This is a genomic window from Acinetobacter faecalis, assembly GCF_034187745.1.
GTDB lineage: Bacteria > Pseudomonadota > Gammaproteobacteria > Pseudomonadales > Moraxellaceae > Acinetobacter > Acinetobacter faecalis.
In genome coordinates this window covers 57,672-99,722 of record NZ_JAXHPF010000009.1, presented here as the reverse complement: position 1 = coordinate 99,722, position 42,051 = coordinate 57,672, and the positions used below count along the sequence as shown (strand labels likewise).

The following is a 42,051-nucleotide window of genomic DNA, read 5'->3' as shown; positions in this document are numbered from 1 at the left end:
TTGACGTAAATAGCGCTCATAAGATGTTGCATATATTTTATTCTCATTAGCAATATCTTGAATCCAATCTTGGCTATGTTCAGCTTCTTCGCTAACGACTGACACCCCCAATTGCATACTACAATTTACTTTGGACTCTACATAACGAGTGATAATGCTAGTATCATCTTCGTAATCAAATAGCCCTGATGCTGCCATTACCTTTTTTTCAATAAACTCAACTTCATAAGGACCTTCTTTAGTTAAGCATAGATCTATGGCTGTTTTAGCTACCCTATATTGCTGTTCATTAAGCATAATAATTTTCTATCCAATTGCTAAAGTCTTTAGTATTTTCATCAAATAAGCCTGTAGAAATAGCAGCCTGCTTGAACATATTCCTATCCATGTTCTTTGCTTCCATCATTTCTGCAAAACTTAAAAATTTTTCATAGAGTTTTTCAGAATCTACCGTGTCCTGTAAAACAACTTGTTTGGGATTTACAGCCATATCGGAATAAATACTTTGTACGGGAAGACTACTTTCCAAAATTTCCATAAATGTTTGAAAGTTTTTAAGTTGTATAGAAGTCATAGACTGTACTAAGTTTTGGTATATCGGATAGTTTTTATTAATCTTATAACCAATAAAATCACCAGAAAAACGGTTCCATGCCGATTCATCTGTGGCTAGACTTTTATTAATACGTTTAGTCGATAGCTTTACACTTGCCGTTGATATTTTCCCTATCACCTGCTTTAAGCGATCTAATACCTCATAAGGTGGTACAGCCTTAGACTTCTTAATATCAATCGTCCATAATTGATCAATCTTTTTATCAAAATTAATTTCAACACGCGCATACTTTGTATTTTCAGATTTAGAAATTACACGAAACCAATCTCCCCATACCATTAATCTATCATTACGATAAACATAAGCACCTTGCGAGTTGAGTAAGTCACTTTTTTCTTTGAACAATTCGTACTCATCTTTAGACATTTTAGAGTAATGTGGCAAAATATACGCCTGCATTGCAACTTCAGTATCTTCAATAAATACTTTTTCTTTCGGATGCTTTAAAGTAAAACTATTCGATATACAAAATGGATTAAAAGCTTCAATAGGCAAGTTATTTAAGCTAATCGATAATTTATGTGCCTTTGCTTTACCTTCCATAAACTTATGGAAGACTAGCCCCAAGTGGTCTCTTAATTTTGACAATGTTTGATTAATATAGCGCTGTATAACCTTTTCATCTTCATGAAAAGAAATCCGATCTATATTTTCCCACATAACAATGGTGCCATGTTCTTTAATTTTATTCAGATATTCTTCATCTAAATCAATATCATTAATATCAATGATTTTTAATAACCATTGGTCCTCTTGCACAATGTAGTCTAAGTCCCATTGTGCTGCGCAAAGCTGATTATTTTTGGAAGTAATAACGGTTATCTTACGTGCTTGTGAAAAGGAGGCTGTTTTTAAACCTAAACCAAATCTTCCTAGATCTTCATCTTTTCTTGTTTCTACAGGTGATTTTGCAGCAAACTTTAATGCTAAATGAAGCTCGTCACTAGACATTCCTGTGCCATTATCAACAATTAAAAATCGTAAGAGTGGTTTTGTTAAAAAAAACAGTTCAACTTTTGTGGCAGAGGCTGCAATACTATTATCAATAATATCCGCAACGGCTGTGTCTAATGTATAACCAATATCTCGCATCGATTGCAAAATAGATGCCGCACTCGGCATCAAAAGTTTTGTATTACCCATATCATCAGCATGTCAACATTTAATTTAAATATAGCAATTATTTAGGTTTAATTTAAGCAATATTCCACTAAAATATAGAGTGATGTATTATGAATTCTAGTACATAAAAAATACATCAGCTTTGTTTCCTGTATCGCTTGTATGATTCCAAATCAGCTAGTAATCTCGATATCATCTTACCTAGATACAATATTTTGATTTTTATTTGTGTATGTTTTTGGCATTTTCATCAATGCAAATCTTTTAAATGGCCTAAAACCAATAGTCAGTTTTAGCATGAAAAATTTAGATCGTGATATAATGAATCAAATAAAACTTATCTAACAACATTAGAAAAGTTGTAGTTGTATTTAGTGAGAATGTACCATTAATAATGAGCTAAACTTTAATTGGTCACTCAAAAAGTTTAAGGAATGTATTCAAAGTCCGAATAGTATGCACTATCTTGAACTCTAAATATCAAATATTAAAAATTTGAGACATAAACTTTGCCCTCCCCTCTAAACTTAAACACAATTGATCTAATATTAAATCATATGGTACTAGCCATAATTCAGGTCCACTCGCTGTATTCGGCAAAAATATCAAGCCTTCGATTGCCTTTGTAAAATTATCTTGTTTTGGATAAATCAAAACAACTTTTTTTGAATATTGTAGATATGTATGACTGTAAGCATACATTTGATAAACATCTCTCTCACTTAACCCGAATTTCTTGTTATTTTCATCTAACCGTTTCCATTTTGCATCTAAAACAAGTTCATTTATTTTATTTTTTTTAATAAGAAAATCTGGCTTTAATCTACAGTAATTTTTTTCATCTTTTTCTAACAAATATTTCTCATTATCCTGCATATGTAATGAAAAATCATTTTTCAACAAATCCTTAAGCTTATGTCCAATATATTGCTCAAATACTTTTTCCATTGGAAATAATAAGCTATACCCTCTATCCCGCCCTAAAATAGCCATTGGATTTTTCTGCTTTAAAATTAGTTGGCACCAAGGCTTTATAGCCTGGTAATGGGCAACAAGTCGCCCAGAACGCCATTTTTTTAAATCTGAATCTAACTGCTTACTGAATGGAATGTCTTGCATTAAATGAGAAAAAATCAATGCATTTTTTTTGTTATGTGAATCCCGTGTTTTCTTTAAAATAAATTCAATTGCAGTCTTCAGCAATCTATTTTCAGCATTATTCAAACCTAGAACATCATGGTGAATAGGGAATATATGTAATTTTCCTGCACTATTTCTTACATGTTTTTTTAAATTCAATTTCCCCCTCAAATAAAGCTGTTCATCTTCAATATTTAAATAATCTTGGCAAATACCTTTTTGCAATAGTTTCCCTAATTCAATAAGAAAAACACGTGCCAAATACTCACTTAAAGGACCTTTATAGGATTTTAAAGATGCTTCATCTACTTTTCGATATTTAATATTTTGAGCCACTAGAATCATCTGAAGTAATTTTTCTTTTAATTGATTCAGATCATCTAAGTGAGCGATTTTTGGCAACAACTCAAGTACAGTACCTGCAGGAGTTTCAATAACGCCCACAAAGTTTTGAACACGTAAGGTTGTACGAGAACTTAATAGGAAAATCTTTTTTTTAGTTTCAACCTCAGAAATATCCTGATGCATTAGCTCGTAAAGATAATCGAAATCCTGTTGGGAAATTTCAGCCTCATCCAACTTATCCAAATTCTGTATTTTTGGATGCTTCGCAATTTTTAAAGTTGCATATTCACGTACAATAATATGCTGTTTCATTATTGCTTTGATTCCGCTAATTCTATATCTGTATAGATCCCAACATAATTATGCGGATTGTCAAAAGCTTCTGCATCAATACTCCAAACCTCTTCTGGTGTTACTGATTTATCTTGGAACAAATATAAAGATTTACCTTTCAATTCAGTTTTTTGGATAAATGAATTACCACCAAGCACTAAATCTATTTTTTCCCAATCAGAGTAAAAGTACTCTTGTAGCAATGGCAAAATTTGATTTTTTAATATATCAGCTAGCTTTTGAAAAGTTTGGTTCTCTTTGTCTAATAGTGAAGTGAAATATGCATGGCCAATGCAATAATCTCTACCAATCAGATACTCAATACGCTCATTTATGGCTTCTAAAAGGAGCTGAATTTCAATCCCATCAATCTCAATGCCTTCGAAGAGTTGAGGGTTTGGTAAAAGTTCTTCAAATTTAAAACGACGACGCATTGCAACATCTAAAGCCGTTAGAGAACGATCAGAACTGTTCATGGTACCAATAATATATAGATTATTTGGCACACCAAAATCTTCCTGTGTATATGGAAGCCTAACAGTCAGTTGTTCTGCATTTCCCAACCGTTTGGATGGCTCCAATAATGTAATTAGTTCTCCAAAGATTTTTGAGACATTACCACGGTTGATTTCATCAATAATGAGCACATAGTTTTGATTTGGATTATCTTGTGCTTTTTTTGCTATAATTTTAAAGATACCATCCTTGATTTTATATTCTGTTTGTTTCGTTTCACGATTTGTCGTAACGCTAATACCTTCCACAAACTCTTCATAGCTAAAACTTTGATGAAATGTTACTAATCCTAGTTGTCCATTTCCTATTAATTGAATAGATCTAGCTTTAACATTCGAGCGTATAGAAGAAGCATGGCCATCAATAGTTTTAACTGCTCTATTTATTGACTCATAAGTTTTTCCCGTACCGGCAGGGCCTACAAATATAGTATTCAGGTTCATTAAACTTTGCTCTCTCAATTCTCGATTAATCATTTCTAAAACTATATTTTTTTGTGCTTCGGATGATTTTATAAAAACTTCTCTAAATTTTTCAAATGTTAAATTAGAATGTGTTATATCTTTTTTTAGATCATTTATATCTTTAATTAATTTATAATTATTTCCATTCTTTTCAAAAATTTCAGCTTGTATTAATCGACCAAAAAATTGTCTGATATAAGTCTTATTTGAATCATTATTTTTAAAATTATTAACTTTTTTTAAGTAAGATTCAAAATTAAAAATACCACTATCCAAATTATCAATAATTTCAACCAATGGATGAATAATTTTATTTTCAATAATTAATTCAAAATTACAAGCATATTTATACATATATTCACTATATGATAGAGATCCTGTTAAAAAGTCTTGAGCTGCTTGTCCTAAATGATAATTACCGCTTTCATCAATATAAAAGATTCCTAATTCAATAGCATTTGTATAATACGAACTCCAAACATTAGAAGGATTAGTCCCCTTGATACCTGCTTCTTTAACTAACTCATTAGTTAATATATATTCTTTTTGAGAAATTTTTGAATGATCTTGTGCTAGCTGATTAAAACAGTTGATATATGCTTTAAATGTTCTATCCGATACTGTTATAGATTTATCAATATAAAAACTACCATTCTCTTTCACAGTATAACTCATAAAAAAACCTTATTAATCAATAATAAGGTTTTTTAAAATCAAGTCAAATTATTTTCTTATTCAACATTAACACGCCCTGCCCATTGTAGAGCCATTGCTTTTGCCATTCCTTTAAATGTTTTGCTTCTTAAATTACGGCGTTCTTCTGGTGTTTTAGCCTTAACAAGCGCTTCTGCATACCATTTAGGCATAGACTTACCACTTGAGAATGTTACGCGCTCGCCCTTACCTACTATTTCTGTCGGCTCAAGTAATGGCAAACCTTTAATCCATAAACATGTGGTTTTAGTCGCTTCATCACCAAACATATAAGGCTGAACAATCTGCGTAGCTTTACCAATATGTGAACTAATCACCCCAACAGGGTTTTCAATTGCAATTTTTGGAATATCCACTTCCCAAAGCGCCTTAAAGAAAGCAATAGCTTCATCACGATCTTGTGCACGATTTGGGAACTTTGGATGTGGTCTTCGTTCCTCTTTTGGCAGATGCTTATCTTCAGGATGATAATACCATTGAGCGCCACTCACAGCTAAATACGTACATGGCGGATGCGCAATCATCATATCCCATTGTGGCACATATGCAGATTCACCATTTTGTAGCTCACCACCTTTGTGCTTAATAATCTCAAATACGTCAATATTAAAATGCCATTCAGGATGACCACCACTACATGGTAATAAATCACAACTGAAAGCATTATGTCCTAATGCTCTTAACTCAGTAGTAATAGCTTGACTTTCTTCACAAGCAACCAAGATATTCAACTTCTTAACCGCAACGTGCTTTTCTGTTTCAAGATCTTGTGGCACATCTAATTCAAGCGCTGTTTGTTTTAAATCACTTGTCAACACAGGCAAACTTTGAATCATGGTTTCACTCATATTAAGTTTAGCTATTTTTGGAACATCTTCTTTGACATTGCTCAAAACTTTCTTCGCCTTAGATCTAATTTTAGATTTAAAAATAGTATCACCAACATTTTGTAGAACATCTGCCACACCTAATGCAATTTTTTCTGCCATTAAAGGTGGTACAGCGTTACCTATCATTTTGTAACAATACCCCATGCTACCTATGAATTCGTAATCCATCGGGAATGATTGCAATAACCCTGCCTCACGAATGGTGATGGATCGAGCTTGATCAGCATCTGGATGAATAAACATCAAACCATCTTTATATAAATGCGCCACAATTGTTGGTGATGGCTGATCCCACTCTAAATTACGGTACTTCGCATGATTCGATTTCTTACCTTTTAATTGATTGTAAAATTCAATTTTCTGATCATTTGGTAATTTATTCATACCCTTTTTTACCCATTGGGTAAAAATTTGGATATCACTAATATTATGAAATCTTGGCGTATGTAAACATAGGGATGTATTGTCACCTATATGCGAAATATTTTTACCATTTTCTTTTTTCGGCTCAGTTAATGGTAGAAATTTAGGTAAATCTGCTATAGCCTCCGCAACGGTTTTAACTACGGTTGTTTTGTGACTATCGATAGCACTATAGACATTATCTAAATCAATATTTAAGTCCTTACGCACTCCAACAATAATTATTCGATTCCGTTTTTGAGGAACACCAAACTCAGTTGCTGTATATGAAGCTTGTCTTAAGGTATTTGGTGATTTGATCTGATATCCAATCGCCTCAAACGCCTCGTAAATACGTTCGATAACAAGTTTATCACCAGGCTTTGCAGTCAAGATCCCAGGCACATTTTCAAAGACAAAGAGCTTTGGCTTAAACTCATCTACAACTTTTACAAAGCTTTCAAAAAGATAATTACGATAATCATCTTTCATCCCATTTTTATCTTGAGCTCGACCTGCTATTGAATATGCTTGGCATGGCGGACCGCCCACAACAATATCTACATTTTGGTTTCCAACTAAACCACGTAAACCATTTTGCTTTATATCAGCATTATTCGTAGATCCAAATTGCTGCTCAGACTGTTCCGACCAACCACCAAATATAAGTTCTTCAGTTTTTTGGATATCAAAGTGCACAACTGATTTTTCAGCAGTTTCCTTATCATAATTCCATTTTTGTACAAGGCGATGGCGTAAAGTTTGCACCATCGGTAGCTCCCACTCTACATGAGCAAGCCCTTCGAAAAGGCCTGATTGAGTAAAACCTTCGGATAGACCACCACAGCCTGCAAATAAGTCGATATACGTAAATTTACTCATGTCATGCAAAACAGCCAAAAAATCGATTCACATTATAGCAAGCTCGATATAAAAAATCTGGCTATTTCTATATCCTTCAAGCAATAACCAAATTTAAGCGACACTCTATGTCTTACTTACAAAAGATATAATTTTCAAAAAGTTACAACTTTCTATCTAGATTTTTAATACTTATATTTAAGTTTTACATTTCTAAAACCACTCTTAAAACTCAAAATCATTTGACCGATCATTCTGTTTAAATGGCATTGGCTTAGAAGATTGATTTCTTTGTAATGCTCTCCATTGCATATCCTCAATTGTTGCCTTTATGGATTTGGTTGCTTTCTCTGTATAGGATTGAATATCCATCCCACGCACAGAATTATCAGTTTGAATGATTCGTTCTATGATTTTGAGCTCTTCCCTATCCAACTTAGGAATCAGCGCTAGAATCGCCTTATATTTCACTTCAGTGTGTTGTTTGAAAGCAATCTTATCTTTTCTTACATAATCCTGTGCCTGAAGCTGAGTCATAGTCTCAATTTCACTTATATCACTATGCTCATATCTAAAGGCATGTGCAAAATCCCGTCTTAAACCAGTTTGATCATAGTCTCTAAAATATTGATTGATTGCCTTTAATTCATTTTCGTGAGAAATACGTTCTCGTATTCGTTGTTGTTCTTCACGTTTACGCTTTTTGTCTGCCTCTATTTTTTCTTTCTTCATATTATTTTGGTAGTTCAATATAGGTAATAGATAAATCGATTTAAATTCTTCAAGTTCATTAAAGGTGATTGATGGTTGGGATGCTTGATTAGGCTTGAAGAATGAAAAAAGGGAAGGTTTTTTCATTTGTGGTTCAACATCATGTTGCTGTAGTAATAGTGCTGCTTTTTCAAATTCCTCTAGCTTTTTCACTAAATTATATTGCTCTACCAATTTAGATTGACCACTAATAAAATCTTCATCAGCATATTTTTCAAGAAATTCCTTATAAACTTTTTGGAATTCGCAATAGGTTGCATAACTGCGTATTACATCTCCCCCTTCCTTATCTAATTCTGCTATCTCGTCTAGTTTGGCGCTAATTTCTTGCTCAATTTGATTATGCTCACTGATTAAGTCATTAATGACAATGCATTCATTGCTTCTGCCTTGACGTCTAAGTACGGTTGTTGCTGGTCCTTCATGATAGTGTGCTTTACGGCTTGATTCCTGTTCTCTAAGACTCCGATGATCCACCGTGACTTGATGGCCTGCCTGCTTCAAATGATGATTGGTTATTTCAGCAAAGCGCTTGCGCCAGGCTCGTACTTCATCACCATAGATCTCATCTAACTCTCGAGTTTTTGCACCTAATCCTTTAGGTGTTGCTTCTCGTGTAGTAAGTAATATGTGCGCATGGTAGTTACGCTCATCCATCTCGTCTTTATGCGGTGCATGGATACATGCATCTACAGCGACTTTGTGCCTCTCAACAATTTGCAGACATAGATCTTCAAGCATCAATTGACGTTGCTGTTTATTCAATTCACACGGGAAAGCTATTTCAAATTCCCTAGCAACTGTGGAATTTTTTCGTTTTTCGCTATGTTCAGCCAAATTCCATAAATACTCACGATTTCTTAAATTTTTATCCGCTTTTGGGGGAGTATAAACTTGACTAAATTCAACCCCTGATTTTCTTCGATAGTCGTGACATAAACCATAGTAATCATCCTTTAACTTTGTTGCACTCCGGTACGCTGCTGCAGCGACAGCAGAACGTCCTTGAGAGCGTGAAATCGTCTTCACTGTAAAATGATAAATTGCCATAACACCACCTAATTAAACGGCTTTTTTTTAGCTAACTTTGTTAGCTGGGGTACAGGGACCTCCCTGTCGCAACGGGCAAATCTCGAAGAGTTTGCATAAGTGCGCCATTCACTAAAGTTCATGGAAAACCCACCACGGTTAGCTTAAGGTTTTGCTAATTTTGATCACAAGCGAAGACAGCTAAACTTCAAAAAAGTGGTTTATACAGCTAAGTCTTTTTTTTGATGTTTCTCATCAAATTTATTTTTATTTTTTACATCGGGATAAGCTAAAAAAAGTCAAATTACAGGAAAACTGATATGCACCCACAAAATATTCAAGATAAGTTGTCTGAGTTAGAACAGAAGAAACAAATGAAGCAAAAGCAATTAGATCAGCTTCAACATCGTCAGCAAGCATTAGAGAATCAGCTCGATAAAAAACGTAGGAGTGATGAAACCCGCTTAAAGATCTTATTGGGTTCGTATTTAATCAAACAGCTCAAAAAAAACTCAAAAAGGTTAGATCTCGTTGAGAAGCATAAACAAAATCTAATTAACTATTGCCAGTTGAACAAGAACCTAAAGGCTGGACAAGTTGATAGTCAGTTAATTGAATTATTTTTTGAAAAACTTAAGTGATCTTATGGGATGAAGGGACGCTTTCAAGAACTCAATTTGTTTAAAACAACGATAGCCCAAATTGAGCTGAATGACTCGCTCAGTTTGGACCACTCCATTGGGTCAATTTGAGCTGTTCTTCTTTATAAATAAAATAAACAATAAAATAACTAAATATATCTAGGGCATTACCATTTTTTGATTTTTCACATTTTTTATAAAAACTTCAATTCAAGGCCTTGACCTACCTAACATTGCGGGATAATCTTATTTCAACACAGCAAAATCTGTGTTCAGGCGTGAGAACCTGTTAGAATCTAGGTGCAATAAAATGTCGCACTTGCGGCTATTTTTTTGCCTACTGTTAAGCAGTCCTATGGTGGCTTAGCAGGGCAGCTTCGGCTGGCTGATCCTAGATTCAGTATTCTCACCCCTGTTAAGTTGCCTCCATTACCGTGAGAAGTGATGGAGATAATTAAATACTTATCTAGGATTACTGCTATGAATAACAAATTCAATGGTGCAACCCCTTGCACGCCAAAAAAACTTGCTAAACAACTTCTTATTGAAAGCGCAAAAATTCTATCGCATACACAGCGCCAAGCCTTACTTGATATTTTCAAGACTTTAGACCAAGCTGAAAATAACACTCAAGACAACACTCCGTCCGATTTCGAATCGGAACAACCACTTAAATTGCATCAGCAAAATCCACATCATCAATATCACGATGAACTCAACCAAGAATTCTGGTCTGGGCAATATTTTGATATTGATACTCAAGAATATCCTGCAGATTGGCTACGCCGAACCCAACAACGTCCACGTCACAAATTGTCTGAACCTGCTTACTAAGCTTTAAGTGAGCACTTCTCATGACTAAAAAAACAAAATTATTAGTCCAAGGCGACTATCCGTTAATTGCCTCTCCTACGCTTGCCCAAGCGTATGGAGTAGCATCCGCAATCTTCTTACAAAAACTACATTACTGTTTGCAAAGCAATGATGCTCAACTCTTTCAACAACAAAAATTCTTTTACCACAGCTATGAACAATGGGCTGAAACCTTAGGTACATACAGTCCATCTACAATCAAACGCATAGTCTCTAAGTTAAAGAAAGTCGGTATTTTGGTAGTCAAAAAGCTATCTCAAAATAAATGGATTCAAACCAACTTCTATGCAATCAACTATCGAAAGCTCAGCTCTCTGCTAAAAAACTCTATTCAATCAGTTGAGCCTGAGACAGTAAATCAGGAAAACGTCCAAGCGATTTCTGCCCAACCATCGCACAACGTGGTCAAGCAGCCATCTACCGTAAAGGTAACGATTGGAATTCCTTCTAAAAGACTAGCTCAACCTAACCATACAGAAGGTCTACCCGCCCCTTTAACACCTATGGCATCACCTTTGGTACTAGAAGCAATGTCTAGTGAAAAGCGAAGCTTATATCATCAACTTTTACAGCTAAAAGTGGATATTCACTATGATGATGCCCGACTAGATGAATGGCTGAAAAACAAGAAATTTATTGTTCACAAAGCTGCCTATCTCAAAGACCAACTCGGACATTTAAAAATGCGCTGGTATAGCCCTGAACAATTAGGTTTAGATTTAAATTAACGCAATACTCCTTACCTTTTCCAATCATGCTGACTCAGTAATGATAAAAGTTTGAAGGTATGTATTTGAATTTCTAATGAGACAATAATGATGAATAACCAACCTTATAAAGCAGTCATCTTTGATGTATTTGGCACACTAATAGAAATTAAAAACAGCCAATCTCCTTATAAAAAGATGATGAAATGGCTTAAACAGCAAGGCCGTAAGCCTCAGCCTAATGATGCTGCAATGATCATGTCACTGGACGGTGATTTTGAAACAATCGCTTCTTATTTTGGGTATCAACTTCCTGTTTCCCTACTAGCAGAAATGAATACCGCTCTTCAACATGACTTAGAGCATATGCATGCGTTTGAAGATTCAATTCCAATGCTGATTGAGCTTAAAAAATTAGGCTACAAATTGGCGATTTGTTCTAACGCGGCTACGCCTTATGGCATTCAAGCACAGCACCTACTTCCACCTTTAGATGCTTATGCATGGAGTTTTAAGGTAGGTTTCAATAAACCTGATCCAACGATATATCAACATTTTCTAAATCAATTAGAGTGCCAACCCAATGAAGTATTGTTCATTGGCGATACCCAAATCGCTGATGTGGATGGACCACAAAAATTAGGAATGGCGGCTCGACTCATTGATCGTAAAAATGGTGAGAATCTTTTTGATGTACTCAAACCCTTTTTTAAAAATAAAAATCATTTTTTAAGCTGATTCTTAAGATACCAAATTTGGTACTTAACTCATGATATTAAGGATTTAAGTACCAAATTTTGTACCTAACAAATTGGATTAAATTATTAATTCAGCAAGCATAAATATGATTTTTTTATTTCATAAATTTTTTAAATAACCATTTTTTTGAAGTTTTAAACGAAACTAGTTTTTAAAAAATGTCATGTGCTAAGTTTTCCACATGGCGATTTGTGACTAGGGAAATTTATGCCTAGCCGTGAATAATTTTTAGATCAGCTCAACTGGCTAAGTAATTTTATGCAAAACGAAATTTTAGATGTTCTTTTAGAACTAGGGCTTACAGCTATCGATTGGGTTGATGCTTCAGTGTTCTCAAAGCTTACAGGCATTGAAGAACAAAAACTGACACATCGGCGAAAAAATTGGCCACAAGATCTAGTTTGGACAAAACAAGATGGAAATATTTACTACTCACTTAGAGGTTATAACCAATGGTTGACAGAACAAACTCAAAAACGTTACCAACCGGCGTTAGAATTAGGGAGGATGCACTCGAAATCAACTTCACCTCTAAAAAGCAGCGCTACTACATTACACTCCCACACCCGCCGACTGCGGAAGGTATCCGTACAGCCGCTAAAATTAGAAGTGACCTCATAAATAAAGCCAAATGGGGGATTTTAACTGAGAATGATATAGCTCAAGCAAAAGGTATTGATGCCACTGAAACTGAATTGGTAGATGGTCAACAAATCTTATTTCAGGAGGTTGCACAAAAATTTTTAAAGTTTTCGATTGCCAATAAAGATTCAAAAAATGGCTATCGCAAAATTTTAGAATGTCATTGGATGCCTTATTTTGCATTAACACCAATAGCCAATATCACGACTGAAGATATTGAGGAAGTCATTATCGATCGTGATTTTCAAACAGCGAAAACATTTAATAACTGTGCAACTCCGCTACGCGGGGTATTTGAATTGGCTGTTAAGCATAATCAGATTTCTGCAAATCCTATGCATAAAATTAAGAATCGTAAGGTTCAGGTGGAAACACCTGACCTCTTCACACGTAAGGAGATGGAAGCCTTACTAGCTTGGCTCGACGAAAGCTTACATGATGAGGATAAATTTTATCGCTGGTATTTCGAATTTGCCTTTTGGACAGGTTGTAGACCTTCAGAAATGATTGCTCTCAGAGAAAGTGATATCGATTGGTTCAATGGCACATTCAAAGTTAACAAAAGCCGTGTACGTGGTTTAGAAAAGAAAGTGACAAAAACTCATACTTCTCGAGAAGTATATCTGAATGAACGATCAACTCTGGCTTTGAAAGCTTTGCTTCAATTTAAAAAGGATCAAGGCTACCAAACAGACTATGTAATGCTATGTCCCAAGACGAAGGAACCATTCTTTAATGAAAAGCCGCCTAGGGAGCGTCTTTTAGAAGCAATGAAATCGTGTTCTATACGGCATCGCCCTGCTTACAATGCACGGCACACGTATGCAACAATGCTACTCATGGATGGGGTAAATCCAATGTTTGTCGCTGATCAACTTGGGCATAGCCTACAAATGCTCATCAAGCGCTATACTAAATGGTTGCATGGGGATAAAAATAAGCAAGAAATTGCGAAACTTAGCGTAGCACGTACAGCCTAAAAACTTTGAAATCAAAAGCTCATGGAATGAAAAATGTGGCAAATATGTGGCAATAAAAAAGCCACTTAATATAAGTGGCTGATTTATAACAAGAATTTTGGTGGAGATGGCGGGAGTTGAACCCGCGTCCGCCAGCATTACGCTCGAGAATACTACATGCTTAGATATCGTCTATTGATTTAACCCTTTGCGACCCGACGAACAGGGTGCTAAGGCGATCCTCTAAATTTAGTACAAAGCCCCGAGGCGTGGCTTTAATACGGACTTGTGTGCGTTCGCTTCAGTCGGACTCTCTAACCACAAGTATTCGGAGAGGCGGACAAGCTGCCCTTAGGCAGCTAGAGCGTATGATTCGTCGTTTGCGACTAAAAAATGCAAATTTGATTTACGAGAGAAAATGCGCTCTCGGCATGCATCTATGAGTTTCATCACCAGCGTCGAAGCCAGAAACATCCCCAAAGTACATAGTAATCATAGCATAAAACTCTAAAATCAGTGCTTGTTTTTCACTCATTTACACAACTAGATGCGTTTATTTACAAATTTGCGCTAATATTCAAAGCTTCAAATCTTAAAAACATATTTATATGAGCTATTTACTTGCACTCGATCAAGGAACGACATCCAGTCGTGCAATTATATTTAATGAACACGGCATTGTTCAGGCGACAGCTCAACGTGAAACACACATTCAAACACCACATTCGGGTTGGGTGGAACAAGATGCTCAAGAAATTTGGTCATCTCAAATTGCAGTTGTTCAACAAGCACTTGCCAATGCCCGAATTTTAGCAAAAGACATTAAAGCAATTGGCTTAACCAACCAACGTGAAACAACAGTGGTATGGGACAAACGCACAGGTAAACCTTTAGCGCCTGCTATTATTTGGCAAGATCGCAGAGCTACAGATTGGTGTAATCATCTTATTCAAAAAGATTTAAACCAACTTATACAAACAAAAACAGGCTTAAGAATTGACCCGTATTTCAGTGCAGGAAAACTGGTTTGGCTTTTAAAAAATGTAGACTGTCTAAAAGATTTAGCCCAACAAGGACATGTTGCCTTTGGCACAATTGATAGCTGGTTAATTTGGAATTTAACCCAAGGTTCAGAACATGTAATTGAAGCAAGCAATGCATCCAGAACCATGTTAATGAATTTACAAAACCAATCTTGGGATGAAGAATTACTCGAATTATTTGATATTCCAAAGTCGGTTTTACCTAAAATTATTCAATCTGACCATTATGTTGCAGACACAGCCGAAGGTCTATTAGGTGCAACCATTCCTATTACAGGTATTTTGGGAGATCAACAATCTGCCCTATTTGGTCAATCTTGCTTTGAAGCAGGAACAGCAAAAAACACCTATGGCACAGGTTGTTTCATGCTGTTTAATACAGGACATGAAGTTCAATATAGCCAAAATAAATTACTTTCTACTCTCGCTTGGCAAGCTCAAGGGCAAACTTCATATGCACTTGAAGGTAGCGTGTTTATGGCAGGTGCAATTGTTCAATGGCTTAGAGATAGCTTAGGTATTATTCAAAAAAGTTGTGATATCGAAAAACTCGCATCTACAGTTGAGCATACAGATGGCGTAGTACTTGTTCCTGCATTTACAGGTTTAGGCGCTCCGCATTGGGACAGTGATGCTCGCGCACTACTATGTGGAATGTCGCGTGGCACAACCAAAGCACATATTGCCCGTGCAGCTTTAGAAGCGATTGCATTTCAAGTTTCAGATGTTTTAAGTGCAATGCAGTCTGACATTGATCAACCACTTAAAGAGCTTCGGGTAGATGGTGGCGCAAGCCAAAATGATATGCTCATGCAGTTTCAAGCAGATATTTTAAATGTGCCTGTATTACGTCCTAAAATGTTGGAATCTACGGCCTGGGGAGCGGCTGCTATGGCTGGTTTAAAAGCAGGTGTTTTCACAGATTTATCAGATATTTCTGAATCTTGGAAACTTGATCGTTGCTTTGAACCCAATATGCAGCAAGATAAACGTGACAAGCATTTAGATCATTGGAAAACTGCGCTAAAACGTGCCAAATCTAATCTCTAATGATTAATTAAAAAGTAGATCTCTGCCCTTTTTATTTATATAGAAATGACAGAGATCTAGGTAATTTACTTAATGCGCATGTCCACCACCCGATGCACCTATTTTAGGTTTTGGGCATAGCCAAATAATCAAGCCTGCAAAAATAAAGACCATCGACAAAATAAGAAATACATGATTTGCAGACAATGTACTGGCTTCTTTATCTACAATGCTAGAAATATAACCTAATGCACTTTGCGCACTAAAACCTGTTTGCATTAAGGTATTTTGTGTTTCTTCTACGTGTAAGTTACCCACCAATTCACTGCGAGAAACTTTGGAGTGATCATCCCAAAGTGTTACGACAAGCGAAGCACCAATTGCACCTGCCATGGTTCTCAGGAAATTCATTAAACCCGCTGCCGATGCCATTTCATGTGGTAAAACTGCTGCAAGCGCCATATTGGTAAGTGGAATAAAGAAGAACGGCACAGCAAAACCTTGAATAATTTGCGGTAAAGCCAATGCCATAAAGTCTGCATCTGTTGTCCAAAATGCACGCATTAACGTGACAAAACCAAGCAACATTAATCCAAAACATGCCAAAGCACGCTGATCGTATTTAGTTGCGAGCATGGCAACAATTGGCGACATAAGCAAACTACCAAAGCCCATTGTCGCAGTTAAATAACCCGCCCATGTTGCGGTATAACCTAAGTTAATTTGTAACCACTGCGGAATAAGTACAATACTGCCAAAGAAAGCACCAAATCCAAATGCGAGTGCCAATACCGAAATGGTAAAACCCCGATACCTAAAAATTTGTACATTCACAATAGGATGCCGTTCGGTCAGCTCCCAGATCGTGAAAATGATTAACCCAACAAACGCTGTTATCGCAAGAACTGAAATAGCAGGATGATTAAACCAATCATATTCATGCCCTAAATCGAGCATGAGCTGTAAAGCACCAATCCATAAAATGAGCAGGAATAATCCGCCCATATCAATTTTAAGTTTATCCGTTGGTGTTTCGGCAGTTTTTAATAGGCGCATTGCAGCAAATGCACAGAATAATCCGACAGGAATATTAATAAAGAAAATCCAATGCCAAGAGAAGTTATCGCTAATTGTACCGCCTAAAATTGGACCTAAAATTGGACCAATGACGGTGGTCATTGCCCACATGCCCATTGCCTGAGATTGCTTTTCTGGCGGAAAAATTCGCATAAGCAACATTTGGCTAAGTGGCATAATTGGACCACCAAATATCCCTTGTCCAATTCGGCAAAACACCAACATTTCTAAGCTAGTTGAAAAACCACATAAAATAGAAAAAATGGTGAAACCAAGTAAGCCAACACAAAAGGTACGAACTGCGCCAAAACGCCCTGCTAACCATCCTGTTAATGGAACACAAATGGCTTCGGCAACCGCATAAGACGTAATAACCCAAGTCCCTTGCGAAGGAGAAACTGCAAGGCTTCCTGTAATGTGAGGTAAAGATACGTTAGCAATGGTCATGTCTAACACGACCATAAAATTTGCCAAGGCCAATACAAATGCAGCGAGTATTAAGCGACCACCTTTAAGATCGCTCATTGCAGTATCGTATTTCATAAGCGATTACTTCGACTTCAAATCGACTTTAGCTTCCATCGACAAGCCAACACGAAGTGGATGTTTTGCTAATTCTTTAGAATCTAACTGAATACGAACAGGTAAACGCTGAACCACTTTAATCCAGTTTCCTGTCGCATTTTGTGCAGGAATAAGAGCAAAGGCTGCACCGGTCCCGCCAGAGAAACCAACAATTGTTCCTGTGTATTCAACAGAATTGCCATATAAATCTGAAGTTAAAGTGACCTTTTGACCTGCACGTACTTTTTCTAATTGGCTTTCTTTAAAGTTTGCATCTACATATAACTGATTTTCAGGAACAATCATCATTAAAGTTGTTCCTGGCGAAACTCTCTGTCCAACTTGAATATTACGACGTGTGACTACACCATCTAAGGGTGCTTTAATTTGTGTACGTTCTAAATCAAGTAATGCTTGTTTTAATTTTGCTTGTGCAACCAAAACATCTGGTGTGCTTTGTTCATTTGCGCCACGAATTAATGCTTCATTTGCTTCTAAATTACTTTGCGCTGCTTTTTGGCTCGACTTTGCTTGTGCCAAACCTGCTTGAGCAACATCAAATGCTGCTTTTGCTGTGTTCACAGATGCTTTAGATGTACTTAATTCTTCTTTAGAAATAGCACCAGAACTACTTAATTGCACACGGCGATTATAATCATCCTGCGCTTTAGCCAAATCTGCTTTTGCTTTAGCCACTTGTGCAGCAGCACTTTGAATTGCATCGCTACTCACATAAATTTGTGAGCTTAAAGAGCTACTATTTGCTTGTGTTTGTTTGAATTGACGTTGTGCTTTAAGTAATTCTGCTTGAGCTTGAGCCACTGCAATTTCAGCATCGCGCGGATCTATTTGAACCAACAAATCGCCTTTTTTGACTTGTTTGGTATCACTTGTAAATACTTCCGCAACTTGTCCTGTCACCATAGATGTAATAGATGCCGTTTCAGCACCCACATAAGCATTATCTGTCGTAACAGTATTATTAAATACAAATTTCCAAATTAAAAATAAAACCAAAGCAATGAATAAAAGGATTGCAACCAAACTCAGCGCTTTTTTTCGTTTCGCTTTTAATTGCTGATCTGTTGCTTCATTTGAATTTGGTGTTTCTGGCAACGTAGCTTGAGCATCTGTCATCGATTATTCCTAAGTTCAATAAACTTGGTCATCAGGCATCCCCTTGTTAAACAAGGAATGGACTTTTATGTCCTCGCTGAGGTGTCGATGAGAAAGTCTTAATTTTTTTAATCATCATATTTTATATAAGAATGAATTATATTTTGAGTGTAGAAATATAATTCATTCTTGATTTTTCTTAATTTCATTATATTTTTCAAAATCATACAAAATGTATGATTTTTATATTTTTGAGTATTTAAACTTTAAATTAATAAGCATAAGAAGCAATTGCTGTTGCGATTGGCTTATTTTCATCATTAATTAAAGTCATTCGCATGGTGCAACCTTTACGACCTAAACGTAAGGTTTCCGCACGAGCCGTAAAATACTGCCCACGACCTGGTGCCAAATAATCTACACGCATATCGACTGTTGCTAAGCGAGATACTTTTTTACCCGTTTCAGCAAATTCATCGGAGGGTGCTTTTTTATAAAGCTCCCCCATAGCCGTAATACCACCAATACTATCTAAAATAGTCGCTGCTACACCGCCATGTAAAATTTGAAAAGCAACATTACCAATTAAGTCTTTTTGCATTTCAACATGGGCTTCAATTTCACCATCGACAACACGCATGGTCATGCCACAAAATTTATAAAACGGTGAACCATTAAAAGCCTGACACAACTGATCTAGAACAACATTAATGTCTAAATTTTCATCTGCTTCAATATTTCCTGTCCAACTTTTTTCCGTTTCTTTCATCGTTTACTCAAATTACTAAAATTAAATAAAAAAATAAGATGTATCGCGCACAACCTCATTTAAGAGACTACAATAGACGAAGTTTAATACTGATCAATGAGATTGTTATGACTTATACGTTCAATCGTCCTGCATTTCCAGCTACTCGTATGCGTCGCATTCGTAAAAATGACCAATTGCGCTCAATGGTTCGAGAAACCCATTTAACCGCAGATCATCTCATTTATCCTGTATTTGTTTTGCCGGGTCAAAACCAAACTCAAGATATTCCAAGCATGCCAAATGTTCAGCGTTTATCTGCTGATTTATTGCTAAAAAAATCTGAAAAATTATTAGAACTTGGCGTATCTAAACTTGCGCTATTTCCTGTTACACCACAAGAAGACAAAAGTTTAACCGCTGAAGCAGCGTGGCGTGAAGATGGTTTAGTTCAACAAACTGTACGTTTATTGAAAAAAGAATTACCAGAAATGGTGCTCATTACAGATGGTGCACTCGATCCATATACAACACATGGTCAAGACGGCATTATTGATGACACAGGCTATGTGTTAAATGATGAAACAATTGAATGCTTAATTAAACAAGCATTAAGTCATGCTGAAGCGGGTGCAGATGTTGTTGCACCAAGTGACATGATGGATGGTCGTATTGGCGCAATTCGTCAAGCTTTAGAAGCCAATGGTCATATTTATACAAATATCATGGCGTATTCTGCGAAATATGCATCTAGCTTTTATGGTCCATTCCGTGATGCTGTAGGTTCATCTAGCAACCTAAAAGGCGGTAACAAATACAATTACCAAATGGATATTGGCAACCGTGCTGAAGCTTTGCATGAAATTGCACTCGATATTCAAGAAGGTGCAGATATGGTAATTGTAAAACCAGGTATGCCTTACTTAGATATTGTACGTGAAGTAAAAGATACTTTTGGTGTACCAACTTTTGTGTATCAAGTAAGTGGCGAATACGCAATGCTCGCAGGTGCAATTCAAAATGGTTGGTTATCTAATAGCGTAATTATTGAATCTTTAATGTCTTGCCGTCGTGCGGGTGCAGATGGTATTTGGACTTACTTTGCAGAAGAAGCTGCAATGATGTTAAAAGAAATGAAATAAGTTTCATTAAAAAGCCCTCCCTCTATATGAGGGCTTTTTTATCTCTCACTTTTAAGGATTAAAGGATTCAAACCTGATGCATATCGCCATCATAGGTGCAGGAATTAGCGGTTTAATGACTGCTTTAGAATTGGTTGAGCAAGGATGTTCTGTCACTATTTTCGATCAACAACAAGCAGCAAAAGCAGCTTCATGGGCAGGTGGCGGTATTCTTTCTCCCATGTACCCTTGGCGTTATGATTCTGCTGTAAATGCGCTTGCTAAACACGCCAAACCACTTTACCAAGCATGGAATGAAAAGTTAGCACCACAAACAGGTATAGACTTTCAAATTCATGAAACTGGCATGCTTATTTTAGATGAAGACGATTTTGAAGTTGGTCTAAATTACGCAAAACAGCATCATGAACCTATGCAACAAGCAGAATATTTACAACAAGAACAGCTTGAGCAAGTGAATCCGCATATTCACTCTAAATATCAACATGGCATATACTTTCCACAGATTGCCAATGTACGAAATCCACGTGTTTTACAGTCAATTACAGCCTATTTAAAACAGCATCCTAAAGTTCAATTTCATGAACACTGCCCTATTAAAAAACTGAACATTCAAAATAATAAAATTTCATCCATTACAGATGACTTTGGTCAAAAGTATTTTGCAGATGAATATGTACTTGCAACAGGTGCATGGTCAAAACATTGGGCTGAACAACTCAATTTAGATATTCCTGTAGCGCCAATTCAAGGACAAATGGTGCTATTTAAAACACCTGAAAATTGGTTGCCAACCATGTGTATGAATAAAGTGATGTATCTTATTCCACGCAATGATGGTCATATTGTATGTGGTTCAAGCATGCGTAATGTTGGCTTTAATATCACACCGAATGAAGCCGTAAAACATAATATTTTAGATGCTTGCTTTGATATGGTACCTGAACTTGCCAACTTCCCTATTGTGCATGAATGGGCAGGTTTAAGACCAAGCTCACCAAATGGTATTCCGTATATTGGGAAAATGCCTGAGCTAAATAATTTATGGGCGAACTTCGGTCATTTTAGAAATGGTTTATGCATGGGCGCTGCTTCGGCTCGCTTACTCAGACAACTTATGCTCAATCAAACAACCATTGAAGATGCTAAACCATATAGTCCTCAGCATCTAACTCAAATGGCTTTAGCCTATTAAAAAATAAGATGAATAAGAAAATGCATACTCAATTTATGCATTTTCTTGGGCAATGTAATACCTATTTTTGCCACTTTTTTTCGCTTGATACATTGTCTGATCTGCAATACGTAATAAGTTCTCAGGCTCATCACCATGTATTTTATAAATTGCAGCACCCAAACTTACAGAGATATTGATAACATTGTCCGAAATAACAACTTGCTCTCGAACAACATCTACAATTCTTTTTAAAATTTTGTCTAATTGCTCAAGTGATTGCAATTGATTTAAAACAATCACAAATTCATCGCCACCAACTCTGGAGATAAAGTCATGCTTTTTAATTGTTTAGAGAAGCTTTTTAGAAATAACTTTTAAAAGCTCATCCCCAATTTCATGTCCAAATGCATCATTCACATATTTAAATCCATCTAAATCGAGATAACACACAACAATATAATCTGAAGCTTCTTTATCTCGAATAAAATCTTCAAGTTTAATATTGAGCAAACGTCTATTTGGTAGGTTTGTTAAAGGATCAAACATCGTGATTGAGTTTAATTGTTCACGTTGCTTAGACATGGTGAGCACTAAATATGTCAACCAAGTAACTAGACCTGCCACTAAAATAATAACTAAAAATATTGAAACTATTTTAAGTAAACTTGTTGGCATATGTAATGAAGATACTTTTAAAGACCAATCTGCGCCATGTAACTGAATTGGAACTGAAATAACGTTTTCTGTTAAAGGTTCTTTTGAGGCATCTATAACTTATTTTTGTTTAGTAAATGGATTAATACCCGACAATTCATAGGCATAACCATTTTGAACCAAATTATTTAGTTGTACATCTTCAATTGCATTTGGCAGTTGTAAAGTAACAACGGTATATCCCCAAAAATAACGAGTACCATCTTCCTTTTGCAAAAATACAGGAAGCCTTCCAACAGCCCCTTGAGGACCTTGAATCAATTTAAATGGTCCTAAAAACTGAAGATCACCTTCCTTAATATTTTGTATTTCTTTTACTCTGTCCTTACCTTCAAAGAAATCATGATTTTCTACACCCTTATTTTGTAAGGGTGGTTCAATTTGTTGCATAATTCCATCAGGTGCAATTGATAATGCATAAGCACCGTTATACATAGGCAACATATATTTAGCGAGTTTACTAAAATTAGCAACTATGCCTTTGTTCTGATGTACCATTACAGCAAGCGCATTAGTCGAAGACAAAGAATGGTGTATTGTTTCCTCTATTGAACTTGCATAGGTATTCGCAATTTGATTCGCATGCGCTATGTTTGCTTCAGTTTCTGCATGCTTTATTTTCGAACAAATAAGCACACCAAATATGCAGCACAGAACAAAAACTAATATTGAAATATTTCTTTTATTCAGTACTTTCGCATATTTTTTTACAAATACCATTAAGCATTACCCATTTTCTAATTTAAAGCTTTGAATGCATATAAAAGTAATTTTTAATCAACTTACTTTTAATACACTTTTCTACCATTTAATTTCTAAAAAAATTCATTTAAAAATAACTCACTGAGCTATAAAGAGAATTTATCAAAATTAAACAATATATGATTATCTATATTATTAGATTGCTTTTCCATTAATAATTTTTAGCAATAATCTCAAAACATGATATTTAAACTCAAAACATACACACTGTAAGGCTTTTGACGTAATACACTGCCTAGTCACAATATGAGTTGAAATTACTGTTTTAGTACCCACTGCATAATCAAACGATGAAAAGCAAATAAATACTTTTTAAAATTAAGTAAAGTAATGTCTTAAAAGGTTTTTTGATTTATTTTTTGACATGTAAAATATTTTATAAAGCAGATTTTCTTGTACAAATTACCACCAACTATTCAAAATAATTGTTGCCATAAAACTAACTGCACACCTAAAAGTATTCACTTTAATTTAAATATTAATGATAATTGGGCACTTTATTTTTATCGTGTTAAATTAAAAAAATGATAATCTTTTTTATAAATACTTAGTTCACTTAGAAGCAATAAGTCCTGAAATAGCTGTAATGAGAACTAAGGTTTTCATACAGCAATCTCATTATTACAAAGAAGTATTCCATTCCACATAAAAGATTGCTGAATAATTAAGAATGTTAGGCATCAAACATTTTTGCAGCCATACGCTCTGCTTGTTTTCCATAAAACCAATACGTAAGTAAATACAGAGGAATTGCAATAAGTAAAAACATAATGAAAGTGATGAGTAAAAATTGCGTATTTTGTAAATACAACATTAAATCTTGCCATGCATTCGGATTTGACCGCGTTGCAAGCACAACACCTAAAATTAAAAAACAAACGTTATATAACCAATAAATTGCACTAAAACCTAAGGTAAATTTTTGGCGCTCTGCTTGTGTGGGTGCGCGACGTTGTTGTTTTAAAAATTTAAATAACACCCAAATCATAGCAATTAAATACGGTATGATTGTTAAAATTGCCCCCATGCCTGTAGGCATAATTGCAGCAAGCACGCCACAAATAAAAGAACAGACTAAAACAATAGCAAAAAACCAAAAAAAATAACGTGTTAAAGCGACCATTGAGATGACCAATACAACTTTAAAATCCTAGTATAAAAAAAATTGAGTTTTTTTTCATGTTTGTGTCAACCATACGTATATTTATATCGTTATATAAAGAGCAAGGTCAGCAACAACCGTAAATTTGTACCGGCATCCACAATATTTCGGTGACCTTAAACCTAGAGCAATAAGCTTGCTTAAGCATTAATTTTGATTAGTAGCCAAAATTCTTGTTCTGAGCAGATTTCTTTGACCGACGATTCATCCATCACTCGAATCGTCGGTCTTTATTTTTTACATCTTATTTTTTAACATTTCATCTCATAATTTACGTTTGAATATTGATTTCGACCACTACGTTTACTCTGATACAAGGCTTTATCTACATCTCGTAAAAACTGTACTTTCTCATCTGCTTCATGCACGAGTGTTGATTTCACCCCCATAGAAACCGATAAATAAGGCACAACTTCCGATTTTATGTGTTCAATTTGAGCCATTTCAATATTGTGTTTTATGAGCTTTGCGATATTCATAGCATCCGTCTCATTTGTATTTGGCAAGATAATAGCAAACTCCTCTCCACCAAAACGAGCAACTACATCTCGTGGGCGATGCAATGAGTTTTTTAGAATTTGAGCAACTTGTCTTAAAGCGATATCACCCTGAATATGTCCATAATTATCGTTATATGCTTTGAAATAATCTATATCTAATAAAATCATTGAAAATAATGATTTTTCTTTTATCGCACTCAACCATTCGCGCTCGAATAAATGCTCAAATAAACGCCTATTTGCGATACCTGTTAAGTTATCTTGATATGAATATTCTTCTAATTTTTTCTTTAAATCTTCTAATTCTTGTTCCTGTCTTTTCCGTTCAGAAATATCAAACATAAAACCAACTAAACGCTCTACAGTTCCATCTGGCTTACGCACAACATGAACAACGTCTCGTATCCATACATATTCGTCTGTTGCTGTCAGCGCACGATAATCAGCTTCATGGTCTATCCCCTCAAGTGATTGTTGGACACAATAATTAACCACCCACTCTCTATCCGTTTCATGCATGCGATCAGCCCAATCACCAACGGTTTTCCAAGAGCCTTGAGACCATCCTAATAATTTTTCAATTTGTGGGCCAATATAGCTAAAGGTCTTTGTATCCCATTCAATACTCCACGGTATTGCTAATGTCGACTCAACTAAGGTTTTGTAGATAAGATTATCTGTAAGCTGTTGCTCTGAAAATGGTGATTTAGACATAGCTGTACCTCTCAATGGAAAATCCATTGCTCCCCAATCCAATTTTTGGATATAAAAATAAATCTCGCTCACTAAGCATACGCTTTTTTTAGCGTATTGAATTACCTTTCAGCTTTTTTCTATTTTTAATCTAAGAATGATTCACGACAAAATATGTCGTTGTATTTTGGTTTTTATGTTAGTTTTTTAAATCAGCTGTTTTATAGTTAACATGCGCATAAAAATATTAAGGTTCTAATACATGGCAGTTCGTTTTTTTCATACATCTGATTGGCATTTAGGACAATTTTTCCACAATCATGATCGTGAATATGAACATACCCAATTTCTAAACTGGCTATTAGAACAAATAAAAGAAAAACAGCCACATGCCTTACTTATTGCAGGCGACATTTTCGATGTCATTAACCCTGCATCTGCAGCGCAAAAACAACTTTACCAATTTTTAGCAGATGCGCACGACATTGCCCCAAACATGCAAACTTTAATGATTGCGGGTAATCACGACTCTGGCTATCGCATTGAACAAGTCGAGCCTTTATTAGAAAAATATAATGCAAAGGCTGTGGGTGTTATTGATTGGAATAAAGATAAATCACTCAATATAGATCATTTATTACAGCCTATTTATAACGAACAAAAAGACATTGTTGCTTGGTGCTTAACACTCCCCTTTTTACGCTCTGCGGAAATTACAGGTTTTAACGACCAAACCACAAATAGTCAAAATGCGATTGCCTATTTACATCAACAATTAATCGCAGAAGCTAAAGCACGTAAACAGCCCAATCAAGCACTAATTTTAATGTCACATGCGCATATGCAAGGTGGAGAAACTTCAGATTCAGAACGCCCAATTATTATCGGTAATGAAGAAGCTCTATCTACATCTTTATTTGATGATGTGATTGACTACGTTGCACTTGGACATTTACATAAACCGCAAAAAGTAGGACAAGCACATATTCGATATAGTGGCTCGCCTATTCCGCTTTCATTTAGTGAAATTAATTACAAACACCAAGTGGTTGAAGTGGAAATTGATCCTACTTTACAAACTGAAGATCGATTTAAATTTCAAGCTTTGCCAATTCCACGTAGCGTTCAACTTCATAAAATTTCAGGTGAATTACAAAGTGTATTTGAACAACTTCGAAATCTTGCAGATGGAGAAATTGAAGCGATTAATCAACGTGAATATGTCGATATCGAATATCACACAGATACACCACCACAACCCAATTTACGCCAACAATTTGAAGATGCAATGCCATCAAATCGTTATAGATTGGTGCGAATTTCACGTAAATATTTAAATCAGCAAAATAATAATGATTTAAACCATAAAATAAGTTTAGAACCGCCAACACCTGAAAAGCTCTTTCAACAAATTTGGGAGAAACAAGGCTACAGCACAGATGAATCTGTTTTAAAAGATTTTTTAAGTTTGGTTGATGAAGCACAAAAATCACTTGAAGATGATGCGAGCGTTTAAGGAATTGCCATGAAAATTTTATCTATTCGAATTAAAAACTTGGCATCTTTAGCAGGTGAGCATTTTATAGATTTTGAAAGCGAGCCTTTAGCTAGCGCAGGTTTAATTGCTATTGTAGGTAAAACAGGTGCAGGAAAATCGACCATTTTAGATGCGATGTGTTTGGCGCTATTTAATCAAATTCCTAGATTAAAAGGCAGCGAAGGAAAAGTAATCGATAATGATGGTACACCTTTAAAAACTGACTCACCTTTAACCGTTTTACGTCGAGGTACATCTGAGGGTTTTGCTGAACTTTGTTTTGTTGCTAATGACCATAAAAGATACACTGCATATTGGGAAGTAAAACGTGCTCGCAATAAGATTGACGGGAAATTAAAAGCCACTCGATGGCTTAAATGTTTAACAGATGGAGTGGTTATTGCTGATAAAACATCTTCTGTCGACGAAAAAATTCAGGAAATTACACAGTTAAAGTTTGAACAATTTACACGTGCTGTTTTATTAGCTCAATCTGAAGTAACTGCTTTTCTACACGCAAAAGATAAAGAACGCAGTGCATTACTTGAATATCTGACTGATTCTAAAATTTTTTCTACGATCGGTTCAATTGCTTATTATAAAACCGATGATTACACCCAGCAAAAGAAGGCTCTTCAAGTTCGTTTTGGTGATATTGAAATTTTATCGGATGAAGATTTAACAACAACAACTAGTCAATTCAATACTGTTTCTGCGGAATACAAAAAGTTAGAACTGGAAAAATCTGCGCTTGAGAAAAATCAGCAATGGTATGAACAAAAGCAAAAATACGAAAATGATGTTCAAACACGCCAGCAACAATTAGAAATTCAAAAGCAACAACTCGATGCACTTGCGCCTCAAAAATTACAATTACAACAACTTGAGCAATTTGCTTCCATCCGCCCAAATGTAATTCAACAAAAGAATATAAATACCGATATTGCTAAATTACAACCGCAATTGGCACAAGCACAACAGCAGTTCAATGCCGTTGAACAACAATTCAACTCTGAAAAAATTACTTTTGAAAAAATTGATGCCGAACAAACTCAACAACATCAATTTGAAATTAAGCATCAAGAAAAAATTGAGCTTGTTCGCGCTCGTATTGCAGAGCGTCGCCTTTTAGGTGAACAGTTACTAAAAACAAAAGATGAGCTTAAATTTTTACAAGATCAGCAGCTACCTTTGGTCAATCATGAAAATCTGATCAAAGTACAACTTGAACAAATACAACAAAATATTGCCCAAAGCACGGCGCAATTAGCAACATCGGCTCATTTTAATTCTTTGGATGATGCACTTTCTGCTCACATCACGCAAACGCAACGTTTTATTCAAAGCTATACACAATTTGAAAACAACTATGGTGATGTTAATCACGCGAATTCACAAATAATTCAACAACAAAATGAGCTAGAACAACTCACCAAACAGTTTGGGAAAGATGATGTCTTAACACAAAAAATTGTGGCATTTCGTAAAGAACGAGAACAGTTATTAGGAACGTTAAATCAGCTTAGTCTTGTTCAACATCAGTATAAAAACTTCCAAAATATTGATACTGAACATCATAAATTAAGCGTTTTGCAAAACACATTAAAGCAACAAGTTGAACAAAGTCATGTACAACTAATAACTGCTGAAACGACTTATCAAACTCAAAAAAAATCACGTGAACAATTACAGCAAGTTTTACAACAACAGCGCTTACTTCATACCGAAAATATTGAGAAATTAAGAGCTGATTTGGTCGATGGTGAAGAGTGCTTAGTCTGTGGAAGCACACATCATCCTTATGTAAAAAATCAAAATGTACTTTCAGATGAATTATTCAAACTGCAAGAACAACAAGAGCAGCAAGAATATGAAAAAGAAAAAATTGCTTTTGATGATTGGCAAAAACTGCAAAATACGCATACACAGCAAACAACTGCTTTCGATGCGAATACAAAACAACTTACGAATATTCAGACTCAGCTACAACAAGCTCAGATTTTGCTTGAACAACAATTGAATGCTCTAAATATTTCTTTTGATTTTTCACAGAATCATGAAGCATTAATGCAAGTGATTCAGACAAAAATTAATGAATCGCAACAAGCACAAAAACAGATTGAAGATGCATTAAATTCACATGAATTAACCCTGAATAAATCTCAAAAAATTGTGCAGTTTATCCAACAAACCACGCAACAGTTATCGGTAGTGAAACAAGCTGAAGATAACATTCATCAAATTTTAGAACTGTTCAATGAAGCCGAACAAAATGAATGGAAACAATCTCCTTTAACAACAGCCGAAAAAATACAAATAGGCTTACAACAACGTCAACAGATATTAAAACAACTGAATGATCTCAATACTCAGCTTAATCAAACATCTCAACAACTCAAACAAGCTGAACAGAACGTAAAATTTAGTTTTGAAAAAATTCAATCCGCTGAAAAGCAAATTGAAAATTTAACGATTGAAGGAAAACAAAATAGCGATATTGCAATTCAAGCAATTCTTGAAATGACTCAAATAAATGTGGAAAAACCACATGAATGGTTAGCGCAATTTGATCAAAATAGACAGCAACTTCAAAGTCAATTTAATGAAGCTCGACAAAAGTTCGATCAAGTACGCCATGCCTTTGAATCAAAGCAAAGCACATTAAAAGAATTTCTAACGCAACAAGATCAGCTACAAGCGCAAAAGCAACACGTTGAACACAATATTCAACAATGGATGATTAAAAACTCAGCGTTTAATGAAATTCTATTAGAGCAACTCTGTGCTATTTCACATGAACAAGAACAGCATCTTAAGCAACGTGTTTTAACTATAGAACGTGCTTATGCAGATGCCCAAGCAGGGATTCAAGCCATTCAGCAAACCCTAGCCGAGCATTTAAAAACGCAACCAGAAATACAAATTTTACAAATTGAGCATGCACTTGCACTTAATCTTAAATTATTAGCAGAGCAACAAGAGCTGCGTGAGCAACTGAAAAGCAAGTTAGATATTCACTATGCAAACATAAATAGACAAAAACAATTTGCTGAGAAAATTCAACAAATTCAAACCGAAGAACATCGCTGGAATAAAATTTCGAGTTTAATGGGCGATTCTACTGGCAAAAAATTCCGCGATTACGCACAGCAATATAACCTCGATATTTTAATTGAATATGCCAACCAACAATTGGCTATGCTGTCACAGCGCTATACCTTAAAGCGTTTAGATAATTCTTTAAGCCTTGCCATTGTTGATCATGATATGGATGGTGAAACACGTTCTGTATCTTCGCTTTCAGGTGGTGAGTCTTTCTTAACTGCGCTTGCCTTATCATTGGCTATTGCAAGTATGGCTTCAGGTTCAATGAAAATTGAATCTCTGTTTATTGATGAAGGTTTTGGAACGCTCGATGCTTCTTCACTTCATATGGTAATGAATGCGCTAGATCAATTACAAAGCCAAGGTCGTAAAGTCGTGCTTATTTCGCATATTCAAGACATGCATGAGCGTATTCCTGTACAAATTCAGGTACAACCTGTTGGTGCGGGTGCAAGTCGAATTGAAGTTGTTGGATAAAAAAAGCCTGCTTTTATCGCAGGCTTTTTCTTTAGCGTCGGCACTCAATGTTTCCATCGACACGGTTTTTTGTACCTTGTAAGCGACTACCCTGTTCACACACAATATTTCCATCTACTGTAGTTTTATTCACTTTAAATGTTGGCGTATAAGTTTTAGCCTCAATATTGCCATCAATATTTGAAGACAAAATATCAATACTTTTTGCCTTTTTTGAAATGACATTACCATCAACATGTGCATTATTTAACTTTAAAGATGCTTGTGAATACACTTCAATATTGCCATCAACACGTGTGCCATTCATTTGACAATTTGCACCTTGTGGCACTTTCACATTATCTTCAATATGCACAGCACCTAAACTACCCCGACAAATACGATCATCCGCCCAAACCGTACTTACCCCAAGTAGCATTAAAATACCCACTACACTTTTATGTATTATTGTCATGCCTATTCTCCTTTTATACATAACTTTGCTTCGATTATTGCAAAAAAATATGTCAAAAATATGAACAGTTCCAATAAAACATATATTGTTCAATGGGCTATGTCATAACACTAAACCGAATAATCCCTTGCACCGAACAATGCTGTTCCTACACGTACCATCGTTGAACCTGCTGCAATCGCATCTACCATATCACCAGACATACCCATGCTTAAGGTATCCCAATCTTCAGGTTTGGCATGCTCAGACTTTACTTGTTCAAATAACGCCTTCGCATCAGCAAAGGCTTGTGTGTTATTTGGCGCAGGAATCACCATCAATCCACGTAAACGTAAATTTGGTAATTGGCTAATCGTTCTTACTAAATCGGCAACTTCCGCAGGTAAACAACCATCTTTTGTATCTTGTGCATCAATATTTACTTGTAAGCAAATATTTAAAGGCGTTTGAGATGCTTCACGTTGATTCGATAAGCGCTCTGCAATAATTAAACGATCGACCCCATGCACCCATGCAAACTTTTCTGCTAAATGTTTGGTTTTATTACGTTGAACATGACCAATAAAATGCCATTCAATCTCTAAATCTTTTAATGCTTCAATTTTATCTAAAGCTTCTTGTAAATAATTTTCTCCAAATGAACGCTGTCCTGCTTCATACATTTTCTGCAAAATTTCACTCGGATGTGTTTTTGAAACAGCCAATAACTGAACATCTTTTTCTGAACGATTCGCTAATTCACATGCATTTTTTATTTGTTCTAAAACTAAATTTCGCGATGTTTGCAGACTATTCATTGACGTATTTCTCATTTCAAGATGATTATTTACATTCGGCTCAAACAAACTGTTGGTTAAGCCGATGGAAAACCGTATTATTCTAACAAAATAATTAAGATTTACTCATTATCGGGGATTTAAATGGACATTACTGAACTACTCGCATTTTCTGCAAAAAATAATGCATCAGATTTACATCTATCTGCGGGTATGCCACCAATGATTCGTGTGGATGGTGAAGTACGCAAAATTAATTTACCAGCCTTAGAACACAAAGAAGTTCATAAACTTGTTTATGACATTATGAACGATAAACAACGTCGCGATTATGAAGAAAAATTAGAAACTGACTTTTCATTTGAAGTTCCTGGCGTGGCTCGTTTCCGTGTGAACGCATTCAACCAAAACCGTGGTGCAGGCGCTGTATTCCGTACAATTCCATCAAAAGTACTAACAATGGAAGATTTGGGCATGACTCAAATCTTTAAAGATATTTGTGAATATCCACGTGGTATTGTTTTGGTTACAGGGCCTACTGGTTCGGGTAAATCAACAACACTTGCAGCAATGATTGATTACATTAACGACAACCGTTATGACCATATTTTAACTGTCGAAGACCCAATCGAGTTTGTGCACCAATCTAAAAAATGCTTGGTGAACCAACGTGAAGTACACCGTGACACACATGGCTTTAATGAAGCACTTCGTTCAGCGCTGCGTGAAGATCCAGATATTATCTTAGTTGGTGAGATGCGTGACCTTGAAACGATTCGCTTAGCGCTAACTGCTGCGGAAACAGGTCACTTAGTATTTGGTACGCTACATACCACATCTGCGGCTAAAACCATTGACCGTGTAATTGACGTATTCCCTGCCGAAGAAAAAGACATGGTTCGTGCCATGTTGTCAGAATCATTACAAGCCGTTATTTCTCAAACACTCTTAAAGAAAAATGGTGGCGGTCGTGTTGCTGCGCATGAAATTATGATTGGTATTCCTGCTATTCGTAACTTAATTCGTGAAAACAAAGTGGCGCAAATGTATTCTGCAATTCAAACAGGTGCAAACTACGGCATGACTACGCTCGACCAAAGCTTAAAAACTTTAGTCAACAAAGGTGTAATTAGCGCACAAACTGCACGTACTGCAGCAAAACAGCCTGAAACATTCCTCTAAATAAGACTTTAAATTTCAGTTAAGGATTCACTTATGGACTTTAATGACTTATTGAACCTCATGATTCAGCAAAAAGCATCTGACCTATTTATTACGGCAGATGTTGAACCATCAATGAAAATTAATGGTCAAATTGTGCCTGTCGTGAAAACAAAGCTATCAGGTGAAGTTGTTGGTCAGCTTATACAAGCAATTATGACTGACAAACAGAAGCAAGAATTTTCAGAAACACGTGAATGCAACTTTGCAATTTCAAATAAAGATAAAACTGCACGTTTTCGTGTAAGTGCATTTCAACAGCGTGATCAACCTGGGATGGTATTACGTCGTATTGAAACACGTATTCCTGAAATTGAGGAGTTAAATCTTCCACCTATTTTAAAAGACCTAGCCCTAAAAAAACGAGGTATTGTAATTTTTGTAGGTGCAACTGGTACGGGTAAATCTACTTCACTAGCATCTGTTATTGGCTTTCGTAATCAAAATTCTAAAGGTCATATCATTACCATTGAAGACCCTATTGAATTTATTCACGAACATGCAGGCTGTATTATTACGCAACGTGAAGTTGGTATAGATACAGATTCATTTGAAGTTGCATTAAAAAATACGCTTCGTCAGGCGCCAGATGTCATTATGATTGGTGAGATTCGCTCTCGTGAAACCATGAATTATGCTATTGCCTTTGCCGAAACAGGTCATTTAGTTTTTGCAACTTTGCATGCAAACAATGCCAACCAAGCACTCGATCGTATCATCCACTTCTTTGAAGCTGACCGCCACAGTCAATTGTTTATGGATTTATCTTTAAATTTACAAGCAATTATTGCACAACAACTTATTCCAACAGTTGATGGCAATTCTAGACGTGCAGCAATTGAGATTTTAATTAATTCACCGCTTATTTCTGACTTAATTCGTAAAGGTGAAATAAATGAAATTAAAGAACTCATGAAACGTTCACGTGAATTAGGGATGCAAACTTTTGACCAAGCTTTATTTGATTTGTATCAAGCAAAGCAAATTAGCTATAAAGAAGCGTTAAAGCATGCAGATTCACCAAACGATTTGCGTCTACAAATTAAGCTCTCTGAAGAGGGTGGCTTAAGCCGATTATCAGAATCAACAAGTCGCATCACCTTTGATACTGAATAAAATTCAAAGTATATTTTTAAACAAAAAAGGCTTCTTAACGAAGCCTTTTTTAATACCACATATTTTATTTCTTACGGAATACTTCTTGGCATTCTGAAGCATCGCAATAACCATAAAGATTAAGCGAATGTCCTGTAAGTTCAAAACCGAACTTTTTAGCAACTTCGTGCTGTTCAGTTTCAATAACATCGTTATGAAACTCCACAACTTTGTTGCAGTTGTAACATACTAAATGATCGTGATGATCATCTTGCATAATTTCAAAAACAGAATGATTGTTTTCAAAATAATGACGTTGAATAATACCGGCAGCTTCGAACTGTGTTAATACACGATATACAGTTGCTAAACCGACATCTTCCCCTTGATCGAGTAAAGTCTTATAAATGTCTTCTGCGCTTAAATGATGTTGTTTTGAATTTTCTAATAATTCCAATATTTTAATTCGCGGAAGTGTGACTTTTAGTCCAGCTTTACGTAAATCTTGATTTGAAATAGCCATGTAGTTAAGTCTCTCAACAAAATGAAAGTTGGAATATGCAACAAAGTTTAGATGCAGTATGATCTATCCTTGGATCAAATGCATCATAATTAATTGGGATAGTGTAGCAAAATGCAAAAAATCATGTTGACGTTATTCGTCGCTTCATTGCTCACAGGTTGTTCAACCTTGGGCGTTTATAAAGTTGATATTCCTCAGGGTACACCTTTAACTCAAGCTCAAGCATCTAAAGTTCAGGTTGGTATGAGTCACCAACAAGTACGCTTTTTGCTTGGAAGCCCAACAATATCAGACCCTTTAAACCCTTTACGCTGGGACTATATCTACAATTACATCCCAGGAACTTATGCTAAAAAAGCAAAAATTTCAGCAGCACATGGTCAGCATTTAAAAATATTCTTTGATGCAAACGGTATTGTACAGAATATTGAAGGTTTAGAAACAATTCCTGAAACACAACCAGGTTTACCAGGTTCTAAAGAAGCTATTTTGAATGCGCCACCACTATAAACACTTTAAATTTAAAAAAAACCCCTCAATGAGGGGTTTTTTTATGATTTCACTTGTTTAAAACGATTACTTCGACAATAACGACTTGTTGGATTGTTTTCTGCACGCTTTCTTCGAATATCTTTAGGATTAATTGTAAGCGCCCGATAAATCTCTACGCGATCCCCTATTTCAATCGGTTGAGATAAATCTTTTAAGCGCACGCCAAAAATCCCCAATTGTAAGTTTTCAGGCAGTTCAACTTTTTGACGAATACCACTTTTTTCAATGGCATCCAATGCTGTCATACCTTCAACATAATCTACACGTATATGAAATTGTTGATCTTGGGCTGCATAAGCAACCCAAATATCTTGATTCTGCGACATTATAAAATTTGCCCAAAGTACGACACAAGCGCAACAATAATCGAAAGTGGTAAAACAATACGAACTGAAATACGCCAAATATTGTAAATTGCTTCACTTTTAAAATTTAATGCTTTACGTAAGTGACTAATTTTCATTATCCAGCCAACAAAAATTGCATAAATAAAGCAAATTGCTAAGCCCCAAAGAATAAGCACCACATTAAAAATAGGTGCAATAGATGGAATAGCCCACAATAATGTTGCAACAGCTAAAATTAACCATTGAATTGCAATATTGATTTGACGTTGAGCCAACTGTTCACGTGCAAGTTGCAAAACAAGCGCAGCAGAAGTCACCACAGCAAATATAAGTGCGAATGCAGGAATTTGTGCTTGAGCTGCAAAAAAGCCAAATGCGACAACGGCAAGTAATTGTGCAATCCAAATAGGTAAAGCTGTTTTTGTTGCAACATCTTCTGTCTTAACAACAGCTAAACTACTTTGCCAGTAAATACCCATGCCCAAACCACTTGCGACTAAAGCTAGAATTGTTGCATTCGCCCATTCGCCAAACATTAATGGAGTGATTGTCCACTCAGGTAATGTAGAACCTGCTGTATTAGCTAAAATAATTGATGCAATAACGGCAATAGCAGTTAAAACAACAATAATTTGGCGTGAAACACACGATATAGCAAACGCAGCGATCGCAAGTCCAACAAACAATAAATTCGTTTGAAGACCTGTAGATGTGTATGTGCTTAATAACTGACTTGCATTAGATAACATTCCACCCGCAAGAAAAGGAATGAAAACAACAGCTAACCAACCAACTAAGCGCCATCTTTGTGAAGCATCTGCATCACGAGTTAAACTAGATAATGCTTCTAAAGCTGTAGTTTTTGAACGTTTTGCCAACGCTATTTCTAAATAACAAATAGGTAAAGCTAAAATCACCATGGTACCAAGCCAAAGTAGCCAAAAGTCAATTTGACGTTCAACTAAAATACCTGTTACAGGTGCGAGTGTTGCAATAATAATAAATGATAGACAAAACGCCATCAGCGGCGAGATCCATCTTGCTATAGCATTATCTTGCATGATGCTTTCCTAATAAAAATCTACGGCTATTTTGCCCTGCTCATCGCGGAAAATCAAAACCCTATAAAAAGAAAAAGCAAACTATCTCGAAAGATAATTTGCTGCGCTGAATATTAAAACATGCATGTAATTATTATTGTTTCGTTTATTCCCAATTATGAAAAAAAGCGAGCGAACCAGTTTTTACCTCTTTTCTGCTCTTTTTCTTTAATAATGCCCATCATATTTTCTTTTACAGCGCCTACATAATCAGCATCATCGTGCTGAATATGATTAATCAACCATTTTGACAACACTTCATGAAGCTCAGCTTCAATAGAATGCCCCATTTGGAATCTATCACGATAAGATTCAATCTTTTTAATAAATAAATCATGTACACGTTTATGAGGTACACGGTATTTATAATCTGCTTCTTCTTGCAGTGATTCTTCAAACGTAAAATGTGACTGTGTATAGTCAATAATATTGTCTAAAATCTGTTTAATGCGATCTTTATCTGTGTGATCCGAAATCTCTACAATTTCATTGATATAATCAAGAATTCGTTTATGTTGATCGTCTATCACATCGATACCAGTATTATATTCTGGAATCCATTTCATCTTCATGCGATCACCTGTTGATCTTAAGTTACTAAACACTTACAAAGCATAGTAGCCACATTTTGATGAAATAAAAATCAACTAAATTACTCTACTTATCTAGTTTTTAATCAAAAAAACAATAAGTCATTGTTTTATATTTATTTAAACATTAAACCATACTAAAAGAATCAGTTATTAATTAACCAATCTATTGATTTTAAACATTTTAATAAATTAGACACATTTTACAAAAAATAAATAGACTGTTAAATACATCAATAATCCATTTTCACAAGTTTAATATTGATCTGCCTTGGTGATACGCTTTAATTCAGGATTTAAACGCTCACGTTCTAAGCGTTCAATATGAGTCGACTCTTTGCGAATAGGTTGACCATGCTGAAATAAAATCATTTCACCAGGCTTATATACTATCCATTTTTCATTCTGTGTAAGTGGTTCAGTCGTAATTACAGCAACACGATCTTCTGGTGTTGTGTGCTGACTAAAATCGACTTCAACATCAAGATCAACAAGCTGTGCAGGCTGAAATGGATACTCTCGCACCAACCAATGCAATTTTGTTACAGCATAACTAAATAGTGCCTTTCCATTTGAAAGACAGAAATTAAAAGTGCCATGCTCAGCAATTTTTGGTGAAACTTCCAATAACAAATCAAAGATTTGATCTAATGAAGGCTCTTCATATCCAAATTTTTGTACTAATTGATCGAGCAAATAGCAAAATGATAGTTCACTATCTGTATTGCCAATTGGTGTAAAACGCCCCGATAGCGTTGGTTCAAAACCATGTAAATCGCCATTATGCGCAAAAATCCACTGACGTCCCCACAACTCACGTACAAAAGGATGTGAATTTTCTAAGGTGATTTTTCCTTGCGTGGCTTTACGAATATGCGCAATTACATTGCGTGATTTAATTGGATAATTTCGAATGAGTTCTGCAATTGGAGATTCCACAGCAGATTGATTATCTACAAATAAACGGCATGCTTTATCTTCAAAAAACGCAATGCCAAAACCATCGCAATGGTCAGAAGTAATTCCTGCGCGTTGCGAAAAACCACGAAATGAAAATGTAATATCCGTAGGTGTTGCACAATTCATTCCGAGTAACTGACACATAATTTTTCTTTCAAATAAATCTATTTTATATGGTTAGATATTTTGCATGACTCATGCTTCGTTTTGCAAATCACATTGCCAAATAAGGTCTTCTTTTTAGAATATTTGCTGTATCTTTTGAAATTTAGTCCAATTTATTTAATTCGACATCTTTAAAATGAAAAAGAAATAAACTAAAAAAAGAGCCTTTAATGGCTCTTTTTTTATTCAAACTAATTTTTTCACTTCGCTCTATTGGTAATTAATGTTCCAACACCGTGATCTGTGAAAATTTCTAACAATGTTGCATGTGGCACACGACCATCAACAATATGCGCGCTTACAACACCGCCTTTAACTGCATCTAATGCACAACCTACTTTAGGAATCATCCCGCCATAAATTACGCCTGTTTCAATTAAACGATCAACTTCTTGCGTTGTTAAACCTGTTAAAAGGTTTTTATTTTCGTCTAATACACCTTTAATATTAGTGAGTAAAACAAGTTTCTCTGCGCCTAATGCTTCAGCAACTTTACCTGCAACCAAGTCAGCATTAATGTTGTAAGTATTCCCTTCATCATCTACACCAAGTGGCGCAATAACAGGAATAAAGTCGCTGTCTGTAAACATTTCAAGTACGTCAGTCTTTACACCAACCACTTCGCCCACTAAACCTAAATCAATTTCTTGAACAGAACCATCTTCAGCTGTTTTTTGCATTAACAGTTTTTGCGCACGAATTAAATTGCCGTCTTTACCTGTTAAGCCAATTGCACGACCACCGTGTTTATTAATCAAATTCACGATAGATTTGTTCACGCTGCCGCCCAATACCATCTCAACAACTTCCATAGTTGCAGGATCAGTTACGCGCATGCCATCAATACGGTCAGATTCACGCCCAAGCTGCTTCAAAAATGAATCGACTTGTGGACCACCGCCATGAACAACAATTGGGTTTAAACCCACTGTTTTAAGCAATACGATATCACGAGCAAACGAACTTTCTAGCTCAGGATCGGTCATTGCGTTGCCGCCATATTTCACAACTAGGGTTTTACCCGCAAAACGTTGAATATACGGCAAAGCTTCTGTCAAAATTTGTGCTTTGTCGATGCCAGTTTGCTGATGTGGCATTCGCCTCTCCTTATTGAGCATCTAAAATGTCTTGTGCGATATTCGGATATCGACCACTTAACATAGTAACAAATGTATTTCGAATTTCATTTAAACGTGTCGAATTATCGGCATCAAAACGTACGGTAAAATACTCTCCCGTATTCGATGCTCGAATAATGCCAAATCCGTCCTCAAAATCAAGTCGAATCCCATCAATTTTACTTAATTCTGCGTCAACATTCAGACTTAACTGTTCAAAATATTGAAGTACTTGAGCCGTATCGACATCATGAATATGAATATATGTATCTTCAGTACTTGATCTTTTAGGATACTTTTCAAATAATGCTGACACTGTTTTATTTGCCGATTCACTTAAATATTCTAAAATTCTGAGTGCTGCATATAAGCCATCATCATAACCAAGCCCGCGCCCATCATTAAAAACATAATGACCTGCATATTCACCACCAAAAACAGCCTGACCACTCGATTGTGCCAAATATGTTCTTAAGAAAGTACTGCCTGTACGAATCATTTTAGGCTTACCACCTAAATGACGTACAGTATTACGAACCATAGTCGAACATTTCACATCAAAAACAATTTCACTATTCGGATGTGTTTTTAAACAAATTTCACTAATTAAAGACAGTAATTGGTCTGCTGAAATTAGCTTAGCTTTTTCATCTAAAATCACTAAACGATCGCCATCACCATCTAAAGCAATGCCAATATCTGCTTCATGCTGTTGAACAGCACATTTTAATTTTTCAAGATTCTGCTCTTTAGATGGATCGGGTGCATGATCTGGAAACTCACCATTTGCGTCACAGCGTAAAGCAATCACGTCACAACCTAATTTTTCTAATATATGAACCGCGCATTCGCCTGCCGAGCCATTTAAACCATCTATTGCGACTTTAAATTTTCGTTTTAATTGAATATCAGAAATTAAATGTGCTTGGTAAGCTTGGCAAAACTGTGGAATATGCTCAGCTTCTAGCTTTTTATAGAATTTGTAATGTGTCGATGAAAAATACTGTTGAGATTTTTGTGCAACAGCTTGAATCATTTCAGGTGTAGGAGGAAAACCCTGAAGCATCCACTTAATGCCGTTATCACATTTTTCATTATGGCTCGCGGTAACCATAATGCCATTACCGCCATTTTCACGTGCGCTAAAATACATTTGCGGGCTTGAACATCTTCCTAATAGCGTGACGTTTAAACCTTTTTCAATACATGCTTGTTGTATAATTCCAGCATATTCAGCACTTGTAATTCGTGCATCGTAACCCAAAACAATATTACTTTCGCCTCGTTCTAAAAATAGTTCTGCTAGTCCATTTGCTACAGCATATATAAATTCAGGCGTCAAAATGCTGACCTTGCCACGAATATCGTAAGCACGGAAAACCTGAATAGGAAAAATTTGCTGAGCTGGGTTCATAGGCAATAATTTTTTAATTAATTTGGAGTGTGGAAAAATAAATGCAGAATTTGATTGTAGACCGCTACAATTGTTATTTTCTCAGTTATCTGTAATTTTTAATACACTTTTTGTTACATTTAAAGCAAAAGCGATAAAAATAACTTTTTATCGCTTTTTTAGTCTTCAAGTCAAATTAGTTTTTACCTGTATGACCAAAGCCGCCTGCACCACGTTCAGTTGCAACAAATTCTTCAACTAAATCGAATTGTGCTTGTACCACTGGAACAAGTACGTATTGAGCTAAACGCTCACCTGGCTCTAAAGTAAATGCAGTTTGACTACGGTTCCAAACAGAAACCATTAACTCACCTTGGTAATCTGAATCGATTAAACCAACAAGGTTACCTAAAACAATACCATGTTTATGACCTAAGCCTGAACGTGGCAAAATTACACCTGCAAAGTTGGTATCTTCAATATAAATAGAAAGACCTGTTTTTACCAAAACAGTTTGACCTGGTTCAATTACAGTTGCTTCATCTACACATGCACGTAAATCTAAACCAGCAGAACCTGCTGTTGCATATGTTGGCATTGGCCATTCGCCACCAAGACGTTTGTCGAGCACTTTAACTTGAACTTTCATGTTTTCTTTCCTATTCAATTAATTTATTAACGTTTAATCAGTGAACGTAAATTTTCTAAATACTGTTGAGCTTGTAACTTAGGATCTATATCACCTGCAAGTTTTTTCTTACGACCTAACCAATCTAACTCATCTTGCGGTAATTCATCTAAGAAACGACTTGGCGTCATTTGTTTCATTTGACCGCCAGCTTTACGCTGTTCTGCCAAAGTAATGGTTAAACCCTGACGCGCACGAGTAATCCCTACGTACATTAAACGGCGTTCTTCTTCAATAGTATCGGCAGCAATTGAGTTTTTATGCGGCAGAATTTCTTCTTCCAAACCAATTAAATACACATACGGAAACTCTAGACCTTTCGAAGCATGTAGCGTCAATAAATTTACTTTGTCTGTGTCTTCTTCTTCCTGCTGTTGCTCTAACATATCTAGCAACACCATTTTACGAATTACACTTTCAATATTTTTTTCATCAACAT

Annotated in this window: 37 protein-coding genes, 1 other RNA gene and 1 pseudogene (1 of these 39 cut by a window edge); 14 read left to right on the top strand and 25 right to left on the bottom strand. The window is 35.7% G+C overall.

What is annotated here, in order from left to right; all coding sequences use genetic code 11:
• Together SKM54_RS10610 and SKM54_RS10605 are read right to left on the bottom strand one after the other, a co-directional pair.
• Window positions 1–297, bottom strand: a 297-nt coding sequence (locus tag SKM54_RS10610; protein WP_321095316.1) for a hypothetical protein, incomplete at its 3' end; no start/stop codon positions are given.
• On the bottom strand, window positions 290–1,759 hold the full coding sequence (locus SKM54_RS10605; RefSeq protein WP_321095315.1) for an ATP-binding protein: 1,470 nt from the start codon (window positions 1,757–1,759) through the stop codon (window positions 290–292). The genes SKM54_RS10610 and SKM54_RS10605, both read right to left, overlap by 8 nt.
• A gap of 110 nt (window positions 1,760–1,869) precedes the next feature.
• Between SKM54_RS10605 and SKM54_RS12385 the strand changes: the two genes are divergently transcribed.
• Entirely contained in the window at window positions 1,870–2,034 is a 165-nt protein-coding gene (locus SKM54_RS12385; RefSeq protein WP_407061305.1) for a PDDEXK family nuclease, read from the top strand.
• Window positions 2,035–2,218: 184 nt separating this feature from the next.
• Here SKM54_RS12385 and SKM54_RS10600 read toward each other — a convergent pair whose 3' ends face one another.
• From SKM54_RS10600 to mobQ, 4 genes are all read right to left on the bottom strand, one after another.
• Window positions 2,219–3,535, bottom strand: a complete 1,317-nt coding sequence (locus tag SKM54_RS10600; RefSeq protein ID WP_321095314.1) for an McrC family protein — start codon at window positions 3,533–3,535, stop codon at window positions 2,219–2,221.
• Window positions 3,535–5,211, bottom strand: a complete 1,677-nt coding sequence (locus tag SKM54_RS10595; protein ID WP_321095313.1) for an McrB family protein — start codon at window positions 5,209–5,211, stop codon at window positions 3,535–3,537. The genes SKM54_RS10600 and SKM54_RS10595 overlap by 1 nt, the downstream gene beginning before the upstream one ends.
• 56 nt (window positions 5,212–5,267) lie before the next feature.
• Window positions 5,268–7,424 (bottom strand): DNA cytosine methyltransferase, encoded by a 2,157-nt coding sequence (locus tag SKM54_RS10590; protein ID WP_321095312.1) that lies wholly within the window; start codon window positions 7,422–7,424, stop codon window positions 5,268–5,270.
• A gap of 204 nt (window positions 7,425–7,628) precedes the next feature.
• Complete coding sequence (gene mobQ, locus SKM54_RS10585) at window positions 7,629–9,224, bottom strand: MobQ family relaxase (RefSeq protein ID WP_321095311.1); 1,596 nt, start codon at window positions 9,222–9,224, stop codon at window positions 7,629–7,631.
• Window positions 9,225–9,523: 299 nt separating this feature from the next.
• Here mobQ and SKM54_RS10580 point away from each other — a divergent pair, with 299 nt between their 5' ends.
• The 5 genes from SKM54_RS10580 to SKM54_RS10560 all read left to right on the top strand — a co-directional run bounded on the left by SKM54_RS10580 (window position 9,524) and on the right by SKM54_RS10560 (window position 13,805).
• Window positions 9,524–9,844, top strand: coding sequence for a hypothetical protein (locus SKM54_RS10580; RefSeq protein ID WP_321095310.1), 321 nt, complete (start codon window positions 9,524–9,526; stop codon window positions 9,842–9,844).
• Between the two features lie 480 nt (window positions 9,845–10,324).
• Window positions 10,325–10,678 (top strand): hypothetical protein, encoded by a 354-nt coding sequence (locus SKM54_RS10575; protein ID WP_321095309.1) that lies wholly within the window; start codon window positions 10,325–10,327, stop codon window positions 10,676–10,678.
• A gap of 20 nt (window positions 10,679–10,698) precedes the next feature.
• The gene (locus tag SKM54_RS10570; protein ID WP_321095308.1) at window positions 10,699–11,445 is read left to right on the top strand and encodes a hypothetical protein; all 747 of its coding nucleotides are present in this window, start codon (window positions 10,699–10,701) and stop codon (window positions 11,443–11,445) included.
• Window positions 11,446–11,532: 87 nt separating this feature from the next.
• The gene (locus SKM54_RS10565; protein WP_321095307.1) at window positions 11,533–12,162 is read left to right on the top strand and encodes an HAD family hydrolase; all 630 of its coding nucleotides are present in this window, start codon (window positions 11,533–11,535) and stop codon (window positions 12,160–12,162) included.
• Window positions 12,163–12,635: 473 nt separating this feature from the next.
• Window positions 12,636–13,805: a tyrosine-type recombinase/integrase gene (locus SKM54_RS10560; RefSeq protein ID WP_321095306.1), complete on the top strand. Its 1,170-nt coding sequence runs from the start codon at window positions 12,636–12,638 to the stop codon at window positions 13,803–13,805.
• A gap of 98 nt (window positions 13,806–13,903) precedes the next feature.
• On the opposite strand, the gene ssrA is transcribed toward SKM54_RS10560, so the two are convergent.
• Window positions 13,904–14,262: a transfer-messenger RNA gene (ssrA, locus tag SKM54_RS10555) on the bottom strand.
• A 130-nt stretch (window positions 14,263–14,392) separates the two neighbouring features.
• On the opposite strand from ssrA, the gene glpK reads away from it, so the two are divergent.
• The gene (glpK, locus tag SKM54_RS10550) at window positions 14,393–15,877 is read left to right on the top strand and encodes a glycerol kinase GlpK (protein WP_321092223.1); all 1,485 of its coding nucleotides are present in this window, start codon (window positions 14,393–14,395) and stop codon (window positions 15,875–15,877) included.
• A gap of 69 nt (window positions 15,878–15,946) precedes the next feature.
• Here glpK and SKM54_RS10545 read toward each other — a convergent pair whose 3' ends face one another.
• From SKM54_RS10545 to SKM54_RS10535, 3 genes are all read right to left on the bottom strand, one after another.
• A complete protein-coding gene (locus SKM54_RS10545) occupies window positions 15,947–17,476 on the bottom strand; it encodes a DHA2 family efflux MFS transporter permease subunit (protein WP_321095305.1) in 1,530 nt (509 codons plus the stop codon).
• A 6-nt stretch (window positions 17,477–17,482) separates the two neighbouring features.
• Window positions 17,483–18,634, bottom strand: coding sequence for an HlyD family efflux transporter periplasmic adaptor subunit (locus SKM54_RS10540; protein WP_321095304.1), 1,152 nt, complete (start codon window positions 18,632–18,634; stop codon window positions 17,483–17,485).
• 250 nt (window positions 18,635–18,884) lie between these two features.
• Complete coding sequence (locus SKM54_RS10535; protein WP_321095303.1) at window positions 18,885–19,382, bottom strand: thioesterase family protein; 498 nt, start codon at window positions 19,380–19,382, stop codon at window positions 18,885–18,887.
• A 107-nt stretch (window positions 19,383–19,489) separates the two neighbouring features.
• On the opposite strand from SKM54_RS10535, the gene hemB reads away from it, so the two are divergent.
• Together hemB and thiO are read left to right on the top strand one after the other, a co-directional pair.
• Entirely contained in the window at window positions 19,490–20,503 is a 1,014-nt protein-coding gene (gene hemB, locus SKM54_RS10530) for a porphobilinogen synthase (protein WP_154773699.1), read from the top strand.
• 76 nt (window positions 20,504–20,579) lie between these two features.
• Window positions 20,580–21,698 carry a glycine oxidase ThiO gene (thiO, locus tag SKM54_RS10525; protein WP_321095302.1) on the top strand — a complete coding sequence of 373 codons (1,119 nt, stop codon included), beginning with the start codon at window positions 20,580–20,582 and terminating at the stop codon, window positions 21,696–21,698.
• 33 nt (window positions 21,699–21,731) lie between these two features.
• On the opposite strand, the pseudogene SKM54_RS10520 reads toward thiO, so the two are convergent.
• From SKM54_RS10520 to SKM54_RS10505, 4 genes and pseudogenes are all read right to left on the bottom strand, one after another.
• A pseudogene (locus SKM54_RS10520) lies at window positions 21,732–22,226 on the bottom strand (diguanylate cyclase domain-containing protein).
• 228 nt (window positions 22,227–22,454) lie between these two features.
• Window positions 22,455–23,114 (bottom strand): hypothetical protein, encoded by a 660-nt coding sequence (locus SKM54_RS10515; protein ID WP_321095301.1) that lies wholly within the window; start codon window positions 23,112–23,114, stop codon window positions 22,455–22,457.
• Window positions 23,115–23,829: 715 nt separating this feature from the next.
• Entirely contained in the window at window positions 23,830–24,279 is a 450-nt protein-coding gene (locus SKM54_RS10510) for an ABZJ_00895 family protein (RefSeq protein WP_321090260.1), read from the bottom strand.
• Between the two features lie 290 nt (window positions 24,280–24,569).
• The gene (locus SKM54_RS10505; protein WP_321095318.1) at window positions 24,570–25,532 is read right to left on the bottom strand and encodes a GGDEF domain-containing protein; all 963 of its coding nucleotides are present in this window, start codon (window positions 25,530–25,532) and stop codon (window positions 24,570–24,572) included.
• Between the two features lie 241 nt (window positions 25,533–25,773).
• On the opposite strand from SKM54_RS10505, the gene SKM54_RS10500 reads away from it, so the two are divergent.
• Both SKM54_RS10500 and SKM54_RS10495 read left to right on the top strand, forming a co-directional pair.
• The gene (locus SKM54_RS10500; protein ID WP_248103114.1) at window positions 25,774–27,027 is read left to right on the top strand and encodes an exonuclease SbcCD subunit D; all 1,254 of its coding nucleotides are present in this window, start codon (window positions 25,774–25,776) and stop codon (window positions 27,025–27,027) included.
• A gap of 9 nt (window positions 27,028–27,036) precedes the next feature.
• Entirely contained in the window at window positions 27,037–30,630 is a 3,594-nt protein-coding gene (locus SKM54_RS10495) for an AAA family ATPase (RefSeq protein ID WP_321095300.1), read from the top strand.
• A 31-nt stretch (window positions 30,631–30,661) separates the two neighbouring features.
• Here the strand turns inward: SKM54_RS10495 and SKM54_RS10490 are convergent, their stop codons facing one another.
• Window positions 30,662–31,084: a hypothetical protein gene (locus SKM54_RS10490; RefSeq protein WP_311918273.1), complete on the bottom strand. Its 423-nt coding sequence runs from the start codon at window positions 31,082–31,084 to the stop codon at window positions 30,662–30,664.
• A 110-nt stretch (window positions 31,085–31,194) separates the two neighbouring features.
• A complete protein-coding gene (locus SKM54_RS10485; RefSeq protein WP_154772397.1) occupies window positions 31,195–31,881 on the bottom strand; it encodes a YggS family pyridoxal phosphate-dependent enzyme in 687 nt (228 codons plus the stop codon).
• A gap of 123 nt (window positions 31,882–32,004) precedes the next feature.
• Here SKM54_RS10485 and SKM54_RS10480 point away from each other — a divergent pair, with 123 nt between their 5' ends.
• Together SKM54_RS10480 and SKM54_RS10475 are read left to right on the top strand one after the other, a co-directional pair.
• Entirely contained in the window at window positions 32,005–33,042 is a 1,038-nt protein-coding gene (locus SKM54_RS10480; protein WP_154772396.1) for a type IV pilus twitching motility protein PilT, read from the top strand.
• A gap of 33 nt (window positions 33,043–33,075) precedes the next feature.
• A complete protein-coding gene (locus tag SKM54_RS10475) occupies window positions 33,076–34,197 on the top strand; it encodes a PilT/PilU family type 4a pilus ATPase (protein ID WP_321090267.1) in 1,122 nt (373 codons plus the stop codon).
• 64 nt (window positions 34,198–34,261) lie between these two features.
• Here SKM54_RS10475 and fur read toward each other — a convergent pair whose 3' ends face one another.
• Complete coding sequence (fur, locus tag SKM54_RS10470; RefSeq protein WP_154772394.1) at window positions 34,262–34,699, bottom strand: ferric iron uptake transcriptional regulator; 438 nt, start codon at window positions 34,697–34,699, stop codon at window positions 34,262–34,264.
• Window positions 34,700–34,810: 111 nt separating this feature from the next.
• On the opposite strand from fur, the gene SKM54_RS10465 reads away from it, so the two are divergent.
• Window positions 34,811–35,209 (top strand): outer membrane protein assembly factor BamE, encoded by a 399-nt coding sequence (locus tag SKM54_RS10465; protein WP_248103108.1) that lies wholly within the window; start codon window positions 34,811–34,813, stop codon window positions 35,207–35,209.
• Window positions 35,210–35,250: 41 nt separating this feature from the next.
• Here SKM54_RS10465 and SKM54_RS10460 read toward each other — a convergent pair whose 3' ends face one another.
• From SKM54_RS10460 to SKM54_RS10425, 8 genes are all read right to left on the bottom strand, one after another.
• The gene (locus SKM54_RS10460) at window positions 35,251–35,577 is read right to left on the bottom strand and encodes an RnfH family protein (RefSeq protein WP_321088731.1); all 327 of its coding nucleotides are present in this window, start codon (window positions 35,575–35,577) and stop codon (window positions 35,251–35,253) included.
• Entirely contained in the window at window positions 35,577–36,659 is a 1,083-nt protein-coding gene (locus SKM54_RS10455) for a hypothetical protein (protein WP_321095299.1), read from the bottom strand. The genes SKM54_RS10460 and SKM54_RS10455 overlap by 1 nt, the downstream gene beginning before the upstream one ends.
• Before the next feature lie 155 nt (window positions 36,660–36,814).
• Window positions 36,815–37,270: a bacteriohemerythrin gene (locus tag SKM54_RS10450; RefSeq protein ID WP_154772390.1), complete on the bottom strand. Its 456-nt coding sequence runs from the start codon at window positions 37,268–37,270 to the stop codon at window positions 36,815–36,817.
• Window positions 37,271–37,543: 273 nt separating this feature from the next.
• Complete coding sequence (locus SKM54_RS10445) at window positions 37,544–38,392, bottom strand: class II glutamine amidotransferase (protein ID WP_321090269.1); 849 nt, start codon at window positions 38,390–38,392, stop codon at window positions 37,544–37,546.
• Window positions 38,393–38,613: 221 nt separating this feature from the next.
• Window positions 38,614–39,510, bottom strand: a complete 897-nt coding sequence (gene argB / locus SKM54_RS10440) for an acetylglutamate kinase (RefSeq protein ID WP_154772388.1) — start codon at window positions 39,508–39,510, stop codon at window positions 38,614–38,616.
• A gap of 10 nt (window positions 39,511–39,520) precedes the next feature.
• Window positions 39,521–40,945: a phosphomannomutase/phosphoglucomutase gene (locus SKM54_RS10435; RefSeq protein ID WP_321095298.1), complete on the bottom strand. Its 1,425-nt coding sequence runs from the start codon at window positions 40,943–40,945 to the stop codon at window positions 39,521–39,523.
• A 175-nt stretch (window positions 40,946–41,120) separates the two neighbouring features.
• Window positions 41,121–41,573, bottom strand: coding sequence for a dUTP diphosphatase (dut, locus tag SKM54_RS10430; RefSeq protein ID WP_321095297.1), 453 nt, complete (start codon window positions 41,571–41,573; stop codon window positions 41,121–41,123).
• Between the two features lie 26 nt (window positions 41,574–41,599).
• On the bottom strand, window positions 41,600–42,051 hold the 3' end of the coding sequence (locus SKM54_RS10425; RefSeq protein WP_154772385.1) for a UvrD-helicase domain-containing protein. The gene runs 1,591 nt beyond the window's last position; the window shows 452 of its 2,043 coding nt (coding positions 1,592–2,043); the start codon falls outside the window, past its right edge — the gene reads right to left on this strand; its stop codon occupies window positions 41,600–41,602.

What these genes read in the sequence shown, in the direction of transcription:
- SKM54_RS10605 (WP_321095315.1), bottom strand. Translation starts at nt 1,759, where the DNA reads ATGGGTAATACAAAACTTTTGATGCCGAGTGCGGCATCTATTTTGCAA.
- SKM54_RS10600 (WP_321095314.1), bottom strand. Translation starts at nt 3,535, where the DNA reads ATGAAACAGCATATTATTGTACGTGAATATGCAACTTTAAAAATTGCG.
- SKM54_RS10595 (WP_321095313.1), bottom strand. Translation starts at nt 5,211, where the DNA reads ATGAGTTATACTGTGAAAGAGAATGGTAGTTTTTATATTGATAAATCT.
- SKM54_RS10590 (WP_321095312.1), bottom strand. Translation starts at nt 7,424, where the DNA reads ATGAGTAAATTTACGTATATCGACTTATTTGCAGGCTGTGGTGGTCTA.
- mobQ (WP_321095311.1), bottom strand. Translation starts at nt 9,224, where the DNA reads ATGGCAATTTATCATTTTACAGTGAAGACGATTTCACGCTCTCAAGGA.
- SKM54_RS10580 (WP_321095310.1), top strand. Translation starts at nt 9,524, where the DNA reads ATGCACCCACAAAATATTCAAGATAAGTTGTCTGAGTTAGAACAGAAG.
- SKM54_RS10575 (WP_321095309.1), top strand. Translation starts at nt 10,325, where the DNA reads ATGAATAACAAATTCAATGGTGCAACCCCTTGCACGCCAAAAAAACTT.
- SKM54_RS10570 (WP_321095308.1), top strand. Translation starts at nt 10,699, where the DNA reads ATGACTAAAAAAACAAAATTATTAGTCCAAGGCGACTATCCGTTAATT.
- SKM54_RS10565 (WP_321095307.1), top strand. Translation starts at nt 11,533, where the DNA reads ATGATGAATAACCAACCTTATAAAGCAGTCATCTTTGATGTATTTGGC.
- SKM54_RS10560 (WP_321095306.1), top strand. Translation starts at nt 12,636, where the DNA reads ATGGTTGACAGAACAAACTCAAAAACGTTACCAACCGGCGTTAGAATT.
- glpK (WP_321092223.1), top strand. Translation starts at nt 14,393, where the DNA reads ATGAGCTATTTACTTGCACTCGATCAAGGAACGACATCCAGTCGTGCA.
- SKM54_RS10545 (WP_321095305.1), bottom strand. Translation starts at nt 17,476, where the DNA reads ATGAAATACGATACTGCAATGAGCGATCTTAAAGGTGGTCGCTTAATA.
- SKM54_RS10540 (WP_321095304.1), bottom strand. Translation starts at nt 18,634, where the DNA reads ATGACAGATGCTCAAGCTACGTTGCCAGAAACACCAAATTCAAATGAA.
- SKM54_RS10535 (WP_321095303.1), bottom strand. Translation starts at nt 19,382, where the DNA reads ATGAAAGAAACGGAAAAAAGTTGGACAGGAAATATTGAAGCAGATGAA.
- hemB (WP_154773699.1), top strand. Translation starts at nt 19,490, where the DNA reads ATGACTTATACGTTCAATCGTCCTGCATTTCCAGCTACTCGTATGCGT.
- thiO (WP_321095302.1), top strand. Translation starts at nt 20,580, where the DNA reads ATGCATATCGCCATCATAGGTGCAGGAATTAGCGGTTTAATGACTGCT.
- SKM54_RS10515 (WP_321095301.1), bottom strand. Translation starts at nt 23,114, where the DNA reads ATGGTATTTGTAAAAAAATATGCGAAAGTACTGAATAAAAGAAATATT.
- SKM54_RS10510 (WP_321090260.1), bottom strand. Translation starts at nt 24,279, where the DNA reads ATGGTCGCTTTAACACGTTATTTTTTTTGGTTTTTTGCTATTGTTTTA.
- SKM54_RS10505 (WP_321095318.1), bottom strand. Translation starts at nt 25,532, where the DNA reads ATGTCTAAATCACCATTTTCAGAGCAACAGCTTACAGATAATCTTATC.
- SKM54_RS10500 (WP_248103114.1), top strand. Translation starts at nt 25,774, where the DNA reads ATGGCAGTTCGTTTTTTTCATACATCTGATTGGCATTTAGGACAATTT.
- SKM54_RS10495 (WP_321095300.1), top strand. Translation starts at nt 27,037, where the DNA reads ATGAAAATTTTATCTATTCGAATTAAAAACTTGGCATCTTTAGCAGGT.
- SKM54_RS10490 (WP_311918273.1), bottom strand. Translation starts at nt 31,084, where the DNA reads ATGACAATAATACATAAAAGTGTAGTGGGTATTTTAATGCTACTTGGG.
- SKM54_RS10485 (WP_154772397.1), bottom strand. Translation starts at nt 31,881, where the DNA reads ATGAATAGTCTGCAAACATCGCGAAATTTAGTTTTAGAACAAATAAAA.
- SKM54_RS10480 (WP_154772396.1), top strand. Translation starts at nt 32,005, where the DNA reads ATGGACATTACTGAACTACTCGCATTTTCTGCAAAAAATAATGCATCA.
- SKM54_RS10475 (WP_321090267.1), top strand. Translation starts at nt 33,076, where the DNA reads ATGGACTTTAATGACTTATTGAACCTCATGATTCAGCAAAAAGCATCT.
- fur (WP_154772394.1), bottom strand. Translation starts at nt 34,699, where the DNA reads ATGGCTATTTCAAATCAAGATTTACGTAAAGCTGGACTAAAAGTCACA.
- SKM54_RS10465 (WP_248103108.1), top strand. Translation starts at nt 34,811, where the DNA reads ATGCAAAAAATCATGTTGACGTTATTCGTCGCTTCATTGCTCACAGGT.
- SKM54_RS10460 (WP_321088731.1), bottom strand. Translation starts at nt 35,577, where the DNA reads ATGTCGCAGAATCAAGATATTTGGGTTGCTTATGCAGCCCAAGATCAA.
- SKM54_RS10455 (WP_321095299.1), bottom strand. Translation starts at nt 36,659, where the DNA reads ATGCAAGATAATGCTATAGCAAGATGGATCTCGCCGCTGATGGCGTTT.
- SKM54_RS10450 (WP_154772390.1), bottom strand. Translation starts at nt 37,270, where the DNA reads ATGAAGATGAAATGGATTCCAGAATATAATACTGGTATCGATGTGATA.
- SKM54_RS10445 (WP_321090269.1), bottom strand. Translation starts at nt 38,392, where the DNA reads ATGTGTCAGTTACTCGGAATGAATTGTGCAACACCTACGGATATTACA.
- argB (WP_154772388.1), bottom strand. Translation starts at nt 39,510, where the DNA reads ATGCCACATCAGCAAACTGGCATCGACAAAGCACAAATTTTGACAGAA.
- SKM54_RS10435 (WP_321095298.1), bottom strand. Translation starts at nt 40,945, where the DNA reads ATGAACCCAGCTCAGCAAATTTTTCCTATTCAGGTTTTCCGTGCTTAC.
- dut (WP_321095297.1), bottom strand. Translation starts at nt 41,573, where the DNA reads ATGAAAGTTCAAGTTAAAGTGCTCGACAAACGTCTTGGTGGCGAATGG.